A 42,477-nucleotide genomic window follows, 5' to 3' on the forward strand; every position below is an offset into this window, starting at 1 on the left:
GGCAGCCGTCTTCAGGCTCTTGGCTCGCTTGTTGGCGATCTCCTCGGCGCCGCCGATCATCGCCTCCAAAAACTCGCGGTTGAAACCGGGACGCTCCAGAAAACGGTTTACGTCGCCCGGCTCCAGATTCTCCTCGGCCCATTCCAGCGGCCGCTCCTCGGTCAAGTCGTTGCCGCGAATATCCACCACCACGCGAATCGGCGTGGGCGACAGGAACCGGTCCACGTGCAAATGCGAAAGCGCCACCGTTTCTACGACGAAGACAACTTCCACGCTCAAGCCCGGCTCATCGCTTTCGTGTAACGAAAAAGCCGATACGCCCTTCTCGGAATTCACCAGCAAGTCGATCGAATCGCCCACCAAGGAATGGTCCGGAGTGATGAAGGTCATGTCCTCGCGCGTGATCGCTCGCTGACGCTCGAAGGTCGCCAAGGCTCCCTCCGCCGGAAGCGAGGGGAAGGACTCCACGTAAGCATGCGAAGGATCGAGGATCACGTCCCCGTCTTCCTGCTCGTCAACGCGAACGCCGTAGAAATCCAGCAAGTCGTACAAGAAGGCCTTCAGCTTCGAATCATGCTCCGCCGCCCGAACCTTTTTCACCACATCGTCCGCGACTGCCGCGTCGAAAGAATTCAGCTCCAGCAAGCGGTCGCGCCCTTTCGCCAAACGAGCCGAAATTTCCTCCCGAAAAACCTGCGTCTCTTCGATAAACGCTTCCAGCTTGTCGCGATTCGCCTTCTTGCTCTCTCCGTATTCAATAGCCAACGACACCAGAGCTTCGCCAAATTTTGCCAGGTACTCGTTTCCGCCGTGCACGCAGCTCTCGAAGCCATCAAGCCCCTGGTGACACCACTCCGCAATACACTCCTGCGGCGAGCCGACCACATACGGCACGTGAATCTGAATCGTACTTGTTTGTCCAATACGGTCGAGACGCCCGATGCGTTGTTCCAAAAGCCCGGGATTGATCGGCAAGTCGAAAAGCACCAGGTGATGGGCGAACTGGAAGTTGCGCCCTTCGCTCCCGATCTCGGAACAGATGAGCAACTGAGCTCCGTCCTCCTCCGCGAACCAAGCCGCATTGCGGTCGCGCTGCACCAACTGCAGCTCCTCGTGAAACAGGCCAACGTTGATATTGAGCACCTCCTTCAAGGCCGCATCGAGCGCGATCGCCTTCTGGCGGGACTTGCAGATCAACAGCGTCTTCGCCCCCTTGCGCGCCTTCAGGAAGGAGACGAGCCACTCCAAACGCGGGTCCCCCTTGAAGTTGTAGCGAATGTCCGACTCGCTGTTGGAAGTCTCCGCTTGCAGCTCCCGCACCAGCTTCGCCAGCAAGACCTTGTCTCCTCCGCTCTTGAGCGGCGCCGGACAATACATGCGCTTGGGAAAGCCTTTCATATTGGCCCGCGTGTTTCGGAAGACCACCCGCCCCGTGCCGTGCTCGTCCAGCAGCGCCTTCAGCAAAGACTCCCGAGCGCCCTTCTTCTTGGCGGCCAAATCCTTGAGACGCTTCTTCAACCCCTCCCGGTCGCGATGGAAAATCTCCTGCAGAGCCGCTTCGTCGGCAGCGTCCAAAGCTTCCTGATCGATGATCTTCCCAGCAATCTCCGCCACGCGTCCGAAGTCGGCAACCTCCTCCTGGAATGTATCCAAATCCGAATACCGATCCGGATCCAGCAAACGCAAGCGGGCGAAGTGGCCCGCCAGCCCGAGCTGGGTTGGCGTAGCCGTCAAAAGCAGCAGCCCCGGGCTCTTCTGCCCGAGCGCTTCCACCAACTGGTACTCCTTGCTCGCTTCCTCGGGCGACCACTCGAGGTGGTGAGCCTCGTCCACGATCACGATATCCCAGCCAGCGTCTATCGCCTGGGCGCTGCGCACTTCGCTATGGGCCAAGTAATCCACGCTGCAAAGCACCAGCTGTTCGTCGAGGAAGGGATTCTCGCCGCCGTTGCTGGCCTCTAGGGCGCGGCAACGGGCTTCGTCGAAAATGCCGAACCAGAGCCCGAAGCGGCGCAGCAACTCCACGAACCACTGGTGCACCAACGCTTCAGGCACCAAGATCAACGCCCGCTGGGCTCGGCCCACCGCTCGCAGGCGCTGCAGGATCAAGCAGGCTTCGATCGTCTTGCCCAAGCCGACCTCGTCCGAAAGCAGGACTCGCGGCAACTGGCGGGAGGAAACTTCCTTCAATATATAGTACTGGTGCGGGATCAGGTCCAAACGGCCGCCGAAAAATCCCCTCAGCTCGGAGCTGCGCAGCTCGTTCTGCAACTGCAAGGCCCGCTGTCGAAGGTCGAAGACCTCGTTGTCGTCCACCTGCCCCGCCATCAAGCGATCCTGCGGATGGTTGAAGCTTCCCGCCGCTACCAGCTCGTCCTCGCAAATCGACTGCCCCCCGCCCTTGTAGGTCACCAAGCCATCCGCATCTTCCAGAGCTTCCACCGTGAAGGAAACGCCCGACTTGGAATTCACCCGCTCGCCTTCGCGAAAAAGCACGCGCTTGAGGACGGACGCGCCTGCGGCGTAGATGCGGCGTTCGCCCGATGCCGGAAAGCCCAAGGTGACGCGAAAACCGTCCACTTCCTCCACAATTCCCAAACCGAGCTCCGGCTCCGGTTCGCTCACAAATCGTTGACCTACTACGTACTTGTTCATTCGGCGGGGTAGCTTGCGTGAAACATCCGAAAAATCTATGCGAAATCCCACAACTTGCGAATTCTTCGCGAGGCCATCCCGAGAATTACGCGCCGCCCACAGGGACATAACCCTAGAATCTCGATTTTCTCCCTTAAAAAAAACGGCTCCCAGCCGATGAAAACAAAGGCGGACTCCCTCCCGGCTCCGCTCCGCATTCCCCACCCCACCCAGAACGCTCGCTCCCCATGGCAACACTCAACAGCTCACGCGACTCGATCCTGCTCGAGTCTGGCACCAACGAAGTCGAATTCATAGAATTCTTCCTCGGTTCAGTCAGCTACGGAATCAACGTTTCCAAGGTCCAGAGGGTGCTCGCCCGAGCGGGAGTGGAAATCACCGGAGTCGCCCAAGCCCCCTACGGCGCCATTGGCATGATCCATATCCAAGAGCAGCCCATCATGCTCATGGACCTGAAGATGTCGCTCGGCATCCCCTTCGACCCCGAGTCCATCGACCACGAGCGCCAGCTCATCCTCGTCACCACCTTCAACAAGCAAACCACCGCCTTCCTCATCGACGGCATCTCCAAGATCCACCGCACCTCCTGGGAAAACTTCGAGCCGCTCAACGAAAAGGTCACCAGCGAAGGGGCCGGCGGCTACTCCACCGGTACCGTCACCTTCGACGACAACATCATCGTCATCCTCGACCTCGAGCGCCTCATGCTCGCCCTCTTCCCCTCCTCCCACGGAAACATCGGCGTGCTCGAGTCCGTGGAATCCCGCCCGGAACGCGCCGCCGTGCGCATCCTCTACGCCGAAGATTCCAAGATGGTCCGCGGCATCACCGAAGACATTCTCAACAGCTCCGGCTACGTCCAAGTCGACTCCTTCGAGAACGGCGAGGACGCCTACAATTTCCTCCAGAAACGCATCCGCGAAGGCGACTTCGACGGCCTCGGCCCCTACGACCTCGTCCTCACCGACATCGAAATGCCAAAGATGGACGGGCTCACCCTCTGCCGTCGCGTCAAAACCGAAGCCTGCTCCGAGACCCCGCCGAAAGTCGTGGTCTACTCTTCGCTCATCAACAAGGAGATGGCCCTCAAGTGCATTTCCGTAGGAGCCGACGCCCAACTGGCCAAACCCGACGTTCGCGAAATCGTGGACCTGATCGACTCGCTCTGCCTCGAGGCTCCCGCGAACCTGGAAGCCTAGCCGGCCGCCGCGCCGCTCAAACCCGCGCTGCGCCGACCACCTTGCGGGAGGCGTAGTCCCAAAAGACTCCCGACTCCGCGTCGACCTTGAATCCCCCCAGCCAACGCTCGGGAAAGGAACCGCCCAAATAGTTTCCCCGCCCCTCGAGCAAGGCTTCGCCACGCTCCGTCAAGACGAGCTCCTGGGCATCGAAGGCCTCGAAGGCCAAATCGCGCGGCGGACACAGGAACGGCTTGCCAGAAGCCGTCTTCAAAAGCGGATCGCTGCCCGAGCATAGTCCGTCCACCAAGGCCCAAAATTCCCAATCGATGCGAAACGGCGGCGCTTCCGTCGCTTGGACCGCCGCGAAAAGCGACCGCGGCGCCCGTACGCCCAAACGCACCGCGTCCAAAGTCTGCGCCTGGCTGATCGAAAGCCCGTTCTCCTGGCTGGGCAACTCCTGCAGCCAACGAGCCAGTCCCGCCGCCAAGGATTCCAGCCCCTCGATCGACGCTCGCTCGAGCGCCGCCTCCACCGCGAAAGGATCCGGACCGGATACCGCGTCCCACGCGATCGCGTAGATGGCGTGCACTCCCGCCGGGATCGTCTCCGCGACCTTGGCGATTTCCAGCAAAGCTCCGTCACCAAAAACAGAAAGCGGCCCGTCGACCTGCATCAGCTTCGCCTTGGCCTGCTCCAAGATCGGCCGTTCGCTCAACCAACCCAAGATCTGGGCCAACTGCAGCTGGTCGGTCAGGCTCCCTCCAAACAGCAGGCAAACGTCCTCGCCCGATTCGAAGGCGGATGTCAGCTCCATGTTGCGGAGCTTGAAGTCCTCCTCGACGATATTGTCCTCGTCCCAATGGGCCGCCGCGTAGGCGAAGGAGCGAGCGTTGGCGAAAGCTTCCAAATCGTTGCCGGCAAGCAAGCGCCCGAAAGCGAGCGGGTCCTGCCACGCTGTCGCCTTCACTCGGTCGTCCGCCCTTTCCAGAGCGTTCACCGTCGCTACTTCATTTGTAAAAATCCGCATCGGTCTGGCAATAGGTGTGCCGAATCCCCCTCTTCGTCAAATCCGATTTCCAGTCTGCAGGACTGCAAACCGCGCTCGCGAACCCACGATTGCCGCCCCGCGATGGCGCTCCCTCCCTACTCGCAGCAAAAATCGATCATCAACTGGCTGCCAAACCCCTCGAAAGTATACTGGCTGCGAAAGCACATGGCCGCGGTATCGACCTTCATGCGCCTGTTCTTCAAGACCTTCGGAGTGGTCAGGGCCAAATTCGGATACCACTTGGTAAGCCCGCCTTTGACCAGCCCTACCATCATGTTTCCAAGTTCCCCTAGCGTATCTTGCAGGGCCTCTTCGCTATCCCCTTCCAGCCAGTCGAGACTGGGCAGGTCAAAGAGCTTCAAAGCGAAACGCTCCGCCGCCGCCTTGGGCAGCACCAGCATCACCTTGCCGGAAGCATCGCCGACCCAACTTACCACGATCGCGTACAGTCCGTCCGCAATCGGCAGGCTCGTGAGCAGGTCGCCCTCGGGGTTCTCGATCAGGCAAGATCGCTCCTTCCAGGTAACGTCCTCGCCTACCATGGAGTCGAATACGGTCACCACCGCTTCCCTAGCTAAATTGTCCAGTCGTTCCGTCGGTATGTTTTCGGTAGGCATGCTTTGATTCATTCGTTGGGGTACTTTGCTAGGCGGATTCGGACAAAATCAGCGGATAAACTCTAATCGGCACCCGCAGCCGCTTCTGAACAGCTCCCCGCATATGCTGCGTAAAAACCCTCAAAACCACCAAAAAGACCCGGGAGCTTGGAATTTCCACCCCAGATAAAAACCGCGCTCTCCATGGAGGGAGAAAGAGGATTTTACTTAATGACGGCCTTAGTTGCGCCGAAGAGAAAGAGAGGTGTAATAATCGGAGGCACGAACACCCGAAAGCTCCTGATACCACCTAAAGCAGCAACTCCTCAAATGCCGGACCAGCCAGATACAACCACTCCCGTACAGACCGTGGCCAACGCCATCGTCCAAGGAATCAAGGCAGGAAAGCTCGAGCTTCCCGTCATGCCCGCCGTTGCCGGCAAGATCCTCTCCCTGACCAACGACCCAAACGCCGACATGGCGGAGCTCTCCAAGCTCATCCACGGAGACCAGTCCATCGCGTCCCAAACCCTGCGCATCGCCAACTCCGCAGGCTACGCCAGCGGCGAACCCATCGTTTCCCTCCAGCAAGCCGTCACTCGACTCGGCATGAAGCTCCTCGGCGAAATCGCCATCGCCGTCTCCATCCAAAGCGACATCTTCAAAGCCCCCGGCTTCGAGAAGCAAATCAAGAGCCTCCTGCGGCACGCCCTCGCCGCCGGCGCCTACGGCCGCGAGATCGCCCGCAAGCGCCGCCGCAACGTCGAAGGCCAATTCCTCTGCGGACTCCTCCACTCCGTGGGCCGACCGATCGCCCTGCAATTGGTGGCCAAAGTGCAAGACCGCCTCGGCATCAAACTCGAAGACGAGGAGCTCAAGCAGATCGTGGCAGGCCTCAGCCCTAAGGTCGCCACCAAGGTCGCCATCGACTGGAAGCTGCCCAAGCAGCTGCAAATCACAACCGTCTACTACCAGAACTACGCCGCCGCCCCCGCCTTCAAGGACGAGTGCGCCGCTACCTACCTTTCCCAACGCTTCGCCAACTGGATCGTCAATCCCATGGGTACCAACATCATCGAGCTGGGACGCGACCCCGTCGTCGAATTCCTCAACTTCTACCAAGACGACTTCCAGGAACTCCTCACTAAGAAAGACGACGTCAAAGCGGTCGTCTCCGCCATGGAACTATGACCCCCGACGAAACCTTCGACCTCATCGTAATCGGCTCCGGCCCCGGCGGACAAAAAGCCGCCGACCAAGCCGCCAAGTCCGGCCTCAGCGTGGCTATCGTCGAGCGGGAACGCGCCGTCGGCGGCACCTGCGTGCACCTCGGCACCATCCCCAGCAAGACCCTCCGCGAAGCCGCCCTCACCATCACCACCCTGAAGCGAAACGCCGACGTCTTCGACTTCAAGCTCAAGGACGACATGGAAGTCTCGACCTTGATGAAGCGACTCGACTCCGTCCTGCAGTCATACACCTCCTTCATCTCCAGCCATATCGGCACCAGCGGCGGCAAGGTCTTCCTCGGCAGAGCCAGCTTCGTCGACGCCCACACCATCCTCGTCACCTCGGTCAAGGGAACCAGAACCGTGCTCGGGGCCAAAAACGTGGTCATCGCCTCCGGCTCCCGTCCCCGCACCCCTCCGGAAATCCCCGTCGACCACGAGCACATCCTCGATAGCGACTCCATCCTCAGCATGATCTACCTCCCCCGCTCGCTCACCGTGATCGGAGCCGGAGTCATCGCCTCGGAATACGCATCCATCTTTTCCCTGCTCGGCGTCAAGGTTACCATGATCGACCGCACCCCGCGGCCCCTCATGTTCATGGAACCGGAGCTCACCACCAAATTCCTCGACAACTTCACCCGCAACGGCGGCACCTACATCGGCAACGTCAAAGCCAAGAGCGTCGAATGGAACGGCCTGCAAGTACGCACCGTGCTCGACAATGGCGAAGAGCTGCTCAGCGACAAGATGCTCGTCGCCCAAGGCCGCCTCGCGAACGTCGAACCCCTCAATCTCGAGGCCGTCAAGCTCGCCCAAGGCCGCAACAACGTCATCTCCGTCGACGAAAACTACCAGACCTCCGTACCCAACATCTACGCCGTAGGCGACGTCATCGGACCGCCCTCCCTCGCCTCCGTATCCATGGAGCAAGGACGCCGCGCCATCCGCCACATCCTCGGCAAGGATGCCCACCAAGCCATCGAGCTCGTCCCCATCGGCATCTACTCCGTCCCGGAACTCTCATCGGTCGGCCTCTCCGAAGAGCAGGCCCGCGAGATGTTCGGCGACAATATCGTCATCGGCCGCGCCAACTTCGAAGAAGTCGCCCGCGGCCAGATCGCAGGCATCCAAGACGGCATGCTCAAGATGATCGCCGACCCGCAAGGCAAGAAGCTGCTCGGAGTCCACATCGTCGCCGAAGGCGCCACCGACCTCGTGCACGTCGGAGAGATGGCCATCCTCAACGGCAACGATATCGACATCTTCCTGGAAAACATCCTCAACTTCCCCACCCTCGGGGAAGCCTACCGAATCGCCGCCCTCGACATCGCCGCCAAACGCGCCAAACGCGAGAGCAGGCGCCCCGAGCCGCGCATCCAAAAGCTCATCGACGAAGCCGAGCTCAACTGAGAAACCGGACTGTCGATTTTTTTTACAGTTCGGGCTAATTCCGGATTGTAAACGACTTGCGCTAGCTGCACTGTAGCAACCGAACATGTGCGGGCGTTACACTTTGAGGAAAGGATTGAGCAATGTTGCCGAAAAATTGGGCAACTACCTGCTCGACGCCGCCCCCGAATCGGTCAGCAACATCGGACCGCGATTCAACATTGCCCCCACCCAAAACAACCTCGTCTTGCGCAAGTCCTTCGACGAGCCGGACAAGCTGCAAGCCGCCTACCTGCGCTGGGGGCTCATCCCGAGCTGGTCCAAAACCCAGCAAACCCAGTCCCCCATGATCAACGCCCGCTCGGAAACCGTGGCCGAAAAGCCCTCCTTCCGAGCCGCCTTCCAGCGCCGCCGCTGCCTCATCCCAGCCGACGGCTTTTACGAGTGGAAAAAGGCAAAAGGCGTGAACCAACCCTACTTCTTCAGCATGGCCGACGACTCCGTCTTCCTCATGGCCGGCATCTGGGAAACCTGGGTAGGCGAGCACAACCAACACTTCGACAGCTACACCATCCTCACCACCCACGCCAACGCCCTCATGGCCAGGTACCACGAGCGCATGCCGGTCATCCTCTCGGGCGAACGCTTGGAGCAATGGCTCGAGCCCAGCATAACCAAGCTCGACGCCGACGAGCGCCTCGAACTCTTCGCCCCCATCGATCCCGAGCTCATGAGCTGCCGCCCAGCCAACCCGATCGTCAACAACAACCGCAGCGAAGGCCCCGAATGCCTCGAAGCTCCCGCCAGCGCCCCCATTCCTCAGCTCGACCTCGGCCTCTAGCCGCAGCGCGGCAGATCGCCTCCTCCTCGAGGAAAACCTAAAGCGCCTCCAAGAACCCAAGAGCCACCGCTTCGTGCCAGGCCCGATCCCTCGTCCGAAGTCCCGGAAATCCCAAATGCCCGCCCCTGTCGGGAAAAACCGAATACAAAGACGCGCTCTCCTCGACGTCCGAGGCCGGAAAGCAAGCGGGCGACAAAAACGGATCGTTCCGCGCGTTGATCAATAGCGACGGCACTCGAATGTCTCGCAACCAATTCAAGGCGCTACACCTTCGCCAATAGTCTTGGGCGCTGGAAAAGCCGTTCAAGGGAGCCGTAAACCTCCCGTCGAAATCCAAAAAATCCTTCAATCCTCGCACCCCGCTCGCGTCCAATTCTTCTGGATACAGCTGAGCCTTGGCCTCGATCTTCAAGCTCAACATCCGAATGAAGCGACGCATGTAGAACCGATTCCTCCGCTCGCCAATCTTCAAGGCCGAGCCCTCCAGATCGATCGGAGCCGACACTGCGACCGCTCCCGCTACCACCGAATTCACCCGGTCGGCATTCTCGCCCATATACTTCAGAACAACGTTTCCACCTAGGCTAAAGCCAAACAGGAACACGCGCCGGTACCGCGTTTCGAGATGGCTCAAAACCTCCCGCAAGTCCCCCGTTTCCCCGCTATGGTAGAAGCGGACCGCCCGGTTCGGCTCCTCGCTGCAACCCCGCATGTTCATCGCTACCAAGTCCCAAGGCAGCCCCTTCAAAGCCTTCGCCAAGCTCTTGACATAAGGAGCGCCCGACGAGCCTTCCAGCCCATGCAAAGCCAACACGCATGTATCAGAACTTTCGGTACCGGTCGCGGCAGCCGTATCCAGGTCCACGAAATCGCCATCCCCTAGCTCCAAACGCGCCCGTCGATAACGCACTCCGATGCGACGCCGACTCAGATTCGGAACAATCGTTTCGACGTGCTCCCCCCTCAATAGGAAAGGGCAACGGTAGGGAGGGCACTTATAAGTTGGCATGCAATTTCGGATACAAGCCCCTCAGCAGGGGCACACAAGGCTACAACGAACCGAGTCCCCGCTTTTTTGCGCGAACTTAAAATACCGCTCTTGCTGACCGAGCCAGTATTTGTCTTAACAAGCCCCATGGAGGAACGGGAAGAACAGACTCAGCCTGTTAGCAGCGCCTTCGACCGCGATATAACCCGGTTGAAGGAGATGCACCCGAGCGATGTCGCCGAGGCTATCGAAGATAGGGAACTCGCCGAAATCCGCAGCGTCCTGCGCGAATTCAGCGACGAACAGGTCGCCGAAATCCTCACCGAGCTCCCCCAGGAAATCCAAACCGACCTCATGGAAAACATGAGGCTGGAACGCGTCTCCGAAATCATCCCCGAGATGTACTCCGACGACGCCGCCGACGCCCTCGGACAAGTTTCCCCCGAGCGCCTGCAGTCCATCATGGACCAGCTCCCCGACGAAGACGTTGAGGAGATCACCACCCTGCTCGAATACCCCGAAGATACCGCCGGCGGCATCATGCGCAAGGAGGTGCACACCGTGCTCACCTCCATGGCCCTCTCCGAAGCCCGCGAGGCCGTCCGCCGCGGCGAAGACGAAGACCAGGACAACGCTCTCTACGTCTACGCTGTCGACGAAAACGGCCGACTCCAAGGCGTCCTCCGCCTGCGAGACCTGCTCTTCCGCGACCTGCGCCTCAAGGTGTCCGCCGTCATGATCACCGACGTGCGCTCCATCAGCGTCAACGCCGACCAGGAGGAAATCGCCAACATCTTCCAAAAATACAACTACCTCGCCCTGCCCGTCGTGGACGACTTCGGCAAGCTGGTCGGACTCGTCACCTCCGACGACGTCATCGACGTCATCCAGGAAGAGGCCACCGAGGACATGCAGCGCATGGTCGGCTTGAGCGGGGAGGAAATGGTAACCACCCCCTGGAAACGATCCGCCAAAAACCGCATTCCCTGGCTGCTTCTCAACCTCGGCACCGCTTTCCTCGCCGCCTGGGTCGTCTCCATGTTCGAAGACACCCTCGTCAAATACGCCATGCTCGCCGCCTTCCTGCCCATCGTAGGCGGCATGGGCGGAAACGCCGGAGCCCAAACCCTCACCATCGTAGTACGCTCCCTCGCCCTCGGCGAAATCGAGGACAACGAATGGCGCCGCGTCCTCATCAAGGAAATCATCATCGGCACGGTTTCCGGCCTCGTGATCGGAGCCACCGTCGGACTCATTTCCTGGCTCTGGATGGGCAGCTGGGTGCTCGGCGGCGTAGTCTGCCTCGCCATGCAGCTCAACCTCCTCGCCGCCGCCCTCGCTGGGGTCCTCGTCCCCATCGGCCTGCGCGCCGTCAAGGTCGACCCCGCCCTAGCCTCCTCCATCATGGTCACCACCGTTACCGACGTGATGGGCTTCTTCCTCTTCCTCAGCCTCGCCAGCCTCGCCCTTAATTTCCTGCAGCTTTAACCTCATTTCCGAAGTCGGCCGCCACAGCCGTAAATTTCCTGCTAATCAGACTCGCAAACGGCTCAGTTACAGGGAATTGTTCCGATTAATCGACAAAAGCCACTTTCGCTGCAACGCTGACCTCATACACTACGCTCCAACCAACGCTCCGAGACTCAACGACTCCTCATCGCCCTCAGAGAAGCGAGCGCCGATACTAAGAATCCCACCAAAATGTCCGTTTCTGTCCCCGTCGGAAAAATCCACGAATTCCTAAGCTCATCCCTGATCAAGGTGATCGACACCATGGCGAGCATGCAGTGCAAGTGCGTAGGCCACGAAGCCTATTCCGGCAAACAGGCCTTCAGCCCGCAAATCGATCCGGCCAAGGACAATTCCAAGCGCATGTTCGCTTCCTCCGTCGGCTTCGCCGGCGAGATCAACGGCGTTTGCTACCTCTTCATGACGGAAAACTTCGCCTACGGAGCCGGAGCGAAAATCACCGGACTGGACCGCGAGGACCTCGACGACGACGTCGTGCGCGACGTCTGCGGCGAACTCACCAACATGTTCGCCGGTACCTTCAAAAACAAGCTGGCCGACCTCGGCCTGCCTTCCACTCTCACCCTTCCCACCGTGGTCCAGGGCAAGCGCATGGCCATCAGCACCGGCGGCACCGCCGAGCAATACCGCTTCACCTTCGAAGTCGCCGGCCTGAACATCTACGCCGACCTCCTGCTCTCCAAGCGCAGCTAGATCCGCGACGCTACTTTCCCGCCTTCGACGGACGGATCTCGTAGGCGCAGCGTCTCGCTCCCGAGAGCATGTGCTCCACCCGCTCGACCGAGCAATCCGGTCCCAGCACCCGCTCGAAAACCGTCAGCTCCCGGGCGCACAAGTCTTGGCAAGCCGCCGCCGCCGCGCAAATCGGGCAATGGTTCTCCACCAGCGTAAAAACGCCCGACTCCCCCTCGCTGGCCTCCGCCATATAGCCTTCCTCGCTCCGCAGCTTCGCGAGCTCCCGCACTCGCTCGCCCAAAGTCGAGCACCCCGCCACGCGCCGACCGTACTGCCTGGCCTGCTCCTTTCCTCGCTCGTCGAGCAGGCGATCCATCGCGTCCTCTCCCAGCACCGCCTGCACGTTCCCCAATAGGTCCAAGATCAAGTCGCGGTGCCGATCCGGAAAATGCCGGGCCGCCGCTGGAGCCAAACTCCAAAACTTGGTGGGACGCCCTTTCCCCTGAGCCCGATCTTCGGACTGCACGTCGCCCGCCGCCTCCAGCTCCTGCATGTGCTGGCGAATCGCCATCGAGGAAACGCCTAGCTCCGCCGCCATCTGGGCGCTCGAGAGTTCGCCGCCCAGCTTCAGCATGTCCAGCAAGGCGCGGCGGGTTGCCCAAGTGGCCCCCTTGTAACTCCCATTCTTCAACGGCATGGCATTAACCAAGGTTATTCTTTCTTAAAGATCGAGCCCAAACCTCCCCGCCGCGTCCGCCGCTCGCCTAAGCGCCTCCCTCCAGCAAGTTTCCCCCACCCTTGGATCGTTGCCTGCCCTATCGACAAATCCGCCCCACGCGCTACAGTAAAAAAAACGGTAAACGCCGTTTTTCACCTGCCCACCATGGACGACCTACTCATAGTCAGAGCCTCCGACCGCGTACGCGCGCGGCCCAGCCAGCGACGCGCCCAAGCCCCTCTGGGAGCAAGCATCGGACTCGTCATGGGACTCGCCTTCGCCGTGATCGGAGCCAGCAAGTTCGAGCAAAACCCAGCCATCGGCATCGCCTTCGGGCTGGCTGTCGGACTCGTGGTCGGCAGCGTGCTCGGAACCTTCCTCAAGCCGAGCTCGGAGCGACGCACCGCCTATCCCAAGTCCCACTACGCTGGCTTCCCGCCCTCCGACCTGGAGGAAGGCGAAACCGAAAAGGCCTAGGCGAAGGTCATCTCCACCGGACAGTGGTCGGAACCCAAAACGTCCGGCAAGATCCGGGCAGACTTCAATTGCGGGCGCAAGACTTGGGAAATCAGGAAGTAGTCGATCCGCCACCCCACGTTCCGGGCCCGAGCTCCCGCCCGATAGCTCCACCACGAATAGTGCCCCTTGCCCTGGGTAAATTCGCGGAAAGTGTCCACGAACCCAGCCGCCAAGATCGCGTCGAACCCAGCTCGCTCCTCGTCGCTGAAACCCGCGTTCTTGCGGTTCGACTTCGGGTTAGCCAAGTCGTCCTCCGTGTGGGCCACGTTCAAGTCCCCGCAAAAGATCACCGGCTTGGTCGCCTCCAGATTCTTCACGTAAGCGAGAAAATCGCGATCCCACTCCATGCGGTAATCAAGGCGCTTCAGCTCGTTTTGAGCGTTCGGCGTGTAGACCGTCACCAGATAGAAGTCCGGATACTCGGCGGTCACCACGCGGCCTTCCCCGTCGTGATGCTCCAGGCCCATTCCGTAGAAAACCGATTCCGGCTCCTCGCGAGCAATGATTGCCGTGCCGGAATAGCCCTTCTTCTCCGCTTCGTTCGCCAGCACCGTGGCGCCGCTGCCCCAGCCTAGGTCCTTCACGATGTCCACCGTGGCCTTCGTTTCCTGCAGGCAAACAAAGTCGGCCCCGCTGGCCTCAAAAAAATCCATCGCGCCCTTTTTCACCGCGGCGCGGATACCATTCACATTCCAAGAAACGAACTTCATCCGCTTGGTCATACGGCCCCGTCCCCTCGCTTCAAACCGAAAGACAGAGAAATCCGCACCTGCGATCTAGCGCTGGACAAGCCTAGGCCGCCCCCTAAAGTGCCCGCCTACCAAACCAATGAGCGCCGGACAACACATCCCCTTGGGCAAAGCCATCCCCGACTCCCTGCACGCCGTGTCAGTGAGCATCCCCACCATGGCTGACGTCATCGGCTACGAGGAAAAGCATCCCGCCACCATCGCAAAGCTCACCTCCGGCTACCCGCGCTTCGTGCTTCACAGCTGCCTGCGCGAAATCGAAGCCCATTGGCAACGCCTCTTCGACACCCCAAACCACTCCCTTTGGCTGACCTCCTCCGAGAGCATGGCAAAACGCCTGCAAGCGCACCTCAGCCTCACCCCCAGCAAGCTCATCAAGCACCGCGGAGTATCCGGCCTGCGAATACCCACCAATCCGGAACTCAACGCAGCAGCCAAGAGCTTCCTCCAGCACATCGGCGGCTTCCTCTCCGGACGCCAGGCCGAAGACTACCTCGTCGCCGAAGGACTCCGCGAGGCCCCGCAGCCGGAAACCCTCTACCCGGGCGACGCCACCGCGAAAATCCTCGAAACCCTTTCGCCCCTGCTCGGGACCGATCGGGACGCCATCGTCCTCTCCAATACCGGCATGAACGCGTTCTTCGCCGCCTTCGAAGCCGTCCGCTCCGTTCAGTACCCCAAGGGCCGCACCTCCTGGATCAAGCTCGGCTGGCTCTACACCGATACCATGCATATCCTCGACAAGCTCAGCGGCGAACACGCCGCCAATGTCGAGCTCCTGGACATCTTCGACCTCGACCAGCTCGAGCGAGCCCTCGCCGACCACGGCGACACCATTGCCGGCATCGTCACCGAAGCCCCCACCAATCCGCTCATCCAAACCATGGATCTCGAGCGTATCCGCGAACTGGCGACAAAGCACGGCACCTACCTCATCGTCGATCCCACCGTCGCGTCCCCCGCCAACATCGACGTCTCCCCCTATTCCGACATTATCGTCAACAGCCTCACCAAATACGCCGCCAACGAAGGCGACGTCATGCTGGGAGCCATCGCCGTCACCGAGCGCTGCCCCGAGCGCCAAGCGATACTCGACTTCATCAAGTCAGACGTAGAGCCCCCCTACGCCCGCGACCTCTCCAGGCTCGCCTACCAGCTCCCGGGATACAGCCCGCTGGTGGAAACGGTAAACCAAAGCACGGCCCAAGTCGTGGCCTTCCTCGAGTCCCACCCAAAAGTCAAAGCCGTCCACTGGGCCAAGGAAGAACGCTCCCGCGCAAACTTCGAAAAGATCGCCCGCCACCCCGATGCCATCGGAGGCCTCATCTCCTTCGAAGTCGCAACCGACTTCGGCGCCTTCTACGACGCCACCCCCCTCCCCAAAGGCCCCAGCTTCGGCATGAAGTCCACCTTGCTCAGCCCCTACATCTTCCTCGCCCACTACTCCCTCGTCACCACGCCCGACGGCCAACGCGCCCTTGCCAAGGCCGGCATCACCCCCGAGCTCATGCGCCTCGCCATCGGGGCCGAGCCCGTCGAAGAAATAATCGACGCCCTCAAGCAGGGCCTCGAATCGTAGACCTCACCGTTCACTTACCAACCACCAACCTCTGCCAACCATGTCCCGTCCCGATACCGGCGTAGTCCACTACGACCTCCCCTCCCCCTACATCCCGCACGCCTGCGGACTGCTCCACCTCCCGCGCTTCATCGCCAAGGCCAAAAAGGCCGTCAAAGGCGAGCTCGGCAAATCCTACCAGCGCAACTACAAGAAAGGCTTCGACCGCTTCCTCTGCCTCCACCTCGGCATCGATCCTGACGAAGTCGAAACCATCGTTCGCGAAAGCGCCGACGACACCGAAATCGACCGCCGCCTCGCCGCCATCCTCCCCCAAGACCTCAAAGTCGCCAAATGGAACCGCGAAGTCGTACAAAAAGGACTCAGCCCCATGGGACGCGAAGCCCTCGACGCCGCCAAAAAGAAAATGGGCATCGAAGACCGCGACGACCTCATGACCTTCGCCGACATGATCGAGTTTGACGAGGAACGAATCCCTTAACATACAGGACTGACAACCTGCCGGAGCCTTATCCAACAACTCCCGCGAAGCCCTCTCCTCTTGTATCCATGCCAGCTAACTCCGATCAGGACATTCTCAGCATCGGCAGCCAAACCGCAAAGCGCGGCGGCTGCCACCAACTCGAATTCGCCGGCGAACACGTCGTCACCGCCAGAGTTCCCGTACTGCCGCTCCAGCTGACCTTCACCCTGCCCTCCGGAGCCCGCATCGCCGCCAAGGCCTTCGCCACCAGCGACGGAAAAGCCGTCGCCCGCTGCTACCTGCCCGAAGCAGGCGAATGGAAGTGGGAAGCCAAAAGCTCCGCCGGCAAAGGCGTCGCCAGCGGCCACATCCAAGTCGAGGAGTCCAACCTGCCCGGCAAGCTGCGCGCCTCCCAGCAAGACCGTCGCCAATTCCACTACGACAACGGCAGCTACTACCTCCACATCGGCGACATCGCCGAATCCCTGCTCTCCCCCCAAGCCGAAAACTGGCGCGCCTACATCGACCAAGCCGCCCAAGCCGGCTTCACCAAGATCCGCGTCCGCCTCGCCGAAAACGCCCGCTCCACCGCCAACTTCTTCGATCCCCACCGCAAGCAGCTCAACCTCCCCTTTTGGGACGAAGTCGAGAAACGCCTCCTCTACGCCCTCAACCGCTTCCCTCGCATCCAATTCCAGCTCGACCTCTTCGCCGAGGATCGCGAGGAACTGGACCGCTTCGAAGAAGGCGACCCACTGACCCATCTCGCCGTAAGCTACATTGCCGAACGCTTCAGCTCGCTCGCCAACGTCCACTGGAACCTCGCCGCCAACATCGACCCCACCAAGGACAGCGCCGTCACCCTCCAAGCCCTTTCCCGCTTGGGCAAGACCCTCTACGAGCAATCCCCTTGGCACTCGCTCATCACCTGCGGCCAACCGCGCTACGCCACCTTCCTCTTCGATCGCGAAAAGTGGTGCGCCTACGCCTCCCTCTCCTCGCTCGGCCAAGTCGACGGCTCCTACGTCGCCGAAAACGCTAGCCTCACCAGCAAGCCCCTCGTGCTCGACCAAGACCGGGCCGAGTACCAGTTCGCCCCCCTCCAGCCCCGCTACTACTTCCGCCGCCTCTTCTGGGGCGTGCTGCTCTCCGGAGGGCACCCCACCTACCAGGGCCTCGACACCAGCGGCCAAGGACGCGGCCACCACGCCGGCATCATCGGCTACTACGACGCCTGCCACGCCGCCCGCCTCAAGTCCGGCGCCCACGACCTCCTGCACATCCAAACCTTCCTCCGCGAAACTTGCGGGTCCTTGATCGGCTGGATCCCCGACGACTCCCTCGCCGGCAACAAACCGCTGCAAGCCAAAGCCATGCGCTCCCCCGAAAGCGACCAGTGCATCGTCTACATCTCCAACCCCGACGCCCACGACGGACACTCCGGCAAAAACGGCCAAGGCTTCTACTCCGACCAAAACGCCAGCGCCAGCGACATCTTCACCACCTTCAACCTCGAGCTCCCCTTCGCCAACGGCATCGCCCGCTGGTTTTGCCCGAGCTCCGGAGAATGGAAGGGGCAAGTCGAGATCACTAAAGCCTCGACCATATTCCTCACCCCCGAACCCGGTGACTGGATTCTGTGGATACAGCGTAATTAGTCCGTAAAGCTCACGCAGTCTGGCATTTCCGCCAGCAAATATCGCTTCAGCCGTTCGACAAGCCAGCAGGCTTGCGCCATCTTTTCCGTTCAATGGAACTGCCTTTAAAACGCGTCGAAGAATTTCTCCATACTCGAGTCCCCCTCTCTAAAGCGATCAACTGCCAAGTCGTCGAAGCCACCGACAAATCGCTCAAGCTCTCAGCGCCCAAATTCGTCAACACCGTCACCGACGATGGCTTTTCGGATACGAGCATCCTCAACCTCTGCAACCTCGCCAGCTGGGCCTTCCTGCAAATCTCCCTGCAGCGGCTCAACTACAAGCCCTTCACCAGCCTCACCCAAGCCAGCCTCGCCAAAAACCGGGAGATCGATTCGAACTCCCACCACATCTACGCCACCTGCTGCCTCCCCGGCGACAAGGAATGGCAGCAATTTCTCCGCATGCTCTCCCGCAAGGCCCGGGCCAAAGTCAGCCTCTCCACCGCCCTTAGCGACGAACTCGGCGAGACCTCGAAGTTGACTTGCGAATACGATACGCGCGATTTGGATCCAGCTTAGTTCGACGCGCCGCGCTCGGACTCCCCACTCCACCGCGCCCATGCAAAAGCAAGAAATAGTCGACCGCATAAAAGCCATCATCGAGCAAGAGCTCAAGACCGCCTCCAAAGCCGCCCTCGAAAGCGCCGAAGAAGCCACCGACGAAGAGTCGCGCCCAGAAAACAAATACGACACCCGCGCCCTCGAAACCTCCTACGTCGCCAGCGCCCAAGCCGGCTACGCCAAGGACCTCAAAAACGCCCTGCAAGCCTACCGCAACCTCGACCTCAGCAAAGCGCCCCAAGCCGGCGCCGCAGCGATCGGATCCCTCGTCACCACCCTTGGCAACGCCGGACGCGAGCAATTCTTCATCGGCCCCGCCCGCGGCGGACTCGAGATCGAAACCGAAACTGGCCCCGTCACCGTCCTCACGCCCAAGTCCCCCCTCGGCAGCCAACTTATCGGCAAAAGCCTCGGAGCCTCAGCCGGAGACCGGCGTATCCTTCGCGTCGAGTAGTCGCGGCCAAGGAGCCGCCACGCAATTCCCTAAGGAATCCGGATCGTAGCACCCACCTTGAGGCTACCCTCGTCCGGGATTACGTCGCGATTCGCGTTCAAGATCTCGCGCCAGCGACTGCCGTCGCCATACACCAACCGAGAAATCTTATACAAGGAATCGCCCGCTTGGATCGTGTAGCGACGCTGGGAAGCCGCTTCCGTATTCGTCGGCTCAGGACGCGACGGCTCGACACGGGGCGATGTATCCGCCCTTAAAGTACGCACCGGCACCGACTCGACCGGCGGCTGGTAAGCCACCTGGTTCTCCTCCGGCTCGTTCAAGCGCGTGCGAGCCGAAACCAACTGCCGCTTGAGCAATTCGTTCTCCGAACGCAACGCCTCGATAGTATCCAAAAGTTTGAGACGCTCCAGCGGATCCTTGTAGACCTTCGCATCGAAGGTCATGGCAAACTCCTTCTTGGCCGCCTTGATCCGCTCCTGCACCAGCTCGATCCGCTCTCCCGCATCCTCGCGGTCGCTACGCTTCAGCAAGGCCTCGTAGTGCTTGAAGTGGTAGATCGCCGAAACCGGGTCGCGCAAATGCTTCAGGTAAATGTTGCCCGCATCCAAATGCGATTCCGGAGCATTGCCGTTGCGCCGCTGGATCAGCTTCAAGAAGTTCTCCAAAGCCTCGTTCTCCATCCCCCGCGCATACAAGTCGCGAGCCCGACGGAAGATCGGATCCTCGTCCTCGTTCAACACCTCCAGCGAGCCCTGCTGAGCGCAGCCCGCCAAAAAGAGGAAGCCCGCAAGCGTTATCAAAAATAATCTGGAAGCCTTTGCCCTTAGCGTCATTTAGTATCGTCTCTCCGTGCATAAGACAGCAACCCAAGCCGCGTTTCCAAGTCCTAAATACCGAATACACAGTTTTGCTCCCACTCCTCATGGAAACACCTGAAATCATCGCCAAAGGCCAACGCTGCCTCGACATCGAAATCGCCGCCCTGCAAGCCACCCGCGACTCCCTCGGCAACGGATTCGCCAACGTCGTTTCCATCCTGCACGAAACCCTCGCCCGCGGAAACAAGCTCATCCTTTCCGGCGTCGGAAAAAACGCCCACATCTGCCAAAAGCTCGTCGGCACCCTCAACTCCACCGGAGCCCCCTCCACCTTCCTCGACCCCGTGCAAGCCCTGCACGGAGACCTCGGACTCTGCCGCCAAGGCGACACTGTCATCGCCTTCAGCAACAGCGGCGAAACCGCCGAGCTCCTGCGCTTCCTCCCCATGGTCCAGCGCTTCGACGTGCAGACCATCGCCGTCACCGCCAAAACCAGCTCCAGCCTGGCCCTGCTCTGCGACGCCACCCTCGCCTACATCGCGGACCGCGAAGCCTGCCCCCTCGAGCTCGCCCCCACCGCCAGCACCAGCGCCGCTATGGCCATCGGCGACGCCGTCGCCATGGTCCTGCTCGAGCTCAACTCCATCTCTCGCGAAGACTTCGCCAAATTCCACCCCGGCGGAGCCCTCGGACGCGTGCTCTCCCCCAAGGTCGAAGAAATCATGCGTCCCAGCGACCGCCTCGCCGCCCTGCCCAAGTCCGCCAGCTGCAAGGATTGCCTCGCCGAGATGTCCGCCAAAAGCTCCGGCTGCGTCGCCCTCCTCGAAGAAGACGGCACCCTCGCCGGCATCATGACCGACGGAGACATCCGCCGCTACATCCTCAGCCACCCCAACTTCCTGGACAGTCCCGCCAGCACCGTGATGACCCCGCAACCCATCACCATCGCCAGCGGCTCCTACGCCGCCCAAGCCCTCAAGACCTTCGAGAAGCACAGCATCGACGACCTAATCGTCGTCGACGAACGCAACAAGCCCATCGGCATCATCGACGGCCAAGACCTCACCAAAGTCCGCGTCGTCTAACCCCCAGCCCCTCCCTCACCCAATTCACCTGCCTCACCCGATTCACCCTTACCTCCTCCTCCCTCAACGCTTCCCCCCTCCCCGTGCGCGCTTTTCTCATCAACGTTGATACAAAAACCGCGCACCCTCTTCCTGCCCCCCCAGCCCCCACTCATCTCGGCCCTAGCCGCCCCAGCCCTTCGTTTCCCACTGCCAAGCCACCTACCCCGTGCCATTTCTCCATCAACGTTGATGAATAATTTGCGCGATCGCTGAACGGGTTTATAGTTGCGGGATGCAACTCAGCGCAAAGACGAAGGGGCTCCTCGAGCTCGTCGTCATGACAGGAATCGACACCCTCGCCCACTCCCATTGCCTGCAGCACGTCCTAACCTCCTACGCGGGCTGGGACCACCCCTCCTCCTACCTCCGCCAGATGCGCTCCCTGCGCGAGAAGGAGCTGCTCGGCTACGCCTCCAACAAAACCGCCTGGATTCCCAGCCTCACCGCAAGCGGCATCGAGAACATCGCGGACCGCGTCGCCCCGGAGCGATTCTGGAACATCCCCTGGGACGGACAGTGGCGCACCATCACTTTCGACATCCCTGCGCAGGAAAGCCGGGAACGACAACGACTCAACAAATGGCTCAAAACCAACAGGTTCGGCCACCTGCAAGGCAGCCTGTGGCTCAGCGCTCGCCCCTACGAAGACTGGAGCCAACAAATCGCAGCCATGGATATCGAGCCGAGCTCCGTCATCTTTATCGAAGGCAAACCGCTTGGACTCCTCAGCGACGAAAGCATCGTTCAACACTCCTGGCCGTGGGAAGACCTTCACACCCGCTACCAGCGATACCTCAACTACGTCGCTGAAAACCCGCCCGCTAGCCAAGCCGGCGATCCTTCCGCCTCCCTCGCGAACTGGTTCAAGAAAGAATCCACGCTCTGGTCCTCGGCCATCGAGATCGACCCTCTGCTGCCCCGAGAACTACATCCGAAAAATTACCTCGGCCCCAGCGGCTGGGAAACCCGCCAGCAGGCCTTCCAAGCATGGCGGGAATTGCTCCAGTCCTAGCCCAGCCCAAATTCCGCCCCTCCCCCGCAAGCTCTCTCGGACGCATTCGGGTTTGCAATGGGCGCGTCGTATGCGATGCATACTGACTCTCAATTCGATCGATGCAAAACACGACTCAGTCCCAAAGCTCGGACACATCCAAGCAACTCCCCGAGCTGTTCCAGCTACTCCAGCCGCACTTGCAGGCCCTGGACGCGTTTCTCGAAAAGCAGATAGCCGCCTTCGAACCGGAGATTCGCGAGCACGTCGCCTACAGCATGGAAACCGGCGGCAAGCGCATCCGCCCCTCCCTCATCTTCTTTAGCGGCTGGAACAAGGCCTCCGAAGTCGACGAAAAGCTCGTCCGCCTCGCCGCCGTCGTCGAAACTATCCACCTCGCCACCCTCGTGCACGACGACATCATGGACGAGGCGGATATCCGCCGCAACCGCGCCACCGTTGCCAAAAAGTACAACAACGCGACCGCCGTTCTCCTCGGCGACGCCCTCTTCTCCCACGCCGTCTTCCTCGCCACCCAATTTCCCACCACCGAGGTTTGCCGCGACATCGCCATCTCCATGCGCCAAGTCTGCACCGGCGAGATCCTGCAAACCATGCAGCGAGGCGACCCCAACCTCGACATGGAAACCTATTTCCGCGTCATCGATCTGAAAACCGCCGAACTCTTCCGCGTCTCCTGCCACCTCGGGGCTCGGCTGGCCGGATTCGAGGACGACTACGTGCAAGCCGCCGGCGCCTTCGGCCGCCATTTGGGCATCGCCTACCAGATCTACGACGACATGACCGACCTCTTCGGCTCCCAGGAAAAGATTGGCAAAACCCTCGGCACCGACATCGCCACCGGCAAGCCCACCATGCCGCTGATCCTCATGCGCGACCGCCTGCCGGCCGACGAGTCCCAGGTCCTGCGCGACTCCCTCGCCGGGAAGATCGAGGCCGACGTCCCCCATTGGCTCGCCAAGCTGCGCGAAATGGGAATTTTCGAGGAAGTCCGCCAGGCCATCTTCGACGAGATCGCCAAAGGCCGCGCCGCCATCGAAGCCTTCGAGGACAACCCCTCCGCCGCCCACCTACGCACCATCAGCGAACTCCTTTGGAACCAAGTCGACGCCCTTTAGGTCGCCCAAACTTTGCAAAAGTAAAAAAGCGGCTTCAAATCCACGCAGTTTTGAATATAACTAACCGATACTAACTTATCCCTCCAACCCCTAGATGAGCATCAGCAAGGCCATAAAACAGACCTTGGTTTCCACGCCCGAACGGCGTCAGGAGGCCGATGATGACCTTGCGATCGTGCAAAAGGTTCAAGCGGGGGACGTGGACGCCTTCGACGAGCTCGTCACCAAGTACCGCGAGCGCATCTACGCCGTCGTCTACAACCTGACCTCCAACCGCGAGGACGCCTCCGACCTCACCCAGGACGCCTTCATCAAGGCCTTCCAATCCGTCGGACGCTTCAAGGGCAAGTCCAGCTTCTTCACCTGGCTCTACCGCATCGCCCTCAACACCACCCTCACCCACCTGCGCAAGAACAAGCTGCGCCGCTTCTTCAGCTTCGAGAAGATGAGCGAGGAAGACCACTCCGCCGGCTTCATCGAGCAACTCAAGACGGACTCCGACTCCGACAAGAACACGCTCATGAACGAGCTGCAGGAGAAGCTCAACGACGCCTTCCAAAAGCTCTCCGTCAAGCACCGCACCGTCATTACCCTCTACGAGATCGACGGCCTCAGCCACAAGGAGATCGCCGACATCGTAGGCACCTCAGTCGGGACCGTCCGCTCCCGCCTCCACTACGCCAAACAATTTCTGCAAGCCGAACTGAAAGACTACGTCCAGTAGACCGAAAATCGATGAGCGCCCACCCACAAACCGCTTCCGCAGCCAACGCTGACCAACGCCTGAGCCAACTCGTCAAGCTCAAGCGCCTGGAGAAGCCCGACGCCGCCTTTTGGGAGAAATTCGAACAAGAGTTTCGCAGCCGGCAGCTCACCACCTTCGTGCAGATTCAGCCCATGCATACCCGCCTCCGCCGGGCCTGCATGATCATCGCCCGCAAAGCGGCCCCTCCAGTAGCCGCAGCCGGAGCCGTAGCCCTTACCTTCTTCGCAGTCACGAACGCGAGCTACCTGACCGACGGACCGGACAAGGCACTCCAATCCGTGCCCCAAACGCTCGCCAGCAAAGAAAAAAGCGACGATCCAACCGCCTACTTCATCGTAAGCGCCGAAGCTCCAGCCAATAACCAAGCCGAAGAAAGCGCCAGCGACACGATTTACCAAATCAACTCGCTCAGCAGCCAAGCCCGCGCCGCCAACGGATACCAGCTTCACACCACCCCCGTAACCTTCTCCCAGAAAGCCGCTGGACAGTCGAGCGGGGCCAACATCCTCAGCGCCCAACCGAACTACTAGCAGCATGCTACGCCGCTTCGGATCATTCGCTCTGGCGAGCGCTGCGCTCGTCGGCGCCACCGTGGCAGGTACGCCATCGGACCAGCCCGCCCGCAGCTCGGAAACCATCCCCGGCGAACAACGCCTCATCGAGCTGTATCGGGATTATCGAGACACCGTCGTCAAAGTGAAGTACGCGGTCAAGACGGTCGACGAAAACGGCAAGGAGCACGTCGCCCTCACCGTCCAATCCGGTTTCTACATCGACGCGAAAGGAACCGTACTCACCAATGCGGTCCCCACCCAAAAAGGTCCCCGCCTTCGCATCGAAAAAGACGGCCTGCAATTGCTGGCGGTTCCCCTCGCGTCCGATCCGCGCTCCAACATCGCGCTGATCCAAGTCGCCAAACCGCCCCCTGGCATACGGTACATCGACCTCTCCCAGCCCGCGAGCGCCCCTCGCATCGGTTCGCTCGCCTATGCCATAACCAGCCCCCTCGACCTCGCTCCCACCCCCAAGCTTGGGATCGTCACCGGTCAGGAAAGCAGCTTCGGCGAAATCGAATTTCCCTGCACCTACACGCGCATCGGAATATCATCCGGCCCCGCGGAAGGCGGTTCCCCTGTATTCGGCAGCGACGGAGCTCTAATCGGCCTTAGCGTCGCATCTCTCCCCGACGTCGCTTCTAGCTACGTTGTACCCACGCGCTCGCTACAGCACATCGTGGCCCAGCTCCGCAAAAACGGAACAGTCTTCCACCCCAAGCTGCCAGTCCAAATCAGCGAACGCGTCAACCCCAACACCCTCCAGAGAAGCCTCGAAGTGTCGGCATTGGATGCCAGCTCCGCCGCCGCCAAGCCAAGCGGATTGCAAGCGGGCGACCTGATCCTCAGCCTCCAAGGCAAAGCGATCTCCGGGATCAACGAGTGGCGAGACGCCCTGTTCTTCAGTCCCGCAGGACAGTTCCTCAGCCTCACCATCCAACGCGGCGAGGAGCAAAAGGAAATCGCGCTATTGCTCGAAAGCCAATAGTTCACAGGCTGCTCCCCATGGCAGTCTACCATTCCGAAATCAACGTCCGCACCCAAGGTCAAGGGACCTTCGAAATCACCGACCAAGCCCGCAACGCCCTCCGCGAAAGCGGCATCAAAAACGGCGTCGCCACCGTATTTTGCCGGCACACCAGCTGCAGTCTCGTGCTCATGGAAAACGCCGACCCCAGCGCCCGCCACGACCTAGAAGGCTTCCTGAACCGACTCGTGCCCGAAAACGATCGCCACTTCACCCATACCTACGAAGGCCCCGACGACATGCCCAGCCATATCAAGATGGCCCTGACACGGAGCTCGGAAACGATTCCCATCTCCGACGGTCGACTGCTGCTTGGAACCTGGCAAGGCCTCTTCCTTTGGGAGCATCGGACCGCTCCCCACACCCGCTCCGTCGTGGTGACGATCATGGGCGAATAGCCTCGTTCCAAAACACAGAAAACGCTCCCCGAAAACATCGAGGAGCGTTCAACTAAAGTAAAACTGCGTATTTTAATTCCGGATACTAGCGATTCTTTAGCGAAACCGCGTCGACTCCGGAAGCTTCCATCATCTCTTGGGAGAATACATCTTCGAAATCCGCTTCCTCGCTCGGGAGGATCTTGGCCGTAATGAAGATTAGCAAGTTGCGCTTGGTTTCCGTCTTCGACTCGTGCTTGAAGAGGCGTCCAAGACCGGGGACCTTGCCGAGTACCGGCACATGGCTGTCGTCGGAATTGTTCGAGCTCTCCATCAATCCACCGATACCCATGGTGAAACCATCCTTCAGAGCGATTTGAGTCTCTGTCTTGCGAGTTGAAATCAAAGGGATCGACGCTCCGCCGGAACCACCGAAGTTAACCACGCCCGTACGGCTGCTTACTTCCGGCACGACCTTCAGGTTGATCAGGCCCGCATTGTTTACCGAAGGCGTAACCTTCAGGTTCACCCCGATCTGCTTGTATTCAAAGTTGCTGACCTCGAAACCACCCGTTTCTTCGTTGTACTGGTAGTTAGGAATTGGAAACTCTTCACCTACGTTGATCGTGGCTTCCTGATTGTTTAGCGTCACAACCGTTGGGTTCGATACCAATCTGCTGCCGCCTTGCTCCTTGAGAGCGCTGAGTACAAAACCGAACTGGTCTGCCGTAAAGATAGCGGAAGCGGAACGACTCACCCCCTTCGTATCCACGAGGGAGTAAAGGTTATTTACAGCATGCGTTATGAGGGTGCTTTCGCCGACGGAAGTAGAATCGACCAAGGTTTGCCCAGTCAGGTTATTGACCAAGGTACCACGATTCACCCCGATGCCGCTCATTTCAGCATTTCCGTTCGTGAAAGCAACATCTCCCAGATTTCGTTGGTTTGACTGCTCGCTTTCACCCCCTTCGCTACGTGCACGGTCAAAGGACTCACCCCACTGCTTGTTGATATTGCCAACGCCTACGCCATAGTTGCGCAGCGTCGACCAGTTCACGCCGATATTCTTAACATCCGTGTCGGTAACTTCAATAAAGCGCGTTTCGATAAACACCTGCTGGGTTGGCTTGTCGAGGCGCTCCACTACGGAACGGATATTATCCATTTTCGAAGCGCGCTCGGAAACGATCAAGGCGTTGCTCCGTTGGTCAACCTGGACGGCACCGCCCTTGCTCGCATCCACCAGGTTGCGCAGCGTCGCGGCAATAGAATCAGCATCCGCATAGTTAACCATGAAAATTTCAGTTACGGGTGGCTCGATATTCAGAGTATCGCGGCTCACGACTTTGATGATGGAGCCTTCTTCGATAAAGGTATAACCCACTGGCTCGAGAACCACAGAGTAGATCTGGCGCCAGGTCACGTCGCGAAGCTTGATCGAGGTCGTTCCTACCAAGGTATCCGGCACGACTAGATTCAAAGTATAGAGATCGGCAACATTGCGCAGCACCGTTCGAATTTCTTCGTTCGGGTAATCTACAGATATCAAGTCCGAAGCGTCGAGAGCCATGTCGTTTCCGATCGGCGAAGCGAAAGAGTCGTCGATAGCAGAAACTCCGTTTTCGTCCTCAGCAACCTCGGCTTGGCTCGCTGCGGGATCTTCAAACAAACGGTCGAGGTCAGTGATGCTCGGGCCGGAAGCTTCCTGCTCCTGAGATGCAGTCGCCGCTTCTCGCAGTCCATCGCGAACCGTTCCTGCTGGAGGAGCCTCCTGTCCATAAAGGACAGGAATACCAGCCACGATCGAAGCGGCTGCTATTGATAGTATAATATTGGATTTCATATAACGCATTTACTTAAGTTTTAGTTGCAGTTCCGAATCACCACGACGGATCTTATATGTAGAGCCAGTGATTTCAGTTATAGTAACGCTGTATTCCGCGCCGTTAAACGTGATCCCCAGTTCGGAACCAACCTTCAGTTTTTTCTCTTTAAAAATCAGATAGAACTCACCACCGAACATAAAAATACCGGTTGGATTAACATACTTCGAAAGCTTCGCGAGAAGCTCTTCTTCGGTCAGAACAACTTCGACTTCCTCCTCTACGACGACTGTTTCGCCGCGATCTGGAACAAATGGAGCAGGCGCCTCAGCAATTAGCTCGTCCCCTAGAGGTCGTACCTCATTCGCAAGCACCGCGCGTATGCCCTCCAAGCTCTCAGCCCGAGCCTCCGCAGACATGATTGCTGCCTGCGACACTCCTGAAAGAGAGACGGCAAAGAGAAGAACTCCACCTTTCACTATTGATACTCGCTTCATTTATTCTTCCTCCCAAGTACGCTTACGGAAAGTCTCATTTCTACTTCAGGCTCGCCTACCGTATTCTTCGCTCCCGTGATCGAAACGCTTTCTACAACGGCGAACGCAGAACCTCCTTCGATCGCCCTGACAAAGGACAAAACCTCCAGATAGGTTCCCGTGACGCTCATATCGTATATAATTTCCTGATACGGAGACATCTCTGCCTTCTTTCTGGCCTTCTTGTCCCTCTTCGCGTCCGGCAAGGGCTTTATCACCTGCTGGATGTTCGACATCTCGACGCCAGTAGCGGACTCGACCTGGTAGAAGTATCGCTGATTGGTGGCGAGGTCCTCCGGCGCGAACAGCCGAGCATTCACCTCGGCGTCCATGCGCTTGATCTCTTCGAGGTCCGCTTCGATATCGGAAGCGAACTTGAGGTTCTTGAGAATGCGCGAATGCCGCACGCTCAAGTCATCCGCGTCAGCCGCAAGTCGAGTAATTTGATCGTTGCGTACGAAATAGACGCCTAAGCAAACCACTACGACCGCCGAACAGATCGCGATCACGTAGTTCTTCCTTAAATAAGACAATATAGACAAAAAGCTCATTTTCCTTCCTCCTTCGCGATCACCTCTATCCGAAACGCGATGCCATTCCCTGCCGTGCTGCGCTCGAGGGACGTGAGCTTATATTCGTTAAGCAAACCTTGGAAGGAGTCTGCCTTCTCGATCGCCTTCAAGTAGTCGTTCACCAATCGAGAGGCCTCCTCGGCGGCGACGAGCACGCTCCCCTGGATGTTGGCTCTTCCCTCGTAGTATTCCACCCGGTCGAGATGCATCCCATCCAACAGGTTCGACGAGAGACTCAACAACGCGTCGCTGGCAACCAGCTTTCCGTCCTTGAACTCCACGACCTCAGCGAGCGTCCGGCTAATCTTCATGAACTCGGCGTTCAGCTTCACCTTCTCGTCGTGGCGACCTTGGTAAGTGGAGATCTCGGCCTGGAGGCTTTGGATCTCCTCCTCGATATTCGAGGCCCTGTACTCCTGAAACAGAATATAGACCGTGAGCACGGAAGCGATGGCGATCGCGAGGGCGGGCACGAAAAACTGGGTGCGAACCGCCCGCATATCGGGCAGCGAATCGTAATCCCGAAAATTGGGACGCCAATCGTAGCTGCGAGCGGAGGAAGCTTTCTTCGATAGCTTGATCACGATTTCCCCTTTCCAAACTCGAGCACCAAGGAAAACAGGCTCAACCAAGTGTTATCGATCTTGGCGCCTACTTCCTCCGAAGAGAAGGTGACGCCCTTTCCTTCCAGCCAAGCGCTCAAATCGAGCGGAAGCGGAGACAAATTCAGAAGGTCGCAGATACTGCCTTCCAGCCACGGCAGGAAGCGACCATCCTTCAAGCAGTACAACTCGGAAACCGAGCTGCCCGTTTGGACTTCGAAAAAGCCAATGGAGCTCTGCAGTTCGCGCAGCAGCTTCCGCAAAAGCTTCGGCGCGATCGGTCCAAGATCGAAGTCGCGGGACTGCAGGATCTTCTCCGCAGCCGCCTCATCCTTCAAATTCATTTCTTCCTTGAGGGCTTGGGCGATATGAATCGCTCCGCAATCGATGCGTCGCGCCATCTCAACTCCCTTCGGCCCCACAATGACCGCGTTGGTAAACTTCTGGTCGATCTCCAAGAAGAGCACCGGCGAGCGACCGGCATCGCCCCCGATCGCGTCCCGCAGGGCGCCAATCGTCCCCAAGGTCCCGAGCTCCAAGCGCCGCGGGTAGATACCCTTTTCCACGAGCTCGCGCTGCACGCCCGACACCTCCTCCTTGGAAGCGCCGCAAACGAGGATCTCCTTCTTGTTGAAGGCCGCTAAATCGATCTCGCTGCCATCCGCCGCCGACAAGCAGTATGCCGCAAACTTTTCGGGATCCACGCCGCCCGCCTTGCGCAGGAAATCCATCACGAAATCGACTTCCTTTCCGCGCTGGGCGTCGAGCAAGACCTGGCGAACCAAGCGGCCCTCCGGATACACGACGCTGTGGGCGTGCATGCAGGCGTTGGACTTGGCCTTGGCAAAGGCTCGAATCGTGGAAGCTGGGGAATCATCCTTCGAGAGGTCGATCTCTACGACCTCTTCGACGACCGTGGGGGCCGTCTCCGAACTGATGCGGGCAGCCCGGATCGCAGAAGGACGGTACTCTACGATAAAATTGTTCTTTTTAGCTGAGATCATTGTCGTTTCGCATCCCCTAGGCGCTGTCCGCTTCGAGGTGCATATGACGCTATCGGTCGAGCCCAGCTATCATTGAGGCGAATAGAGTGATCTAATTTGGAACCGCCGACATCCACCATCGCCCCATGCGCACTTTCCACCCTAAGAGAAACTTGATCCATAAGCGCTCCACCCCACGGGAAACGCAGCCCGGCGCTCACTCGCTCCAGCGATCGCCTACCTAAGATCGCCCGCTCGGCTCAGGTCAGATTTTCTGTTCCGAAAGCTTCCCCGATGCCGTCTTTGCAAGAAACCACGTAGGGGCGACAGCCTTGCCGGGGCACGCAAAAAAGCCCGAACTCTGGGAGTTCGGGCTCGAAAGGCGATTCAGTCGGGCGCCAGCCGGATTGGGGACAAGTCGACGGTTTTCAGCTATGGAGCTTTTCGCGGGCCGCTGGGCAAGCGAAGTGGCGCCCCGAGTCGAAAACTCAGTCTACCAAGCCTTCTTCTTGTGGCGGTTTGACTTCAAGCGCTTACGACGCTTGTGCTTTGACATCTTAAGTCTGCGTTTCTTTTTGAGATTACCCATTGTTTTTGTCCCTTGAAATTTTGGAAAAGCCCGAGAACGTGGGCCTTAGCCGGAATCCTGTAAAGCAGAAATTGCAGAAAAGAGGACTGCAACTCCCTTCGGTGGCCTTCGCCTAACTTCGGCCTCCCCGGTATTCGTCCAAGCGCTTGAGCAAGGTCTCGAATCGGCTCGGCAAGGGCGCCAGCACCGGCTCGAGCTCCACTTCCGGGATCTTGAACTCGACCTCGACCAGATGCACGCAGAGGCTGTCGTAGAGAGGCTTCTCGCGCCCCTTGCCGCGCATGTAGTCGCGCTTGATGCGGGAAAGGTAGATCTCGTCTCCCTCGTTGTAGAAGTCCTCCCCTACGATGTTCAAGCCGCGCTCGGCCGCATGCACTCGCACTTGATGGGGGCGCAGGTAGTTGGTCTCCGCCTCCCAAAGCTGGTATTGGCCGAAGCTCCGCAGGTAGCGGAAGTGCGTCTCGCACTTCTTCCCGGTCTTGTGGGAAACCACCATGCACTTGGAGGTGAAATGCCGCGCCAGCGGCAAGTCACAGACGAATTCGCGATCCTCCGTCTCCGCCTTCACCAGCAAGTGGAACCGAAAGACGAGCTGGGAAGAGCCGACTGCGTTCTTGAGCAGCTCCTCGGTCGCTTCGTTCTTGGCGTAGACGAGGGCTCCGCTCAGCTCCGGATCCAGGTTGTAGGTCCGAAACAAGCCCTCCACCCCTAGCTTCTTGAGCTGCGGCTTCTCGTTGAGCAGCTCGCGGCGGATCGCCATGGAAAGGTCCGGCTTGCCCAAGCTCCACTCGTGCTGGAAGCAAGCCAGCCCCGCTGGCTTGTTCACGGCGAAGTAGCGATCGTTGTTGGCGATCAGAGGAAACTTTTCCGGCCGGCTGCCCAGGTAGCCTGGCGGGAAGGAGATGAATTCTTTCTTGCTGCTCATTTTTCGGCTGGGGTCGGAAAAGAAAGAACCCCCATCGTCTTAAACGCATGGGGGTTCATGATGGGAGGAGGAAAAAATGGATTAACCGGCGATGTACTTGGCAACGGAAGCCTTCGCGCGGCTTGCCTTGTTGTTGTGTACGAGGTTGGTTTTCGCAGCCTTGTCCATTGCGGAAACGTAATCGATCGCGGCGGCCTTGAGCGCTTCTTTGTCAGAACCGTCGGCAGCGAGTGCTGCTACCTTCTTGGCCAGCGTCTTGATACGAGTCTTGCGAGAACGATTGTGCAGTGTGCGAGCGATCGTCTTGCGGTTGTTCTTAATTGCTGACTTGGTATTTGCCATAAGGGGAGCGGATATTCCCGCCGGAAGCGCCTTTGTCAAGGCTTTAGCCGAACGGGATTGAAGAATAATTTCGCCCGCGTCTAGAAGCTCGCGTTCAAAGCCACCGGATCGCCAAACGGCAAGCGCTCGCCCACCGCCTTGAGCTCGCGCCAAAAGTCGATGTTCAGGCCGCCCCCGCCCGCCAGGTCCGCCAAGGCTTCGTCGTAGTGGAACTCGTAGCCGCCGCTCAAAGTGATCTCGTAGCCCACGATCGCTCCCGACACCGAACCGCCGCTGCCGCCCCCATGCAGATGCACGTTTGAATTCGGCGCGTAGATCACCGCGTAAACCAAGCCGTTGCCTCCCACGTCCACGCTGGTACCACCCTCGTAAGGAGTCGTATTGTAGATCATGAACTTCTCGGCCTTCATGGTCTCGTTTTGCATCCCGTAAGCCGAGCCGTTGCCGGAAATGCTCAAGGACTCCGCCGAGTACAGCGTCAAAGATCCGTTCGGCGTTATTCGAATCGTCCCCTTCCCCGAAATGCTGACGTTGCGGCGGACGTACAGCTCGACAGGACCGTCGATCACGAGGTTATCCCCGTTGCCAGAGAGATTGATCCGCTCGGCTTGGTACCGGGCGGGCGAAGTATCCAATGGGTTGCCCAAGGTAAGCGCGTCGTTAATATCCGAGGAACCGCCATTGATGGTGCTCACATCGGTCCAACTTCCGTAGGAAGGAGTGACCACCGGGGGCAGCTCGGCATAGAAGTCCTCCGTCACTCGAGTGAGGTCCTTCGATCCGCCCGCATCACCCCACTCGCCGAGCGTTCCGTTGCGGTGGAAAGACGCATTCACGTCGAAGGTGCCGCCTACCGAAATATAGCCGTAGATATCCGCGTTGTTGAGCAGGATATCCGTATTCAGAAGAGCGAGCGACGCCACGTTGCCGTTCGAGGCCCGAGTCGAGGAAGAGTAGTTGCCCACCCGCGAATCCCAGCTGTCGACCGTTACCCCGTTGCCGTTCATGATCACGTTGCGACGGGCCAGCAAGCCGTTGGCGAAAAGGCTGCTCGAAGACAGGTCCACTTTGATCTGGCGAGAGAGCGTCCGTCCGTCCGCCCCGGTAAGCGAACCTTCCGCAGCGATGGTGGGCGACGTCGTGCTCTTGCTCACGAAGATCTTGATTTCCCCGGTCGTGCCGTTGCCTACCCAAGGGGCCGTCATCGACTTGTAGTAACCATTCGAATACGCGGTCCAGCCAGACCAGCTTCCGTCGTTAAATCCGCGCACTCCTTCCTCCAGGCCGGATTCCGCCAAGTTCAGCGCGTTCTGCATGTTCAGATATCGCGTCGACATCTTGTATTCAGTAAACGACGACTGCATCGCCGCCGCCATCCACAGCCCGATCACCACCGCTACGAAGATCGCAGCCACCATGGCCGAACCCGTTTTATTCCTTAAGCTCTTACCCTTCATAACAAACCCTCTTGTTGACGTTAACTACTCACCGATCGGTTTCTCATCATGAACCGAGCAGAAATGATCTCGTTGGTGTTCTTGATGCTGAGAACGCTTCTCTGCATCTCCGCTTGAAGCTGAATTTCCTTCACCTCCAGTGGATTGATCGAGCCATCGCTATCCTTGACCCCATACAAATTGTAATAGACGAGTTCCAAGGACTTCACGTCCTTCAGGATCACGTCCGTTGCCCCGCCCGCGGTGCGAGAAAAAGTCCCCGCCCCCGCATCGTAAGCGTAAACGACCGTGCTAACGCCACCCGTGGAATCATAGACTTCCAAAGATACGGAAGTGGCCGTAGCTGCATTGACGTCGACCGTCATGCGAGCGTCCGAACCAAAGTCCTCCAAGGTGAAGCGGCTCGCCATGTTCATCTCCTGGTAGTTGCCCAGCCCCTTGGTCGACTTGGCGAGAAAGAGCAGGCTGCCAGTGGAGGCAGCGAGCACGAAGCCGCAAAGGGTCATGGTTATCAGCACCTCGGTCAGGGTGAACGCCTTCTTGCGACGCCCCCATCGACCGCCGCGCCTAGAATGAGCGATAGTAGTAGTCATGCAGTCCGTTCTCCGTGAACCAGGATACCGTTTGTTTAATTCTGAAATTTCCGCGGGCGTCCCACCAGTACACCCAAATCGTCGCCTGCTTCTGGTCCGAGTAGCGGTCTTGGATGTAGCGAAAAGCCCGGTAGCGAGCGCCAAAGGCTTCGTTGAACTCCTCCGTGAGGTCGATGGAGACGACTCCGCCGTCCGCTGCCTGCTGCGCCTCCAGCTGGCTCCAGCTCATGGTGCGCAAGTCCTCCATCTCGCTCTGCAAGATCTGGGCGACACGTGCGTAGTCCCGCGACGTTTCGACCGTCTGCAGAGCTTGGGCTACGGTCGAAAACGCCGCAGCCAGCACGATGCCCAGCACGAAGATGGCGACCATCATCTCCACCAAGGTAAAGCCGCTCTTGGCCCGGCCAAAACGGCGGGCTCGCTTCAAGCGTTGGGTGGATAAGGCTGCGGTACGAGATAACATTGCCCCTCGTACATCGGGAAAGCGCGGGACCGAATGGAGCAAACTAGAGTTCACACGTATAAAATTTCCAATTCCCCCGAAAATCCACTCAAGGTCGGGGCGAAATTCCGACGATCCCCCACAGGCAAAGACGCCAGAGAACGCCTAGTCGCCTTAGCCTAAGCAATCAATCCATGCCCTGCGCCAGCGCTCAACGGCCTTCAGGAAATAACTAGTTTCGGAGCCTGTAAGCCGGATCCTGTACCCTAGCCGAAACTAGGGTCGCGTTCATTTATCTGCATCCCGCCGAAGCGGGAGCCCCTTCTTGCGAAGTGGCGCGGTTCACCCGGGACCCTTAGTGGACGAGCAGCCCAGGTCCCCTATTTAACCTTGCGCCGGAATGGGTTTACCCTGCCGGTCCGATTGCTCGAACCGCGGTGGGCTCTTACCCCACCTTTTCACCCTTACCCCGACCGAAGCCGAGGCGGTATATTCTCTGTGGCACTGGCCGTCGAACCGCCTTGAAGCGGCCCTCCCCCGTTTTCACGAGGAATCCTGCTCTACGGCGTCCGGACTTTCCTCCCCGGAGATTCTCAAAAAGAACAACGGAGCGAACGCGCGGCTCCGAAACTAGTCCGCGTAATAGAGGACCCGACCGCAGTTGTCGCAAGTCGTAATTTCCTTGGCAGCCTTTACCTCCGACAAAATCGCGTTGGAAACCTTCATGTGGCAGCCCTTGCAGGACGTTCCCACCAGCTCCACGATCACCGGAAACTTCAAGCCGCGAGCCACCTGCGTATACTTCGAACGGCTCGGATTATCGAGCTCCGCGTCAGCCTTCGCCTTCGCCTCGCGGGCGGCCTCCAGCTCGCCACGGACCTCCCCCTCGCGCTCGTTCAAGCGAGCGATCGCCTTCTCCTCGAGCGCTATCTCGTCCCGCGACTTGGCCTCCGCCTCGGCGAAGCGCTTCCGCTCCTCGTCGAGTTCGTAAAGCACCTCCAGCTCGTCCGACTCCAAGTCGGAGATCTTCTTGCCCGCGTTCTCGATCTCGTGGATCAGGGCCTGGTACTCCTCGTTCTTCTTAACCTGCAGCTGCTGGTTCTTGTACTTGACGATCTGGGCCTCGATGGAAGCCATCTCCGTTTCGATCGTCTTGCCCTTCGTCTCCAACTCCTTGATACGCCGCCGAGCCGCCTCGACATCCGCCTTGATCTGGGCGATCCTCGCCTCCGCAGCCCGCCGGTCTTGCGGAATCGTCTGCAACGCGTCCTCGACTTGCTGCAATTTCATGTCGCGATCCTGCAGGATCAGCATCTTGGTCAGGGCATCGGATACCATAAGGGAAATCCATTGAGCTGCGGTCCACGCCAAGCGTCAAACCCAGATTCCCCGCAACTCCTATTTCGCGCTCCTCCCGAAAGCCTTATATATAATACATCTCATCCGGCGAGCTCGGCATCAGGTCCTTGACCGTCAACTCGGACGCCTTCGCCTCGAAACAATCCTGCAACGACTTCCACGCCCGAGCCACCGACTCACCCGAAGCGCCCGCGGCATTCGCCACCGAGCCAAACACGTCGCCCTGCACCAGGGAAATCACTTCCCGCAAGCTGATCTCCTCCGGCGGCCGAGCCAGCAAGTAGCCGCCCTGCTTCCCGCGACGGCTCTCGATCAAGCCCCCATTGCGAAGCTCCCCCAAGATCTGCACCAGGTAGTTCGCGGGAATCGCCTCCACCTCGGCCAGCTCCTCGATGCGCGAGAGATCCCCCGAAGGAAGACGGACTGCCATTCGGGCAAGGGCGCGGCACGCGTAGTCGAGCTTTACAGATAACTTCATAGGCAAAAATCGCAGACATTCGACATCCGATTACACCAGAAAGTCAATACACCACCCTACGACGGTTTTAGAACGGGCCTTGTAAGCACCCTAGAACGCCTCATTCGCACGAAATCCGACAAAGGCCTTGCACGCGCACGCGCGGGCGTTTTCATTTGCTGTTTTCACAGACGAAGCGTGCCCCTTTGGCACGCGCTACAAACAGCCTTACAGAAAACCCTGTACCACCTTTATGGATTCCCAAAACGAATCTGAGAACCAGCCCGTCAACTACGACGGCGATTCAGACTACAACGCTTCCAACATCCAGAAGCTCGAAGGCCTCGAGGGCGTGCGCAAGCGGCCCGACATGTACATCGGCGATACCAACGAGCGCGGCCTCCACCACTGCGTGTTCGAGGTGGTGGACAACTCCATAGACGAAGCCCTCGCCGGCTACTGTAAAAACATCAAGGTCTCCATCCACCTCGACGGCTCCTGCTCCATCGAGGACGACGGACGCGGAATCCCCGTCGACATCCACCCCACCTACAACATCCCCGCCCTCGAGCTGGTGCTCACCAACCTCCACGCCGGCGGCAAGTTCGGCAAGGGCGCCTACCAGGTCTCCGGAGGCCTGCACGGGGTCGGAGCCAAGTGCGTAAACGCGGTTTCCGAGTGGTTCGAGGCCGAGGTCCGCCGCGAAGGCAAGATCCACCAAATGCAGTTCAGCCAAGGCAAGACCACCAAGGAGCTGACCATCATCGGAGAAACCCAAAAGACCGGCACCAAGATCTCCTTCAAGCCAGACCCCGAGATCTTCGAAACCACCCTCACCTTCCAGTACGAGATCCTCGGCAAGCGCCTGCGCGAGCTGGCCTTCCTCAATCCCGGCATCTCCATCACCCTCATCGACGAGCGTTCCAACAAGGAAGAAAACTTCCTCTTCAAGGACGGCATCGCCGAATACATCCGCTTCCTCAACCGCTCCAAAACCGTCCTGCACGAAGACCCCATCTCCTTCGGCGACGCCGTTAAGGAAAAGGAAGACGCCCCCGCCATCCAGGTCGACGTCGCCCTCCAGTACAACGACTCCTACAACGACCAGATTTTCGCCTACGCGAACTCCATCTTCAACATCGAGGGCGGCACCCACCTCACCGGCTTCCGCACCGCCCTCACCCGCGTAGTCAACCAATTCGCCCGCGCCAACAACCTCCTCAAGGACAAGGACCCCGCCATCACCGGCGACGACGCCCGCGAAGGCCTGGTAGCCGTCATCTCCGTCAAGGTCCCCGAGCCGCGCTTCGAAGGCCAAACCAAGACCAAGCTCTCCAACGGCGAAGTCGACGGCATCGTGCAGAAGATCGTCGGCGAGCGCCTCAAGTACCACTTCGAAACCGACCCCAAGCTGGCCAAGCGCCTCATCGACAAGTGCCTCAACGCCGCCCGCGCCCGCGAGGCCGCCCGCAAGGCCCGCGAAACGGTGCGCAAGTCCGCCCTCTCCGGAGGCGGCCTCCCGGGCAAGCTCGCCGACTGCTCCTCCCGCAAGCCGGAAGAATCCGAGCTCTACATCGTGGAGGGCGATTCCGCGGGCGGTTCCGCCAAGCAAGGCCGCGACCGCCGCACCCAGGCGATCCTTCCCCTGCGCGGTAAGCTCATCAACTCCGAGAAAGCCCGTATCGACAAGGTCCTCTCCAACAACGAAATCCGTACCATGATCACCGCTATCGGTACCGGAATCGGCGATTCGGAAGACGGCGGCGGCTTCAACATCGAAAAAGCCCGCTACCACAAGATCATCATCATGACCGACGCGGACGTCGACGGCTCCCACATCTCGACCCTCTTGCTCACCTTCCTCTACCGCCACATGAAGGGGCTGATCGAGCGCGGCTACGTCTACATGGCCCAGCCTCCGCTCTACAAGATCAAGCGCAAGCGCCGCGAGCAGTACGTCGACAACGACGAACAGCTCAACCGCATCCTCCTCGAGCTCGGCGGCGACGAAGCAGTGCTCACCCGCGTCGACGACGGCCATAAGTTCGAAGGCGAGCAGCTTGACAAGATCGTCGAAATCTTCGCCCAACTCGAACGTATCGGCGGATCGGTTACACGCCACGGCGGATCGCTCGGCGAATACCTCGAACAGTATTCGAAGCAAGACCACAGCCTTCCTCGCTACCTCGCCCGCGTTCGCGAAGGCAACAACGAGACCTACCACTTCCTCCGCGAAGAGTCCGACCGCGCCGCCTTCGTGCAAAACCAAGGCATGGGCGCCGAAAGCCTCAACGAAGAAAACGCCACCGCGACCATCTACGACGAAGCCGCCGGCATCTCCAAACGCATCTCCATCTTCGAGATCTTCGAGTCCAACGAAATGTCCAAGCTCCTCCACGAGATCGAGCAGATCGGACTCAACCTCTCCCAGTTCCTCACCTCCGAGGAACCCGTCTACACCTTCACGGAAAACGTCGGATCCAAGAGCGAGAACACCATCGAGATCTTCTCGAACATGTCTATCCTCGACGAAATCCGCAAATCCGGCCGCAAGGGACTCAGCATTCAGCGATACAAGGGTCTCGGTGAAATGAACCCCAAGCAGCTCTACGAAACAACCATGGACGTATCCAAACGTAGACTACTCAAGGTCAACATCAACGACGCCGCCAAGGCCGACGAGCTCTTCACCATCCTCATGGGAGAAGAAGTCGCCCCACGCCGCCTCTTCATCGAGGACAACGCCCTCAACGTCTCCTACCTCGACGTCTAGGAGCGACCTTGGTCGCGATAAAAGTAACCCGTATCCATTTTATAATCACTCTCCATGGAAAACATTTCCAACGAAAGAATCTCTCAAACGAGCATCACTGACATCATGCAGACCGCCTACATCGATTACTCGATGTCGGTCATCGTCAGCCGCGCCCTCCCCGACGCCCGCGACGGCCTCAAGCCGGTGCAGCGACGCATCCTCTACGCCATGCTGCGGGAAGGACTCCTCCACAACCGCGCCTTCGACAAGTGCGCCGGCGTTGTCGGGGAAGTACTCAAGAACTACCACCCGCACGGCGACGGATCCGTTTACGACACCCTCGTTCGCATGGCTCAAAACTGGGTGATGCGCTACCCGCTCATCGACCCGCAAGGCAACTTCGGTTCCGTCGACGGCGACTCCCCCGCCGCCTACCGCTACACCGAAGCTCGCCTCACCGCCATCGCCGAAGACCTCCTGCGCAACATCGACGAAGACACCGTCGACTTCGTGCCCAACTACAAGGAATCCACCACCGAACCCTCCGTATTGCCGGCAGGACTACCGAACTTGCTCATGAACGGTTCGACCGGTATCGCCGTGGGCATGGCGACCAACATCCCGCCGCACAACCTCGACGAGCTCATCGACGGCATCTGCGCCCAGATCGACAACCCCAACATCACCATCGCCGAACTCGGCGAGCTCATCCAAGGCCCCGACTTCCCCACCGGCGGTCGCATTATCGGACGCAAGGGTATCGACGAATACATGCACACCGGCCGCGGCATCGTGCGTATGCGCGGAGCGGTTACATCCGAGCCGATGGACAGTGGTGATCGCGAGCGCATCATCATCTCGACCATCCCCTACAACGTCAACCGAGCCTCCCTCGTCACCAAGATCGCCGAGCTCGTATCCACCAAGGAAATCGAAGGCATTTCCGACCTGCGCGACGAGTCCGACGAAAACACCCGCATCGTCGTCGAGCTCAAGCGCGGCGAGTTCCCCGAGGTCATCATCTCGAAGCTCTACAAGAAGACCGCCCTCGAGTCCTCCTTCGGCGTCAACATGCTGGCCCTCGACAACAAGCGGCCCAAGCAGATGAACATCAAGGAGATGATCAACTGCTACATCGATCATCGCCGCGAAGTCATCTACCGACGCACCGCCTTCCGCCTGCAAAAGGCCGAAGACCGCGCCCACATCCTCGAAGGCTACAAGATCGCCCTGGATAACCTGGACGACTTCATCAAGATCATCCGCTCCTCCGCCAACCGCGACGAAGCGAAGGTCCGCCTCCAAGAAAAGTACCCGCTCTCCGATCGCCAAGTTGCCGCCATCCTCGACCTCCGCCTCTACCAGCTCACCGGCATGGAGCGCGGCAAGATCGAAGAAGAGTACGCCGAGCTCCTCAAGCTCATCGAAGAGCTACGCTCCATCCTCGAAAACGAGTACAAGCTGCTCTCCATCATCAAGGAAGAGCTGCTCGAGCTGAAGGAGAAGTACACCAGCCCTCGCAAGTGCGAAATCGTTCCCTACGAAGGCGACATCTCCAAGGCGGACATGACGCCCAAGGAAGGCTGCTTCATCACCATCTCCCACAAGGGCTTCATCAAGCGCGTCTCCGACTCCGAGTTCCGCACCCAGAAGCGCGGCGGCAAGGGTGTGCAAGGCGGCAACACCTACGAGGACGACTTCGTCGAGCACATCTTCACCGCCAACACCCACGACACCATCATGTTCTTCATGAACAACGGTCGCGTCTACGTGGAGAAGGTCTACGAACTCCCCGAAGGCTCCCGCACTTCCAAGGGCCGCAGCATCAACAACGTGCTCCAGCTCCAAAAGGACGAGCAAATCGCCGCCATGATCTGCGTGAAGGAGATCTCCGAAGACTTCAACTTGGTCATGTGCACCAAGAACGGCACCGTTAAGAAGACCAACCTGGCCGCCTACAAAAACTTCCGCAAGGGAGGCATCATCGGCATCAACATCGACGAGGGCGACTCCCTCATCACCGTCAAGTTGACCAACCGCGACAGCGAGCTCGTCATCGTCACCCACCTCGGCAAGTCCATCCGCTTCCACGAGTCCGACCTGCGCGAGCAAGGCCGAGCCACTCGCGGCGTCCGCGGCATCAAGCTGGCCGGCAAGGACTACGCCCAAGCCATGGAAGTGGTCGACAACGAGTCCGCTCTGCTCATCTGCGGCATCAACGGCCAAGGCAAGCGCACCGTCTTCGACGAGTTCCCGCTGCAGAAGCGCGGCGGCAGCGGGGTCATCGCCGCCAAGACCTCCGGCGTGGCCGGCGCCCTGGCAGTGCGCGAGAACGACGAGATCATGATGTTGACCAAAAACGGGCAAGCCGTCCGCACCAAGGTCGCCGACATCAACCTCATCGGCCGCATCACCAAGGGCGTCCGCTGCATCAACCTCAACGAAGGCGACAAGCTCCTTGGCATCGCTCGCATCGTGGAGGACGACGAGGAAAAGGACGAGGATACCGACGAAACCACAACCGCACCGGAGGAGACACCTAGCGAAACAAGCAGCGAAGGCTCGAACGAGGAGGAATAGCCCTCCCCCGCCAAGCACTCATCTGTAAGTTAAAGAGATGCAGACAAAGCCCTTAGATGATCCGTCGTTAATGCTTGATCATCTAGTGCTTTGTACCTAAATTCCGCGTCCCAGAGACACGTTGTGCCACGAAATCCCTTTAAGTTCTGCATGAAATTGAGCAGTTATTTTCATAGCTTCGCTATATTTCAGATTTTTTTAACCCCCGCCATGGTTGGCAATTAATTTGCTGGATGGCGAATGTACGGAACGGTCAAGGGTTCGTTCGAATAGTCACTCTCCTCGCGAGTAGCTTTGCTGCGAGCGTCACTACCTAAAAAAACTCAGATCAATGAACAAACTACTAAGTCTAACCGCAGCCGGCGCGCTGCTCTCTAGCTCTGCCCTACACGGCCAGATCGAAATCAACGACAACCTGTCCGTAACAGGTTTTCTCGACATGTCGCTCTTCCACGCTGACAACAACGACGGCGATTCCACCTCGTTCGACTTGGACCAGATGGAGCTCGATTTCCTCCTCTCCTTCGACGAAATCACCGCCCAAGTCGACCTCGACTACCAGCGCGGCGACGCCAACGAGATCGACCTCGAGCAAGCGTTCCTCACCTACGACCTCGGCGAAGGCACATCTATCACTGCCGGTAAGTTCCTCAGCTACATGGGCTGGGAAACCGCAGAGCCAACCGGTCTCTACCAGTACTCCTACGCCTACGGCACTACCATCCCAGGCTACCACAACGGCGTAAGCATCGACTTCAGCGAAGAGTGGGGCTCCCTCGGACT

Annotated in this window: 42 protein-coding genes and 1 other RNA gene (1 of these 43 cut by a window edge); 22 read left to right on the plus strand and 21 right to left on the minus strand. The window is 59.4% G+C overall.

Annotated elements, in window-relative coordinates:
• Positions 1-2,655, minus strand: the 5' portion of a protein-coding gene (gene rapA / locus QEH57_RS21980; RefSeq protein ID WP_309008948.1) for an RNA polymerase-associated protein RapA. The gene continues 207 nt to the left of window position 1, outside the view; only the first 2,655 of its 2,862 coding nucleotides appear in the window; its start codon is at positions 2,653-2,655; its stop codon lies beyond the left edge, outside the window.
• Positions 2,656-2,882: 227 nt separating this feature from the next.
• Here rapA and QEH57_RS21985 point away from each other — a divergent pair, with 227 nt between their 5' ends.
• Positions 2,883-3,854, plus strand: a complete 972-nt coding sequence (locus QEH57_RS21985) for a chemotaxis protein CheV (RefSeq protein ID WP_309008950.1) — start codon at positions 2,883-2,885, stop codon at positions 3,852-3,854.
• A 16-nt stretch (positions 3,855-3,870) separates the two neighbouring features.
• Here the strand turns inward: QEH57_RS21985 and QEH57_RS21990 are convergent, their stop codons facing one another.
• Both QEH57_RS21990 and QEH57_RS21995 read right to left on the minus strand, forming a co-directional pair.
• Positions 3,871-4,863, minus strand: coding sequence for a hypothetical protein (locus tag QEH57_RS21990; RefSeq protein WP_309008951.1), 993 nt, complete (start codon positions 4,861-4,863; stop codon positions 3,871-3,873).
• 116 nt (positions 4,864-4,979) lie between these two features.
• Entirely contained in the window at positions 4,980-5,501 is a 522-nt protein-coding gene (locus QEH57_RS21995; protein WP_309008952.1) for a chemotaxis protein CheX, read from the minus strand.
• Between the two features lie 309 nt (positions 5,502-5,810).
• Here QEH57_RS21995 and QEH57_RS22000 point away from each other — a divergent pair, with 309 nt between their 5' ends.
• The 3 genes from QEH57_RS22000 to QEH57_RS22010 all read left to right on the plus strand — a co-directional run bounded on the left by QEH57_RS22000 (position 5,811) and on the right by QEH57_RS22010 (position 8,942).
• Entirely contained in the window at positions 5,811-6,671 is an 861-nt protein-coding gene (locus QEH57_RS22000) for an HDOD domain-containing protein (protein ID WP_309008953.1), read from the plus strand.
• Entirely contained in the window at positions 6,668-8,122 is a 1,455-nt protein-coding gene (gene sthA / locus QEH57_RS22005; RefSeq protein ID WP_309008954.1) for a Si-specific NAD(P)(+) transhydrogenase, read from the plus strand. Before QEH57_RS22000 ends, sthA begins: the two co-directional genes overlap by 4 nt.
• A gap of 85 nt (positions 8,123-8,207) precedes the next feature.
• Complete coding sequence (locus tag QEH57_RS22010; RefSeq protein ID WP_309008955.1) at positions 8,208-8,942, plus strand: SOS response-associated peptidase; 735 nt, start codon at positions 8,208-8,210, stop codon at positions 8,940-8,942.
• A gap of 37 nt (positions 8,943-8,979) precedes the next feature.
• Here the strand turns inward: QEH57_RS22010 and QEH57_RS22015 are convergent, their stop codons facing one another.
• Positions 8,980-9,951, minus strand: a complete 972-nt coding sequence (locus tag QEH57_RS22015) for an alpha/beta fold hydrolase (protein WP_309008956.1) — start codon at positions 9,949-9,951, stop codon at positions 8,980-8,982.
• Positions 9,952-10,077: 126 nt separating this feature from the next.
• On the opposite strand from QEH57_RS22015, the gene mgtE reads away from it, so the two are divergent.
• On the plus strand, positions 10,078-11,418 hold the full coding sequence (mgtE, locus tag QEH57_RS22020; protein WP_309008957.1) for a magnesium transporter: 1,341 nt from the start codon (positions 10,078-10,080) through the stop codon (positions 11,416-11,418).
• Between the two features lie 213 nt (positions 11,419-11,631).
• Positions 11,632-12,153 (plus strand): chemotaxis protein CheX, encoded by a 522-nt coding sequence (locus tag QEH57_RS22025; RefSeq protein ID WP_309008958.1) that lies wholly within the window; start codon positions 11,632-11,634, stop codon positions 12,151-12,153.
• Positions 12,154-12,163: 10 nt separating this feature from the next.
• On the opposite strand, the gene QEH57_RS22030 is transcribed toward QEH57_RS22025, so the two are convergent.
• Positions 12,164-12,832: a transcriptional regulator gene (locus QEH57_RS22030; protein WP_309008959.1), complete on the minus strand. Its 669-nt coding sequence runs from the start codon at positions 12,830-12,832 to the stop codon at positions 12,164-12,166.
• Between the two features lie 186 nt (positions 12,833-13,018).
• Here QEH57_RS22030 and QEH57_RS22035 point away from each other — a divergent pair, with 186 nt between their 5' ends.
• Positions 13,019-13,330 (plus strand): hypothetical protein, encoded by a 312-nt coding sequence (locus QEH57_RS22035; protein WP_309008960.1) that lies wholly within the window; start codon positions 13,019-13,021, stop codon positions 13,328-13,330.
• Here the strand turns inward: QEH57_RS22035 and QEH57_RS22040 are convergent.
• Positions 13,327-14,082: an exodeoxyribonuclease III gene (locus QEH57_RS22040; RefSeq protein ID WP_309008961.1), complete on the minus strand. Its 756-nt coding sequence runs from the start codon at positions 14,080-14,082 to the stop codon at positions 13,327-13,329. The genes QEH57_RS22035 and QEH57_RS22040 overlap by 4 nt on opposite strands.
• A 118-nt stretch (positions 14,083-14,200) precedes the next feature.
• Here QEH57_RS22040 and QEH57_RS22045 point away from each other — a divergent pair, with 118 nt between their 5' ends.
• The 5 genes from QEH57_RS22045 to QEH57_RS22065 all read left to right on the plus strand — a co-directional run bounded on the left by QEH57_RS22045 (position 14,201) and on the right by QEH57_RS22065 (position 18,877).
• Positions 14,201-15,700: an aminotransferase class I/II-fold pyridoxal phosphate-dependent enzyme gene (locus tag QEH57_RS22045; protein WP_309008962.1), complete on the plus strand. Its 1,500-nt coding sequence runs from the start codon at positions 14,201-14,203 to the stop codon at positions 15,698-15,700.
• A gap of 40 nt (positions 15,701-15,740) precedes the next feature.
• A complete protein-coding gene (locus tag QEH57_RS22050) occupies positions 15,741-16,181 on the plus strand; it encodes a DUF5069 domain-containing protein (protein WP_309008963.1) in 441 nt (146 codons plus the stop codon).
• 68 nt (positions 16,182-16,249) lie between these two features.
• A complete protein-coding gene (locus QEH57_RS22055; RefSeq protein WP_309008964.1) occupies positions 16,250-17,821 on the plus strand; it encodes a hypothetical protein in 1,572 nt (523 codons plus the stop codon).
• A 92-nt stretch (positions 17,822-17,913) separates the two neighbouring features.
• Positions 17,914-18,381, plus strand: coding sequence for a YiiD C-terminal domain-containing protein (locus tag QEH57_RS22060; RefSeq protein ID WP_309008965.1), 468 nt, complete (start codon positions 17,914-17,916; stop codon positions 18,379-18,381).
• 40 nt (positions 18,382-18,421) lie between these two features.
• Positions 18,422-18,877 carry a hypothetical protein gene (locus QEH57_RS22065; RefSeq protein WP_309008966.1) on the plus strand — a complete coding sequence of 152 codons (456 nt, stop codon included), beginning with the start codon at positions 18,422-18,424 and terminating at the stop codon, positions 18,875-18,877.
• A gap of 29 nt (positions 18,878-18,906) precedes the next feature.
• Here the strand turns inward: QEH57_RS22065 and QEH57_RS22070 are convergent, their stop codons facing one another.
• Positions 18,907-19,680: a LysM peptidoglycan-binding domain-containing protein gene (locus QEH57_RS22070; protein WP_309008967.1), complete on the minus strand. Its 774-nt coding sequence runs from the start codon at positions 19,678-19,680 to the stop codon at positions 18,907-18,909.
• 122 nt (positions 19,681-19,802) lie between these two features.
• On the opposite strand from QEH57_RS22070, the gene QEH57_RS22075 reads away from it, so the two are divergent.
• The 7 genes from QEH57_RS22075 (at position 19,803) to QEH57_RS22105 (ending at position 25,700) form a co-directional block, all read left to right on the plus strand.
• A complete protein-coding gene (locus QEH57_RS22075) occupies positions 19,803-20,783 on the plus strand; it encodes a KpsF/GutQ family sugar-phosphate isomerase (protein WP_309008968.1) in 981 nt (326 codons plus the stop codon).
• Positions 20,784-21,057: 274 nt separating this feature from the next.
• Positions 21,058-21,837 (plus strand): PaaX family transcriptional regulator C-terminal domain-containing protein, encoded by a 780-nt coding sequence (locus tag QEH57_RS22080; RefSeq protein WP_309008969.1) that lies wholly within the window; start codon positions 21,058-21,060, stop codon positions 21,835-21,837.
• 101 nt (positions 21,838-21,938) lie between these two features.
• Positions 21,939-22,955 carry a polyprenyl synthetase family protein gene (locus QEH57_RS22085; protein ID WP_309008970.1) on the plus strand — a complete coding sequence of 339 codons (1,017 nt, stop codon included), beginning with the start codon at positions 21,939-21,941 and terminating at the stop codon, positions 22,953-22,955.
• Positions 22,956-23,049: 94 nt separating this feature from the next.
• The gene (locus QEH57_RS22090; protein WP_309008971.1) at positions 23,050-23,679 is read left to right on the plus strand and encodes a sigma-70 family RNA polymerase sigma factor; all 630 of its coding nucleotides are present in this window, start codon (positions 23,050-23,052) and stop codon (positions 23,677-23,679) included.
• A gap of 11 nt (positions 23,680-23,690) precedes the next feature.
• On the plus strand, positions 23,691-24,251 hold the full coding sequence (locus QEH57_RS22095; protein WP_309008972.1) for a hypothetical protein: 561 nt from the start codon (positions 23,691-23,693) through the stop codon (positions 24,249-24,251).
• A 4-nt stretch (positions 24,252-24,255) separates the two neighbouring features.
• Complete coding sequence (locus QEH57_RS22100) at positions 24,256-25,263, plus strand: S1C family serine protease (protein WP_309008973.1); 1,008 nt, start codon at positions 24,256-24,258, stop codon at positions 25,261-25,263.
• Positions 25,264-25,280: 17 nt separating this feature from the next.
• Complete coding sequence (locus QEH57_RS22105; protein ID WP_309008974.1) at positions 25,281-25,700, plus strand: secondary thiamine-phosphate synthase enzyme YjbQ; 420 nt, start codon at positions 25,281-25,283, stop codon at positions 25,698-25,700.
• Between the two features lie 85 nt (positions 25,701-25,785).
• Here the strand turns inward: QEH57_RS22105 and QEH57_RS22110 are convergent, their stop codons facing one another.
• From QEH57_RS22110 to QEH57_RS22175, 14 genes are all read right to left on the minus strand, one after another.
• Positions 25,786-27,522 carry a secretin N-terminal domain-containing protein gene (locus QEH57_RS22110; protein WP_309008975.1) on the minus strand — a complete coding sequence of 579 codons (1,737 nt, stop codon included), beginning with the start codon at positions 27,520-27,522 and terminating at the stop codon, positions 25,786-25,788.
• Between the two features lie 9 nt (positions 27,523-27,531).
• Complete coding sequence (locus QEH57_RS22115; protein WP_309008976.1) at positions 27,532-27,999, minus strand: hypothetical protein; 468 nt, start codon at positions 27,997-27,999, stop codon at positions 27,532-27,534.
• A complete protein-coding gene (locus tag QEH57_RS22120; RefSeq protein ID WP_309008977.1) occupies positions 27,996-28,589 on the minus strand; it encodes a hypothetical protein in 594 nt (197 codons plus the stop codon). The genes QEH57_RS22115 and QEH57_RS22120 overlap by 4 nt, the downstream gene beginning before the upstream one ends.
• Entirely contained in the window at positions 28,586-29,194 is a 609-nt protein-coding gene (locus tag QEH57_RS22125; protein ID WP_309008978.1) for a hypothetical protein, read from the minus strand. The genes QEH57_RS22120 and QEH57_RS22125 overlap by 4 nt, the downstream gene beginning before the upstream one ends.
• Positions 29,191-30,216, minus strand: a complete 1,026-nt coding sequence (locus QEH57_RS22130) for a hypothetical protein (RefSeq protein ID WP_309008979.1) — start codon at positions 30,214-30,216, stop codon at positions 29,191-29,193. The genes QEH57_RS22125 and QEH57_RS22130 overlap by 4 nt, the downstream gene beginning before the upstream one ends.
• A 472-nt stretch (positions 30,217-30,688) precedes the next feature.
• Complete coding sequence (locus QEH57_RS22135) at positions 30,689-30,784, minus strand: AURKAIP1/COX24 domain-containing protein (RefSeq protein ID WP_083794420.1); 96 nt, start codon at positions 30,782-30,784, stop codon at positions 30,689-30,691.
• A gap of 112 nt (positions 30,785-30,896) precedes the next feature.
• The gene (locus QEH57_RS22140; protein WP_309008980.1) at positions 30,897-31,709 is read right to left on the minus strand and encodes a pseudouridine synthase; all 813 of its coding nucleotides are present in this window, start codon (positions 31,707-31,709) and stop codon (positions 30,897-30,899) included.
• Positions 31,710-31,790: 81 nt separating this feature from the next.
• Positions 31,791-32,051: a 30S ribosomal protein S20 gene (rpsT, locus tag QEH57_RS22145; RefSeq protein ID WP_191618883.1), complete on the minus strand. Its 261-nt coding sequence runs from the start codon at positions 32,049-32,051 to the stop codon at positions 31,791-31,793.
• An 80-nt stretch (positions 32,052-32,131) separates the two neighbouring features.
• Positions 32,132-33,508 carry a hypothetical protein gene (locus QEH57_RS22150; protein ID WP_309008981.1) on the minus strand — a complete coding sequence of 459 codons (1,377 nt, stop codon included), beginning with the start codon at positions 33,506-33,508 and terminating at the stop codon, positions 32,132-32,134.
• 20 nt (positions 33,509-33,528) lie between these two features.
• Positions 33,529-34,101, minus strand: a complete 573-nt coding sequence (locus tag QEH57_RS22155) for a prepilin-type N-terminal cleavage/methylation domain-containing protein (protein WP_309008982.1) — start codon at positions 34,099-34,101, stop codon at positions 33,529-33,531.
• Positions 34,076-34,564 carry a prepilin-type N-terminal cleavage/methylation domain-containing protein gene (locus tag QEH57_RS22160; protein WP_309008983.1) on the minus strand — a complete coding sequence of 163 codons (489 nt, stop codon included), beginning with the start codon at positions 34,562-34,564 and terminating at the stop codon, positions 34,076-34,078. Before QEH57_RS22160 ends, QEH57_RS22155 begins: the two co-directional genes overlap by 26 nt.
• Before the next feature lie 211 nt (positions 34,565-34,775).
• Positions 34,776-35,173: RNase P RNA component class A (rnpB, locus tag QEH57_RS22165), an RNA gene on the minus strand.
• On the minus strand, positions 35,174-35,881 hold the full coding sequence (locus QEH57_RS22170; RefSeq protein ID WP_309008984.1) for a C4-type zinc ribbon domain-containing protein: 708 nt from the start codon (positions 35,879-35,881) through the stop codon (positions 35,174-35,176).
• A gap of 85 nt (positions 35,882-35,966) precedes the next feature.
• The gene (locus QEH57_RS22175; protein ID WP_309008985.1) at positions 35,967-36,380 is read right to left on the minus strand and encodes an Rrf2 family transcriptional regulator; all 414 of its coding nucleotides are present in this window, start codon (positions 36,378-36,380) and stop codon (positions 35,967-35,969) included.
• 232 nt (positions 36,381-36,612) lie between these two features.
• Between QEH57_RS22175 and gyrB the strand changes: the two genes are divergently transcribed.
• The 3 genes from gyrB to QEH57_RS22190 form a co-directional block, all read left to right on the plus strand.
• Complete coding sequence (gene gyrB, locus QEH57_RS22180; protein WP_309008986.1) at positions 36,613-39,132, plus strand: DNA topoisomerase (ATP-hydrolyzing) subunit B; 2,520 nt, start codon at positions 36,613-36,615, stop codon at positions 39,130-39,132.
• Between the two features lie 54 nt (positions 39,133-39,186).
• The gene (gyrA, locus tag QEH57_RS22185) at positions 39,187-41,694 is read left to right on the plus strand and encodes a DNA gyrase subunit A (RefSeq protein WP_309008987.1); all 2,508 of its coding nucleotides are present in this window, start codon (positions 39,187-39,189) and stop codon (positions 41,692-41,694) included.
• A gap of 331 nt (positions 41,695-42,025) precedes the next feature.
• On the plus strand, positions 42,026-42,477 hold a 452-nt coding region (locus QEH57_RS22190), incomplete at its 3' end, for a porin (protein ID WP_309008988.1).

This window comes from Pelagicoccus sp. SDUM812005 (genome assembly GCF_031127875.1).
Classification (GTDB): domain Bacteria; phylum Verrucomicrobiota; class Verrucomicrobiia; order Opitutales; family Opitutaceae; genus Pelagicoccus.

Coding starts and splice junctions, on each gene's coding strand:
- QEH57_RS21985 (WP_309008950.1), top strand. CDS start 2,883: ATGGCAACACTCAACAGCTCACGCGACTCGATCCTGCTCGAGTCTGGC.
- QEH57_RS21990 (WP_309008951.1), bottom strand. CDS start 4,863: ATGCGGATTTTTACAAATGAAGTAGCGACGGTGAACGCTCTGGAAAGG.
- QEH57_RS21995 (WP_309008952.1), bottom strand. CDS start 5,501: ATGCCTACCGAAAACATACCGACGGAACGACTGGACAATTTAGCTAGG.
- QEH57_RS22000 (WP_309008953.1), top strand. CDS start 5,811: ATGCCGGACCAGCCAGATACAACCACTCCCGTACAGACCGTGGCCAAC.
- sthA (WP_309008954.1), top strand. CDS start 6,668: ATGACCCCCGACGAAACCTTCGACCTCATCGTAATCGGCTCCGGCCCC.
- QEH57_RS22010 (WP_309008955.1), top strand. CDS start 8,208: ATGTGCGGGCGTTACACTTTGAGGAAAGGATTGAGCAATGTTGCCGAA.
- QEH57_RS22015 (WP_309008956.1), bottom strand. CDS start 9,951: ATGCCAACTTATAAGTGCCCTCCCTACCGTTGCCCTTTCCTATTGAGG.
- mgtE (WP_309008957.1), top strand. CDS start 10,078: ATGGAGGAACGGGAAGAACAGACTCAGCCTGTTAGCAGCGCCTTCGAC.
- QEH57_RS22025 (WP_309008958.1), top strand. CDS start 11,632: ATGTCCGTTTCTGTCCCCGTCGGAAAAATCCACGAATTCCTAAGCTCA.
- QEH57_RS22030 (WP_309008959.1), bottom strand. CDS start 12,832: ATGCCGTTGAAGAATGGGAGTTACAAGGGGGCCACTTGGGCAACCCGC.
- QEH57_RS22035 (WP_309008960.1), top strand. CDS start 13,019: ATGGACGACCTACTCATAGTCAGAGCCTCCGACCGCGTACGCGCGCGG.
- QEH57_RS22040 (WP_309008961.1), bottom strand. CDS start 14,082: ATGAAGTTCGTTTCTTGGAATGTGAATGGTATCCGCGCCGCGGTGAAA.
- QEH57_RS22045 (WP_309008962.1), top strand. CDS start 14,201: ATGAGCGCCGGACAACACATCCCCTTGGGCAAAGCCATCCCCGACTCC.
- QEH57_RS22050 (WP_309008963.1), top strand. CDS start 15,741: ATGTCCCGTCCCGATACCGGCGTAGTCCACTACGACCTCCCCTCCCCC.
- QEH57_RS22055 (WP_309008964.1), top strand. CDS start 16,250: ATGCCAGCTAACTCCGATCAGGACATTCTCAGCATCGGCAGCCAAACC.
- QEH57_RS22060 (WP_309008965.1), top strand. CDS start 17,914: ATGGAACTGCCTTTAAAACGCGTCGAAGAATTTCTCCATACTCGAGTC.
- QEH57_RS22065 (WP_309008966.1), top strand. CDS start 18,422: ATGCAAAAGCAAGAAATAGTCGACCGCATAAAAGCCATCATCGAGCAA.
- QEH57_RS22075 (WP_309008968.1), top strand. CDS start 19,803: ATGGAAACACCTGAAATCATCGCCAAAGGCCAACGCTGCCTCGACATC.
- QEH57_RS22080 (WP_309008969.1), top strand. CDS start 21,058: ATGCAACTCAGCGCAAAGACGAAGGGGCTCCTCGAGCTCGTCGTCATG.
- QEH57_RS22085 (WP_309008970.1), top strand. CDS start 21,939: ATGCAAAACACGACTCAGTCCCAAAGCTCGGACACATCCAAGCAACTC.
- QEH57_RS22090 (WP_309008971.1), top strand. CDS start 23,050: ATGAGCATCAGCAAGGCCATAAAACAGACCTTGGTTTCCACGCCCGAA.
- QEH57_RS22095 (WP_309008972.1), top strand. CDS start 23,691: ATGAGCGCCCACCCACAAACCGCTTCCGCAGCCAACGCTGACCAACGC.
- QEH57_RS22100 (WP_309008973.1), top strand. CDS start 24,256: ATGCTACGCCGCTTCGGATCATTCGCTCTGGCGAGCGCTGCGCTCGTC.
- QEH57_RS22105 (WP_309008974.1), top strand. CDS start 25,281: ATGGCAGTCTACCATTCCGAAATCAACGTCCGCACCCAAGGTCAAGGG.
- QEH57_RS22110 (WP_309008975.1), bottom strand. CDS start 27,522: ATGAAATCCAATATTATACTATCAATAGCAGCCGCTTCGATCGTGGCT.
- QEH57_RS22115 (WP_309008976.1), bottom strand. CDS start 27,999: ATGAAGCGAGTATCAATAGTGAAAGGTGGAGTTCTTCTCTTTGCCGTC.
- QEH57_RS22120 (WP_309008977.1), bottom strand. CDS start 28,589: ATGAGCTTTTTGTCTATATTGTCTTATTTAAGGAAGAACTACGTGATC.
- QEH57_RS22130 (WP_309008979.1), bottom strand. CDS start 30,216: ATGATCTCAGCTAAAAAGAACAATTTTATCGTAGAGTACCGTCCTTCT.
- QEH57_RS22135 (WP_083794420.1), bottom strand. CDS start 30,784: ATGGGTAATCTCAAAAAGAAACGCAGACTTAAGATGTCAAAGCACAAG.
- QEH57_RS22140 (WP_309008980.1), bottom strand. CDS start 31,709: ATGAGCAGCAAGAAAGAATTCATCTCCTTCCCGCCAGGCTACCTGGGC.
- rpsT (WP_191618883.1), bottom strand. CDS start 32,051: ATGGCAAATACCAAGTCAGCAATTAAGAACAACCGCAAGACGATCGCT.
- QEH57_RS22150 (WP_309008981.1), bottom strand. CDS start 33,508: ATGAAGGGTAAGAGCTTAAGGAATAAAACGGGTTCGGCCATGGTGGCT.
- QEH57_RS22155 (WP_309008982.1), bottom strand. CDS start 34,101: ATGACTACTACTATCGCTCATTCTAGGCGCGGCGGTCGATGGGGGCGT.
- QEH57_RS22160 (WP_309008983.1), bottom strand. CDS start 34,564: ATGTTATCTCGTACCGCAGCCTTATCCACCCAACGCTTGAAGCGAGCC.
- QEH57_RS22170 (WP_309008984.1), bottom strand. CDS start 35,881: ATGGTATCCGATGCCCTGACCAAGATGCTGATCCTGCAGGATCGCGAC.
- QEH57_RS22175 (WP_309008985.1), bottom strand. CDS start 36,380: ATGAAGTTATCTGTAAAGCTCGACTACGCGTGCCGCGCCCTTGCCCGA.
- gyrB (WP_309008986.1), top strand. CDS start 36,613: ATGGATTCCCAAAACGAATCTGAGAACCAGCCCGTCAACTACGACGGC.
- gyrA (WP_309008987.1), top strand. CDS start 39,187: ATGGAAAACATTTCCAACGAAAGAATCTCTCAAACGAGCATCACTGAC.